We start from the raw sequence: 57671 nt of genomic DNA on the forward strand, positions 1-57671 counted from the left end.
GCAGGTCAAGGCGCAGCCAATGGCGTTGCCCAAGTCAATCGTCGCGCCATTCAACGTGCCGGTTGTTACCGAACATCAAGCTGCTGCGCCGGGAGCCAGGTTCGCGCTGGCGCTTACCCCATGGGTGAGCGAAAACGCGAGAATCGTTGCCGTGACACAGGCCAATGGTCGCGCGCTGCCAAGTTGGGCGCACTACGACGCGGCCACCGGCCAGTTGCAAGGCCATGCGCCAGCACGCGGACACGGGCCACGCGAATTGCGCCTGCTCGTGGCCATGCGTGACCAAGAAGGACATCAGTCGTATCGCGAAATCGTGCTCGATTTCGGCAATGGCCACACGTCTCACGCCAAGCTTCATCGCGGTACGCAGCATGTACCAACTATTGCCACAAAGCCCTCGCTGAGTGAGCAGTTCGAACGCGAGCGGCGCAGCTTCCATGTCGTTCGTTCTGTACCCATGCAGCATGAAGATTCGACGCCCGCAGTGCGCTCTTCGATGTCTGCCACGCACACTTGACACGATCATAGAATAGGGGATATCAACGTGAATTCGCCTTTTCCCGCTGCGCGTACCGGTACCTGGCTTCGCCGCACTCCGCTGATGCTTGCATTGTCGACGGTGGTGTTGCTATCCGGTTGCGCCATTCATCCAAAACCGTTCACGGACGCTGAACGCGCGCACATGGCGGCAACCGAGCGCACCGAGATGTTCAGCCAGCAGGATCCGGTGAATGGTCCAATCACGCTCGACGAGGCACTGGCGCGGGCGATCCGCTTCAACCTCGACCAGCGGCAGAAGATGATGGAGGAGGCGCTCGCGCAACGGCAACTGGATCTTTCCAACTTCGATCTGCTGCCGAAATTGACGGCGGCAGCCGGCTACACCGCGCGCAATCACGAGCTGGCTTCGCGCTCGGTGCTGCTCAACAATCCAAGCGAAACCACGGTACCGCCGTCGTATTCCACCGACAAGGACATGCATACTGCGGACCTCTCGTTCTCCTGGAACTTGCTCGATTTCGGCGTGAGTTACTATGAGGCGAAAGAGCAGGCCGATCGTGTGCTGGTGGTACAGCAGCGCCGCCGCAAGGTGGTGCAATTGCTGATGCAGCAAGTACGCGAGGCGTACTGGGAAGCAGCGGGCGCCGAGCGCATTCATGACCGCATTGGCCCGCTGCTCGGCGCGGCGCAGTCAGCGCTTGACGATTCCAAGCGCGAGCAACAGGCACAACTGGCCTCGCCGCTGGATACACTCAATTACCAGCATGAACTGCTCGACCTCATGCGACAGTTGGAACTGGTACGCGACCAGCTCGAAGAGGCCAAGCCTAGGCTTGCTTCGCTGATGAACCTCGATCCTGGTAAGGAATTCACGCTTGCGCCGCCGGCCGGTTTCGACGAACCGCAATTCGACATGCCCGTCGCGCAGATGGAAACCACCGCTTTGGAGCGTCGTCCGGAGCTGCTCGAAGCAGGCTACAACGAGCGCATCGGCGTCAATGAAACGCACGAGGCGATGGCCAAACTGTTGCCGGGCATCCAGGTGGAGTTGGGTGAGCATTACGACAGCAACAGTTTTCTCGCCTTCCATACCTGGCGTGATGCCGGGCTGAGCGTGAGCTGGAATCTCTTAAATGTGCTGAACGTGAAGAACATCCGAGGCGAGGCCAAGGCCCAGCTTGACGTTGCGCGCGTCCAGCGCGAGGCATTGGCGATGGCAGTGCTGACGCAGGTGCATGTAGCGCGCACCGACCTGGCTGCCAAGCGCCGTCAGTTCGAGCTGCTCAAGCAGATGAATGACGTGGATCAACAGATCCTCGAACATACGCGCAACGCGGCCAATGCGAATGCGGTCGGCAAGCTCAACGAGATCCGGGCGGCAGCCGGCGCGATGATGGCGGAGTTGCGCCTGTATCAGAGCTACGGTGAACTTGAAAGCGCCTATGGACAATTGCTTGCCACGCTTGGCCTGGATCCGGTACCCGATGCCGTGAAGTCGCACGACTTGGCTGCATTGGAGCAGGCGATCGATCAGGAGCAAAAGCATTGGGACACCCTCGCCCAGGGAGGCGGCAACAAATCATGAAGTTGCGCAGTATCGCTTTTGGCTACATCGTCTTGGCGATGTGGCCGACGCATCAGAGTAACGCGGCAGATCAACCACACCCGGCAGCCGATGACGGACGCATCCGCGTCCAATTGGTTTCACGCGATGAGGTAGAGCTATCCAGCGAGATAGCCGGGAAGATCGCCACGCTGCCATTTCGCGACGGCGATGCGTTCCACGTCGGGCAAACGCTGGTTTCGATCGACTGCGCACTCTACGACGCACAATTGCACAAGGCGCAGGCCGAATCAGAAGCCGCACAGGAGCTGCTGCAGGCCGATGCCAAGCTGGCCCAGTTCCACTCGGTCGGCGAGCTGGAAGTGGCACAGGCACGCGGCAAGGCCAAAGGCAGCGCTGCCGAAGTGGCCTACATGCAGGCCACCGTACACAACTGCGTGATCAGTGCGCCGTTCTCCGGCCGTGTGGTCAAGCGCACGGCCGCACCCGATCAATTCGTGGAGGCAGGCAAACCGCTGCTGACCATCGTCGATACCAGCCACCTGGAATTGAAGATGATCGTGCCTTCGAAATGGCTGGCCTGGATGAAGCCAGGGCGCCCGTTGACCGTACAAGTCGATGAAGTTGGCAAGACTTATGACGCACGCGTTGCACGGATCGGCGCGCGCGTGGATCCCGTCACGCAAACGGTAGACGTTACGGCCGCGCTGACCGGCGAGGTTCCCGAACTTCTGCCTGGCATGAGTGGCTGGGCCACATTCGCTAAACCGTAACAGTGTCGTGACTCAAAACGTTCACATTGACGCGCCCCGGCTTGCCCTGATGTGGCAGCTTTCGGCGCGCGCCCGCGAGGCGGGCAACCAGGCAGCGCTGGGCTTCACCATCGTCAATGAAACGCAGTCGTTGATACCGTATCGGCAGGCAGCATGGTGGCGTGCCGGAGGTGCACTGCCAGGCGCCATCGCCGCCGTATCAGGATTGCCGCAATGCGATCCGGGCGCACCCTACGTGCAGTGGCTGACTTCGGTCAGCCGCGCGCTTGCACGCCAGCAGGTGCCGCAGGATGCGGCAGATAACACGCAAGCACAGCCGCATGCTTTTACCGTATCGGATCTGCCTGTGGAACTTGCAGCGGATTGGGCGTCATGGTGGCCGGCGCATGCGTTGTGGTTGCCGCTGATCGATACGCGCAAGCGCATGCAGAGCGCTATCGTGTTCGCTCGCGAAGAGCCATTCAATCCGACCGAAAAGATCCTGCTTGCCGAGCTGGCGCAAGTATGGGCGCATGCGTTGCATGCATTCGAGCCGCAGGCTTCAGCGCTTGCACGCGTGACAGGGGCGTTACGGCAGGGCAAGCTACGGCGCCGCGTACTCATTGCGCTGGCAATGGCCTGCCTGGCGCCCGTGCCGATGAGCGTGCTTGCCCCGGCCGAAGTCACGGCAAAAGACCCATTCGTGGTGCGCTCACCGCTGGATGGCGTGATTGACCAACTCAACGTGCAGCCAAATCAGCACGTCGCGGTGGGCGCTCCGCTGTTTTCACTCGATGCGACGACACTGGCTTCGCGCGATGCGCTGGCGCGCAAGAATTACGCGGCGGCGCAGGAGGAATACCGGCAGACCGCGCAATTGGCCGTCACGGACGACAAGAACCGCCTCGACATGGCCTTGAAGAAGGGCAAGCTCGATGAAAGTGCCGTGGAACTCGACTACGCGGCAGCACAGCTTGCGCGCCTGCACGTTACCGCATCGCGTGATGGCGTGGCGGTATTCGCCGATCCCAACGACTGGATCGGCCGCGCCGTGTCGGTGGGCGAGAAAGTCATGTTGCTGGCCGACCCTTCCCACGTGGAATTGACCGCTTACTTGCCCGTTGCGGAAAACGTGGATGTGAAGCCGGGTGCCACGATGACGCTCTATCCAAAAAGCTCGCCCCTGGTCAGCTACGACGCGCGCATCGACACGATCGCGTATCGCGCCGAACCTACGCCCGATGGTGTGCTTGCCTATCGCATCAAGGCCAGCTTCACCAGCAATGCACGCCCCGTACTGGGCGTGATGGGCACCGCACGCGTCCATGGCCGTTGGGTGCCGCTGGCGTACTACCTGCTGCGCAGACCCTTGGCCACCGTGCGGCAGTGGCTGGGTTGGTAAGGCAATGGCACAACTGCCTTCATTACGCCAGGAACTGAGTTTGACGCGTGGTGCAGCGGCGCCTGACGGCTCACCGACCTGGATGTTGCACGATCCGGCGGCCAATCAGTTCTACCAGCTGGGCTGGCCGGCCTTCGAAATGCTCTCCCGCTGGACGTTGGATGACGCGCACAAAATTGTCGATGCGGTCAACGACGAAACGACATTGACGGTGAGCCTGGACGATTTCGAAGCGCTGCTGCGCTTGCTTCAGCGCGCAAACCTGTTTGTGTCGGCAAGTGCCGACAGCACCGAGCACTTGCGCGCCGTGGCCGAAGCAAGCCGAATGACGCACGCGATGTGGCTGCTCAAGCACTATTTGCTGATTCGCATTCCTTTGTGGCATCCGATGCCGTTTCTGCGCCGCTGTGCACGTCATGTGGAATTCGTCTACAAGCCGGCGTTCTGGACCGTCGTGGGTATCTGCGCCCTGATTGGTTTGGCGCTGGTTTCGCGGCGCTGGGATTCGTTCGTGCATACCTTCCGCGCATACGCCGATTGGCATGGATTGCTCGCGATCGGCCTGACCCTTGCGTTCGCCAAGGTGCTGCACGAATTTGGCCATGCCTTTACCGCCTACCGTTATGGCTGCCGCGTGCCGACCATGGGCATTGCGGTGCTGGTCATGGTGCCGATGCTTTATACCGACACCACCGAGGCATGGAAGGTACCCAGCCGCAGCGCACGCCTGCACATCGGCGCGGCCGGCATACTGGCCGAACTCGCGCTAGCCGCTTTCGCCACGCTCGCCTGGAGCCTGCTGCCTGACGGTCCGCTTAGTGCTGCAGCATTCCTGCTCGCCACCACGACGTGGATCAGCACGGTGACGATCAACGCCAGCCCCTTTATGCGTTTCGACGGCTACTTTTTGTTGTCCGACTGGCTGGGCATGCCGAACCTGCATGATCGAGCCTTCGCGTTCGGCCGCTGGTGGATGCGCGAATGGTTGTTCGGCTTCGGCGATCCGCAACCCGAACCCTGCACACCTGGTCGTCGCCGCTTTTTGATCGGCTTCACCTATGTGACTTGGTTGTACCGGCTTGTGGTGTTCTTATCGATCGCACTGATTGTTTATCACACCTTCTTCAAAGCCTTGGGCATGCTGTTGTTTGCCGTCGAATTTGGCTGGTTCATCGTACGGCCCATGGTGGGAGAAGTCGCCGCGTGCTGGCGTAGGCGCGACGAACTCCGCTGGCGCAAGCAGACGGTGCGCAGTGTGATGCTCGGTACGTTTCTGCTGGGCTGGCTGGTCCTGCCCTGGCACAACGGCGTGGGGGCGCCCGCTGTGCTTGGTCCGTTGCGAGCGCAAGGTCTCTACGCGCCGGAAGCAGGTTACGTGTCGGCCGACACCGCCTTACCGCGCGACGGTGCGCATGTTCATGCGGGCGACGTACTTGCTGTGCTCGTCTCACCCGACCTCGAATATCGCTTGAAAGTGGCGCGCGCGGACGAAGCACTTTTGCATTGGCAAGTTGAACAGCAATCATTTGACCAGCAATTGCTGGAAGAAGGAGTCGCTCTTCGTAAGCGTTGGGAGGCGGCGCGCGAAACAGTGGCAGGATTGGAACGTCAAACGCAGCAACTCACCTTGCGCGCTCCCTTCGCCGGCACCGTGCAGACAGATGGCGAAGGACTCGCCAGCGGTACCTGGTTGCCGCGTGGCGAACATCTGTTCGACGTGATTGGCCCCACAGGCATTAAAGGCGAGGCCTTTGTCGATGAAGAAGGTATCGGTCATGTTGCTGCGGGCGATTCTGCCCGCTTTTTGGCGTCCGTCCCGGAAATAGGCACCCTGCATTGCCAAGTGACGGCCGTAGATCGCGTCAACCTTGCCACACTCGATGAACCTGCGACCGGCACACCTTACGGTGGCCCGATACCGGCCGAGAAGCAGCCGGCTACGCATCAGCTGGTACCGGTGGTTGCAACTTATCGTGTCCGTATCGGCAACTGCCGGGAGCGGACATCGCTCAGCCGGCAGATGGTTGGAACAGCGAAGCTAGGACATGCTCGTGAAAGTTATGCATGGCGCATGCTGATGCGACTGGTGGCGGTGGTGGAGCGGGAAGCAGGTGGATGAGGTCATAGCGACGGCGTCGTGCAATTCAAAGTCATCGAAGCGCGCTACGACCAGGTGCAGGTCGCCAACCACAGCCGTGTGCAGACCAACCTGCTCAACGCGACGCTCAGCCCGCTGCACAACGGCCAACTGGTCACGCAGGACGGCTTGGATCGCCAGCTGTTGTTGTTGAACGACCTGCAGGTCGTGCAAGGGCATGCGGTGCTAGGCCCCGGCAGCACGCCCGGAACCAGCGACCTCAGTGCCGATGCTCAGGCGTTGCCGCTCGTGACCGGCAACCTCACGCTGGATGATGCGGGAGATCGCTATACCGGCGGCATCCGCTTAGGCGGCAACGTGGCCGTGAACAATCTGGCAGGCCTCGGCGATCAATTCAGTGTGGGGCTTTTGGCTTCCGACGAACACATGCACTATGGCCACGTGGCCTATGACTTTGCGATGGTGCAGGCACCCGGTTCGGATTGGCATGCTCTGCACGGACCTACTCTTCGATCGCGCGGATGCGCTGTTCGCGAAAGATCGGGTGATTGGCGCACCGCTTATCGCATTGCAGGCGGTGCTGGATTTGCCGGATGCGGTGAAGCAGCGGTTGTACTTCGTGCGCTTCGAGGATCTGATCGCGCAGCCCGTGAAGTGCATGTCGCATCTGTACGCGTGGTTGGGGCTGTCGCCGTTCGAAATTGATCCGGAGCAGCTCACGCTGGGGAAACAGGAAAGCGACAGCCACTACCGGATGAAGTACCCGCACCGGCAATCCGCTCGCATCGCGACGCCTACGCCGCATGCTGTGCCGCCATGGATCCAGAAACAGATCGAGACGGTATGGGCGTGGTTCTACCGGCTTTATTACGGCGAGAAGATGTCCTGAGCATCTGCGTACGGGCAAAACCCGCGCAAAGTAAGGTCGCACTTGTCATGCGCGGGACGTTCGGGCCGATCATGCGCGTGGTGATGGCAAGAGGTTGTTTGTTTTCCGAGCCGTGCACGGTCAAGGCAGGTCTTGCTGCGGTTGGCTTCCTGCTTCAAGCCCCTTTCCACCTCGGCATATCCGATCGCCGAATGAAAGTCACTTCTCCAAGGTCAAACGGACGCCGCTTAATGCGTCACCCACTTTGAGTTGGTAGTCGCAATACACTGTATTGTTATTGACATGGGAACTTTTGAATTGCACCGAAACGACCTTGCCATCCCTTCCCAGCTCAAAAGGGTCTTCCCCTACCCAGACGTTGCCGGAAGGATCTGTGATTCGATACCTGCCTACATTCATGCCTGACTGCTCGTCCTTGACGCCGTACTCCGGGTTTTTGACTTTATCCGCACAGGGACAAACTGAGGATGTTTCTGAAGGATATAATGATTTATTAAACGCATCACTGTATAATGAGTAATTAAATTGTATATCCATAACAAGATTATCCAAAAAAATTCCTATAAAAACTTATTAATGCCGAGACTTGAATGAACGATCGAGCAGGCCAGCTTCGTTGATCTATCGGATCGCCACGCCTGCACATTGCCGGCAATCTAGAGCATCAAGGTGGTAAATCCTTACGCGGTCGCTATGCCCCAGCTGGTAGGTTGGGGTGTAAACCCCAATATCGCCATGCCCGATATACAAGGATGTTGGGGTTTGCACCCCAACCTACGTCGCCCTATCCAACACGCTCCACTTCAGGTACCGCGATAGGTTTGCCCAATTGCCGCGAGCGGCGCTTCTCTTCGCGCCGCGCCCTGCGTGCAGCTTTGCGCATATGCCGGTCGTGCTGCCACAAATAAATCGCCGGAGTGCTGAGCAAGGTCAGCAGTTGCGATACGAACAATCCGCCAAGTATCGCGATGCCCAGCGGCTGGCGCATTTCAGAGCCGATGCCGAAACCGATCGCCAACGGCAGTGCCGCACCCATGGCCACCAAGGTCGTCATGGTGATGGGGCGAAAGCGCACCAGTGCCGCTTCACGAATTGCTTCCGGTGGCGTAAGGCCGCCTTCGCGTTCGGCAACAAGCGCAAAGTCCACCATCAGGATCGCATTCTTCTTAACGATGCCGATCAGCATCAGCACAGCGATCACCGACATCGTGCTCAGTTGCGTCTGGGTGATCAGCATGGCGAGGAAGGCGCCCATGCCTGCGGCGGGCAGTGTTGAAAGAATGGTCAGCGGATGGATTAGGCTCTCATAGAGAATGCCCAGCACGATGTACATCGCCAGGATCACGGCGATGAACAGGATCAGCGCATTGGTGGCGGCTTCCATCAGCTTCTGGTTGTCGCCGGTGTATTGCTTCATCACGCCAGGCGGCAGATGCGCGGCAAACATGGCCTGGTCAACGTACTTCAGGCCATCGGCCTGACTGATGCCGTCGGCGAGGTTGTAGTTGATGCTCGCCGATTCCAGCTGGTTGTAATGCTGGATGTCGATGGGTTCGATGCGCGGACGGATATGCACCATAGCCGACAGTGGCACCATCTTGTTGGTATTGCTCCGCACGTACAGGTTCAACAGCGTGGCGGGGCTGAGCGAATTGGCATTGTCGGCGATCAAGATCACCTGATATTGGTTGATGTCGGAGTAGATTACCGATGCGGGTGTCTGTCCGAACGCATCGGTGAGCGCCTGATCGATCTGCCCGATATTGACCTGCATGCGTGATGCCGCGTCGCGATCGATCTCCACCAGCTGCTGTTTGCCGATATTGTCGAAGCTGGTGCTTACGTCCTTGAACTGCTTCATCTTGCGCATCACTTGCGCCAGCTGCAGTGTGGGTTGCTGGAGGGGCTGGCTGGTAGTGCTGGTGAGCGAGAAGGCGTACTGGCCCTTCGCCTTGCTGCCGCCGCCGCCGTTGAAAAAGCCCAGGCTGGTGACAGCGACATTGACGTCGGTCAGCTTCTTGTATTGCTCATTGAGCCGCTTGATCACTTTGTCCGCCGCGTCGTGACGCTGCCCGGGACCATCGCCACGTGGCTTGAGGTCGATAAAGAACGAAGCCTCGTTGCCAACCGCGCCATTGGTGTTGTTGCCGCCCAGGAACGACGCAACATCGATGACGGCCGGATCGGCCAGCATGATGGCTTGTACGGCTTGCGTGCGCTTGGCGAGCAAGTCGGGCGAGATATTCGGATCGGCCACCATGTCCGCCTGCAACATGCCGGTATCGCCCTCGGGCATCAGCGCGCCACCGGCGGTCTTCACTACGGCCATGGCGACGCCGACCGTCAATCCCAGCAGGATCAGCGGCTGCCAGCGCATCACGCGCCGATGCCGCATGGCCCAATCCAGCGCGCGCTCGTAGATGCGGAGCAGCCAGCGATCCATCCGTTCGACTGCCATTTCCAGCTTGCTGGGTGCAGGCCGCGCGCGCGTTTCCTCCACCAGGAAACGGCCGCACAAGGCTGGCGTGAGCGTGAGCGACACCAGCGCCGAAATCACGATGGTGGCGATCAGCGTGACTGAAAACTCACGCAGCAGCATCACCATCGGGCTGTTGCCGAACACCATCGGCGCAAACACGGCCACCAGCGATAGCGTGATCGAGATCACCGTAAAGCCGATTTCGCGCACGCCGATCAACGCGGCATCCAGCGGCTTGGCGCCCTGCTCCATGTGGCGAAAGATGTTTTCGATCACCACGATGGCGTCGTCCACCACGAAGCCGATGCACAGCACCAGCGCGATCAGCGACAGCATGTTGAGCGTGAAGCCGAGCGAGTACATCAGCACGAACGCGCCGGCCAGCGACAGCGGCACACTGAGCATGGCGATAAGGGTGGGGCGCATGCGCCGGAGGAACAGCAGCATCACCAATGCCACCATCACGATGCTGATCAACAGGGCGATTTCCACTTCATGCAAGGCGGATTTGGTGGATAGCGTCAGATCGAAAATCGGCGTGATCTGCACGTCGGCCGGCACGAGCCTCTGCAGTTTGGGCAGCGAGTCGCGGATGGCTTGCACCACTTGCACGGCGTTCGCATCGGAACGCTTCTGCACCTGCATGATCACGCCGTGCCGGTTGTTGAACCAGGCTGCCTGGGTGGAATCCTGCTGGCCGTTGCTGACGGTGGCGACATCGGAAAGATGGACCGGTCTACCTTTCTGATTGGCAATGACCAGCGAGGCGAAATCGGCCGGCGTCTGCAGACCGTCGTTGGCTGACACCGTCATCTGCGTCATGCCGTCGCTCAGGATGCCTTGCGGCGAGGCGACATTGGCAGCGCGCAGCACGTTGGCAACATCGTTGGCGGTCAAGCCTTTGGCGGTCAGCGCGCTGTTGTTCAGCGAGATGCGAATGGCGTGCGGCGAACCACCGATCAACTGCGCCTGCGACACGCCCGTGACCTGCGCCACAGCCGGAAGCATCAGCGTGTTGGCTAGGTCGTAGAGCTTGTCCGGCGGCATGCTGGTCGACGTCATGGAGATCAGCAGTACGGGAATCTGCGACGTATCGTTCTTGAAATACTGTGGCGGCGACAACGCCATCACGGCCGGCAGATCCGGTGAAGCGGCGTTGAGGGCAGCCTGTACGTCGCGCGCGGCTTGATCCGCGCTGCGCGACATGTCGAACTGGATCAGGATCAGCATGCCGCCGGCGTTCGAATCGGAGGTCATCTGCTGGATGCCGGGAATGCGCGCCAGCTGGCGCTCGAGCGGTGCCGTGACGGTTGATGCCACGGTTTGTGCGTTGGAGCCAGGTAACGTGGCAACCACTGCTATGACAGGAAATTGAATCGAAGGAAACGCTGCGATGCCGATCAGCAGATAGGCACAGAAGCCTGCCAGCACCAAGCCGATGGCAAGCAGCGAGATGCCGGTGGGGCGTCGAATGATCGGCTCAAAAATATTCATGCCGGCGCCTGCTTATGCGCACGGAGGACGGCCATGTACAAGTCGCGTGAACGGTTGTTGCGCGTATCGGAAGTATCCATATGTACTTCATACGCTGACGTGTGTGCGTGCAAATGTGCTTGAAGTCGGGCCGTGCCGGAAGGCATGGCAAGGCTTTCATGAACCTGTAACGGTGTCGCTTGAAATGCTAATGACGGCTCCTGGGTAGCTTTCGTCATTGCTGGTGTCGCAGTCACGTAGGTTGGGGTGTAAACCCCAACATCGCTCTGCGACGCGCAAGATGATGTTGGGGTTTACACCCCAACCCACGTCGACATCATTCGGTTTCGGCCACCGGGATTTGCCTTCCCAATTCCCGCAACCGCCGCTTCTCCGCACGCCGCGCCTTGCGCGCTGCCTTGCGCAGCCCACGGTCATGCGACCACAAATAAATCGCCGGCGTGCTCAGCAACGTCAGCAGCTGCGATACCAGCAAGCCGCCGACGATCGCGATACCCAGCGGCTGGCGCATTTCCGAGCCAATACCGAAGCCGATCGCCAGCGGCAATGCGGCGCCCATCGCCACCAACGTGGTCATGGTGATCGGCCGGAAGCGCACCAGTGCTGCCTCGCGAATCGCTTCCGGCGGCGAGCGGCCATGTTCACGCTGTGCGACCAAGGCAAAGTCCACCATCAAGATCGCATTCTTTTTCACGATGCCGATCAGCATCAGCACTGCGATGATCGCCATCAGCGACAGCGGCGTGTGCGTGACCAGCATCGCGAGGAATGCGCCCATGCCTGCTGCCGGCAGCGTGGAAAGAATGGTCAGCGGATGGCCAAGGCTTTCGTACAGAATGCCTAGCACGATGTACATGGCAATGATCGAAGCAAGCAGCAGGATGCCGCCATTCGATTTCGCTTGCTGGAACTGCTGGTTGGCACCGGTGAAGTCCAGCCGCACACCCGCAGGCATGTGCACCGCAAGTGCCGCCTGCTGCACCAGGTCGATACCGGTGCTTTGCTGCACGTCCGGCTTGAGGTTGTAGTTGATGGTCGCCACCTGCTGCTGGTTGTGGTGGCGGATGCCGAGCGGGCTCATGTCCGGCACGATAGAGGCCACTGCAGCCAGCTGAATCATCTGGCCCTTGGTGTTGCGCACGTACAGATTGAGCAACCCGTCGGCGCTCATCGATTCGGCGCTGGACGAGGTCAGCACCACACGGTACTGGTTGATATCCGAATAGATCACCGATACCTGGTTCTGTCCAAACGAGTTGAGCAGCACCGAATCGATATCGCCGATATTCACGAACAGGCGGCCCGCTTTCGCACGGTCGATCTGGATCTGCTGCTGCTTGCCCACCAGGTCGAAGTTGCTGCTCACATCGGTGAGTTGTGGAACGGTGCGCAGCTTGCGTACCAGCTGCAGCGTGATCGGTTGCAGATCCTGGCCACCGCTGGTGTCGAGGATCTGGAATTCGTATTGCCCCGCGTTGTCGCCGGCACCGCCGCCGTTGAAGAACTGGATCGGGTTGAAGTACGCCTTGATGCCCGCGAGCGGCTCGAACTTCTTCTGCAGCCGCTCGATCACCTTTTTGATGTCGTCCTTGCGCTGACCCGGGCCGTTGCCGCGTGGCTTGAGGTCCGCGTACATCGACGCCGCATTGCCCACGGCGCCGCCGCCGTTGTTCTCGGAGCCCAGCACGGTCAGCACATCCAGCGTTGCCGGATCGTCCTGCAGGATCTTGTTGGCCTGCTGCACGCGCGTGGCCAATAGCGTGGGTGAGATATTGGCGTCTGCCTTGAGCGACGCGGCAAGCTGGCCGGTGTCCTGGTCGGGCATGAACGTGCCGCCCGCCGTTTTGACAATCGCCATGCCAAGTACGACGGTGAGGACCAACAGGATGAGTGGCTGCCAGCGCATCAGGCGGCGGTGGCGCATCGCCCAGTCCAGCGCGCGCTCGTAATGGGTATGCAGCCAGCGGTCGAAACGCTGCAGGGTCAGTTCGATACGTGACGGCGCTGCCGCCAGGGTCGCCTCGGGTTTCAAATAGTGCCCGCACAGCGCAGGCGTAAGCGTCAGCGACACGATCGCGGAAATCACCACCGCAGACGTGAGCGTCACGGAAAATTCGCGCAACAGCATGATCAGCATGTTGTTGCCGAACAGCAGCGGTGCGAACACGGCGATCAGCGACAGCGTGATCGAAATGACGGTGAAGCCGATTTCGCTCACACCGCGCATCGCCGCATCCAGCGGCGCCTCGCCATGTTCCATGTGGCGGAAGATGTTCTCGATCACCACGATGGCGTCGTCCACCACGAAGCCGATGCACAGCACCAGCGCCACCAGCGACAGCGTGTTGAGCGTATAGCCCAGCGACCACATCACCACAAACGCGCCGGCCAACGACAACGGCACGCTGAGCGATGCAATCAAGGTGGGGCGCAGCCGGCGCAGGAACACCAGCATCACCAGCGACACCAGCACGATACTGATCAGCAGCGCCACTTCCACTTCGTGCAGTGCGCCCTTGGTGCTTTCGGTGAAATCGAAGATCGGCGTCATCTGCACGTCGGCCGGTAGCAGCTGGCGCAGTTCGGGCAACTTGGCACGTACTGCTTCGGCCGTTGCCACCGCATTGGCTTCCGGCCGCTTGTTGATCTGCAGGCCCACGGTGCGCATGCCGTTGAACCAGGCGGCCTGGTATTTATCCTGCTCGCCGCTGCTGACCTTGGCCACGTCGGACAGATACACCGGCACACCCTTGTGGTTGGAGATCACCAACTTGGCGAAATCCGCCGGCGTGTGGAGCGAGTCGTTGGCCGTCACCGTCATCTGCGTCTGGCCGTCGCTCAGGATGCCCTGCGGCGAGGTGACGTTGGCGGCGATCAGTGCATTGCGAATGTCGTTGGCCGTAAGGCCTTTGGCGGACAGCGCGGCGGTATTCACGTCCACGCGTACCGCGTGTGGTGTGCCGCCGAACAACTCCACCCGCGCCACGCCTGGAATCTGCGCAAGCGCAGGGCTGAGCAGGGTGTCGGTGAGATCGTAGAGCTTGTCCGGTGGCATGCTGGTCGAGGTCAGCGCCACGTGCAGGATGGGAATCTGCGAGGTGTCGAACTTGAAATACTGCGGCGGGTTCGGCAGTGAACTGGGGAGGTCGGGCTGGGCGGCGTTGATCGCGGTCTGCACGTCTTCGGCGATCTTGTCGATGTTGCGCCCGAAGTCGAAGCGCACCATCACGGTGGCGCTGCCCTGGTTCGCGTTGCCGTACATATCCTGCACGCCGGGAATACGGCCCAGGTGGCGCTCCAGCGGCGCAAGCACCGTGTTGGCCATGGTCTGCGCACTGGCACCCGGTTGTGCGACCGTCACGAAGACGCCCGGGAAATCCAGCGTGGGCAGCGCTGCCACACCCAGCATCAGATAGGCGCAGAAGCCGGCAATGGTCAGCCCGATCGCCAGCAGCGAGGTGCCGATAGGGCGGCGGATAATGGGCGCAAAGATATTGTTCATGGCGTTACCTGCGCCAAGACGTCAGATAAGCGTAAGCCACGGTCGCGCGCATCCCGCGCTGGCCGTGGCGCAAGCAAAAAGAAGGGCACATTCATGGGCACCTTTATGCCTTGGGGGCCAGAAGCGCAAATGTGCCTGAAGTCGGGCCGTGCCGAAAGGCATGGCGTTCAGTTAGTGAATGCGGAGATCAAATCTCATCGCTGTGGGAAACAGCCTCGTAGGCTGGGGTGCAAACCCCAGCATTGCCATGCCTCTTTGGACGGCGATGTTGGGGTTTGCACCCCAACCTACGGGCATCTCAGCTTTACAAACCGTAGCGCACCGTCAGATACCAAGTGCGACCCAGCTGGTTGTAGTAGTACACCGTCTCATAGTTGTGATCGAACACATTCGCCAGCTTGGCCTCTACCTGCCAGTCCTGCGCGAAGGTGTAGCTCGCACGCAGGTCAGTGGTGGCATAGCCCCCCATGCGCTCGGTATTGGCGATGTCGTCGTAGCGCTTGCTGGATGCGAAGAACGTGGCGCCCACGTTGAACCGGCCCAGTTTGCGATCGACATCGATACGCGCCGTACGCTGCGCACGCCGCTGCAGCAGCTTGCCGTTGTCGGCACCGCCATCATCGTTTTTTGGCTGCATCAGCGTGAGATAGCTCTGCACGCGCCAATCATCGAGATTGAACCCAAATTGTCCTTCCAGGCCACGGATGCGCGCGCGGCTCAGGTTTTGCGGCACGAAATTCTGATCCAGCACGATCAGGTCGTTGATGGTGGTCTGGTAGGCGTTGACGCCCCAGTTCCAGTGCTGCAATTGTTGAGTCAGGCCGATTTCCGCACTGTGCGAGGTTTCCGGCTTCAGATCCGGGTTAGCGGTAGGGATGCCGCCGAAAGCGGGAAAGTACAGATCATCGAACGTCGGTGCGTGGAACGCGGTGCCATAGCTCACCGACAGCACCGGACCGTTTTGGAAGTGATAGCCCCACGCGGCCGAGCCGGTGTTGTGATTGCCGAACTGGTCGTTGTGGTCATGGCGCCCTGAAACCTGCACCTCGTTCTGGCCAAACGTGCCCTGGTACTGGGCGAAAGTACCGGTGTCTCCACGGGTGGTTTCTTGGAACGCAGTGTCGCTGGCGATGTGTTCCTGCTGGTAATCCACGCCCACGGTCAGCAATTGATTCGTGCTTAGCGTGATGTCGTTCTGCCACGACGCCTGATTGCGGCGCGAATTGAAATAACCCGTCGCCATGCGCGGGTAGTACTGGCCGAAATAGGTCCCCTGGTAGAAGGTGTCGTCATAGTCGCGGCTTTGGCCTGCGTTGAGCGTGACTTTCCAGATCGACAGCGGCATGAAGCTCAGGCGTGCACCGGCCACGTATTGTTCTTCGAGGGCATCGTTGCCGCCGTAGGGACTGCCGGCGTATTCCGCGTTGCTCTTGCTGCGCAGCCAGTCGAAAGCCAGCTCGGTGCCATTGTCCCAGCGATAGCCGAAGTTGGCGAAGCCGTTCCAGTTGCGATAGGCATCGTTGCGCGGATCATCCACGAAGCACGCCACACCCACTTCCGCCGCGCCCATGCGGCAATTGGGAATGCCGCCGCTGTACGTACCGCCGAGGCTGGCGTTGTACCAAAGATGCGCGTCGCCGCCGGAGACACCGGCCTGGCCGCTCACGTAGCCGTGGCTGCCGCCGGTAACGCTCACTGACGGGGAGATGCCGCCGTTCGGTTGCCCGTGTTTCGTGAAAATCTGGATCACGCCGCCGATCGCATCCGAGCCGTACAGACTGGCACGCGGACCGCGCACGATTTCGATGCGGTCGATCGCTTGCACGGGAATTTGCTCCAGCGCCGGTAGGCCGATGCTCACCGAGCCGATGCGCACGCCATCGATCAGCACCAGCACGTGGTCCGCATTAGTGCCGCGCAGGTATAGCGAGGTTTGCCCGCCGATACCGCCGGTCTGGCCGATCGACACGCCCGGCAGGCCGGTCAGCAGGTCGGCTACCGACAGCGGCTGCAGCCGTTCGATGTCCTCGCGCGTGATCACGGTGACCGACGAGAGCGCCTCGTTGGCGGTGATGGCGGTACGCGTGGCGGTCACGATCACCGGCGTCAGTGAATCGTTCTGTTCATCATTTGACTGGGCGTAAGCAGCCTGCGCGGCCAGTGAAAGCAGCAAGGCGGCTGCAAGTGCGGTTTTGTTCAACACGATGGATGTTCCCCTGCCGCACGTCCCCGCGCGGCGCAAACATGAGCAAGCCGGCATCGGATGGATATCGAAGGGAACGGGAAGCGGGCAGGCGAGAACGCCGCAGCGCGAACTCCGTACCTCGCCCGCCGCGAGTGCCAGAACCTGTTCCGGGCCGGTCTCCGGACTTGCGAGTGGCATGCTTGTTCATGCCTGGAACGATGCCTTCCCATGCTTACGCACAGTGGCGCGTGATCGCTCGAAATACTCGCTTACCGTTGCGGGGGCAGTGCCGGCCTTGCTGTGCAAACAGCGCACCGGCTTCCCGTTTCATCCCCTTGGGTTTTCAACCGCGGGGACACCTGGAACGGGCGGAACTTTAGCGGGTAGGGGCGGTTGGGGCAATTCGACGAAGGAATCTACATGTTCCCCGCGGCTACACGTAGGTTGGGGTGCGAACCCCAACATTGCCATGTACAGAGACATCACGATGTTGGGGTTCGCACCCCAACCTACGGTTGCGGCTTTAATCCGTCTGCAATTCCGCCACGAAATCGTAGATATCCCCGCGATACCACGAGGTGGTGAACTCCACTACCCGCCCATCATCGAGAAACCCGCGCCGCTCGATATGCAAGCCCGCACTACCGGCACTCACATGCAGCAACCGCGCCTGCCGCGCAGCCAGCAACACGGCACGCAAACGCTGCAGGGCACGCACCGGCCGGCAGTTGTACTTCTCAAGCGCCTCGTACAGCGAATCGTGCACCTCATGCGGATCCGGCAGCACGCTGGCCGGCACCACGCTGCGCTCGATCGCCAGTGGTTCGTCCTCCGCATAACGCACGCGATGCAGGCGCGCCACCAGCACGCCGGGGGAAAGGTTGAGCGCCATCGATTCTTCCGGCGTCACCTCGCCCACGCTGCGCTCGAAGAATTCGGAGCGCGGATGCAGGCCGCGCGCGCGCAGGTCTTCGGTAAAGCTGGTGAGGCGCGACATCGGCTTGATGATGCGTTCGGCCACGAAGGTGCCGGCGCCATGGCGCTGGGTCAGCAGGCCTTCTTCAACCAGGCCTGAAATCGCCTTGCGCACCGTCACACGCGACAAACCCAGGGCCTGCGATAAATCGCGTTCGCTAGGCAAGGTTTGGCCGGGCTCGATATCGCGATGCTGGATCACGTTGCGAATAGCCCGTCGCAGCCGCAGGTAAGCCAGCGGCTGGTGGGTGGTGGTATCTCGGCTCAGGCGCCGGTATTCCTCGGCCAGGGCATTCTGCATAGTTGCAAACCATACCAATGCGTGACCACTGCGACAACTGGTACGTGAACCGGAAAGCATCCCCGGGGATACGGGGCGAGCGAGGCCGCTCGAGCCCGCCCGCTGCCGCATTTTTTACGATTTTCGGTGTCCGGCTTACGATTCCAGCCGTTATGAAAAGAATGCATACGATTGCACTGCACAAAAGACTGGTATTGCCTGGTACGACATTGGTACCATCGAACTTCCCCGGCGGTCGCATCCTGGCGGCTGCCAGCATTCCAAAGAGGTGAGTTGTGACTGCACCCGCGCTACCGGTCGATCTGTTCGATCTGGTGATTTTCGGCGGCACTGGCGACCTGGCCGTACGCAAATTGCTCCCTGCCCTATTCCACCGTTTTGTCGACGGCCAGATCCAGCCCGGCAGCCGCATCATCGGCGTGGCCCGCGAAGGCCTGGACGACGACGGCTACCGCGCGCAGGTCCGCAGCGCGCTCAACGGCGCGGCGTCCAAGCAGGGCGACCAGCTCGATACCTTCCTCAAGCTGGTGCATTACCGCCCGCTCGACGCCCGCAAGGATGCCGGCTGGGACGACTTCGCCAAGCTGATGGGCGAGTGCCCCGATCACGTGCGTGTGTTCTATCTCTCCACCTCGCCCGAGCTGTTCGTGGACATCTGCCAGCGCCTGGGCGGCTACGGCCTCAACCAGGGCAAGGCGCGCGTGGTGCTGGAAAAGCCGATCGGCCACGACCTGGCCAGTGCCAACCGCATCAACGACGACGTCGGCCGCGTGTTCGCCGAATCGCAGACCTATCGCATCGACCACTACCTCGGCAAGGAAACGGTGCAGAACCTGCTGGCGCTGCGCTTCGGCAATGCGCTGTTCGAGCCGCTGTGGAACGCCGGCCATATCGATCACGTGCAGATCACCGTGGCCGAAACGCTGGGCGTGGAGCGCCGCGGTCCCTACTACGATCACGCCGGCGCGCTGCGCGACATGGTGCAGAACCATATGTTGCAGCTGCTGTGCATGGTGGCGATGGAGCCACCATCCTCGCTGTCGCCGGATGCGGTACGCGACGAAAAATTGAAAGTGCTGCACGCGCTCAAGCCAATCAACGAAACCAATGCCTCCCAGCTCACCGTGCGCGGCCAGTACCGTGCCGGCGTGGGGGAGGGGAAGAGCGTGCCGGGCTATATCGAAGACTTGAACAGCACCAGCAAATCGAAGGTCGACCACTCCAATACCGAAACCTTCGTGGCGCTCAAGGCGGAAATCGCCAACTGGCGCTGGTCCGGCGTGCCGTTCTATTTGCGCACGGGCAAGCGCCTGGCTGAGCGCGTGTCGGAAATCGTGGTGGCGTTCAAGCCCGTACCGCATTCCATCTTTACGGCTTCCGCAGGTCCGCTTGCGCAGAACCGCCTGGTGCTGCGCCTGCAGCCGGATGAAGGCGTGAAGCTGTGGCTCACCATCAAGCATCCTGGCCCGGGCGGTTTGCGTCTGCGTCACGTGCCGTTGGACATGAGCTTTGCCGAAGCCTTCGGCGTGCAGCAGCCCGATGCATACGAGCGCCTGTTGCTCGACGTGGTGCGGGGCAATCCGACGCTGTTCATGCGCCGCGATGAAGTGGAAGCCGCATGGAACTGGGCCGACCCGATCCTGGCTGCGTGGGCGTCGGGCGGTGAATCGCCGCGTCCCTACACCTCGGGCACCTGGGGTCCGAGCGCGGCAGTGGCTTTGATCGAACGCGACGGACGCACCTGGGACGAGGATTTCGAACAGTGAGCGAGCAACACGCCTTGCATGCCTTCGACGATGGGCAGGCGCTGGCCAAGGCCTTGTCGGCCAGCATCGCAGGCAAGCTGCGCGAAGCGATTGATGCACGCGGCGAAGCATTGATCGCCGTTTCCGGTGGCAGCACGCCCAAGCGCCTGTTCGAGGCGTTGTCGAACGAAACGCTGGATTGGTCGCGTGTCACGGTCACCTTGGTGGATGAGCGCTGGGTGCCTGACACCGATGAACGCTCCAACGCGCGCCTGGTGGAGTCGCTGTTGCTGCAACGGAAAGCAGCCGATGCCGAATTCGTGCCCTTGTATGTGGAAGCCGCGACGCCGGAAGCAGGCATTGGCGAAGTGCGCGCATCCGTGGCGGCGCTGAAGCAGCCGTTCGACGTGATCGTGCTCGGCATGGGGCCGGATGGACACACGGCGTCGTTCTTTCCCGGCGGCGATCGCCTGAGCGAAGCACTCGACACATCGAACACCGCGCTGGTGTTGCCGATGCGCGCACCAGGGGCGGGCGAGCCGCGCATCACCTTTACCCTGCCGGTACTGCTGAAAGCGCGTTCGCTGTATCTGCATGTTCAAGGCAACGACAAGCGTGATGTGCTGGCGGAAGCGGAAAAGCCGGATAGCGACCTGCCGATCGCCAGTGTGCTGCGTGCCGATCGATCGTTGGAGATCTATTGGTGCCCGTAAAGCATCAAGCACGCGTTTTTTACTGCTCGTCATTCCGGCGAAGGCCGGAATCCAGTTTGAATACGTCGTGCGAAGCACTCAAAGCCAAATAATGCGTGCTTCGCACGATGTACTTGACTGGATTCCGGCTTTCGCCGGAATGACAGCGAGGCAAGACCAAGCATCTAGAAAGCATCAACGCCGAGCTCGCTCGGCCGGAGCATGAAATGAGTCTGCACCCCGTCGTTGCCCAAGTCACCGAACGTCTGCGCGAACGCAGCCGCGCCACGCGCGCCGCGTATCTGGAACGCATCAACAACGCCATCATCGATGGTCCGCATCGCGCGCGGCTCTCCTGTGGCAACCTCGCGCACGGTTTTGCCGCGTGCAACACGCATGACAAGGCGGCGCTGCGCGAAGGCCACACGCCGAACCTCGCCATCGTCACCGCGTACAACGACATGCTCTCGGCGCATCAGCCGTATGAGCGCTATCCGGAATTCATGCGCGAAGTGGCGCGCCAGTCCGGCGTCACCGCACAGGTAGCCGGCGGCGTGCCGGCGATGTGCGACGGTGTCACGCAAGGCCGTGCCGGCATGGAGCTGTCGCTGTTCTCGCGCGACCTCATTGCGATGACCACGGCGGTGGCGCTGTCGCATGACATGTTCGATGGTGCGCTGTACTTGGGGATCTGCGACAAGATCGTGCCGGGCCTGTTGATCGGCGCATTGAGCTTCGGCCATCTGCCGGGCGTGTTCGTGCCCAGCGGCCCGATGCCCAGCGGCATCAGCAACGAACAGAAATCGAAAGTGCGCCAGGCGTACACGGAAGGCAAGGCCAGCCGCGACGAACTGCTGGAGGCCGAAGCGGCGTCGTATCACTCGGCCGGCACCTGCACCTTCTACGGCACCGCCAACTCCAACCAGATGCTGATGGAGATCATGGGCCTGCATCTGCCGGGTTCCAGCTTCGTCGCGCCGGAGACGTTGTTGCGCGATGCGCTCACCGCCGAAGCGGTGCGCCGCTGTGCGGCCTTGGGCAAGGCGGGCGAGCATCTGCCGATTGGCCATATCGTCGACGAGCGCGCCATCGTCAACGGCGTCATCGGTCTGCACGCGACCGGCGGCTCCACCAATCATCTGCTGCACTTGGTGGCGATCGCGCAGGCGGCGGGTATTGCGCTGCGCTGGGAAGATTTCGATGCGCTGTCGTCGGTGATCCCGCTGCTGGCGCGCGTGTATCCGAACGGCTATGCCGACGTGAACCACTTCCATGAAGCCGGCGGCATGGGTTTCCTGATCGATCAACTACTGAGCGCGGGCCTGCTGCATGGCGATGCGCGCACGATCGCCGGTACCGATCTTTCCGGCTACGCCAAGGTGCCGGAGCTGGATGAAGCTGGCCAGCTGGTCTGGAAACCGGTGTCGAAGGAAAGCGGTAACCGTGGTGTGTTGCGCGCCGCCAGCGAACCGTTCCGCACCGATGGTGGCTTGCGCATGCTCAACGGCAATCTTGGCCGCTCGGTGATCAAGGTGTCGTCGGTACCTGATGATCGCCTGGTCATCGAAGCGCCGGCCGTGGTGTTCCATGACCAGGACGACATCAAGCGTGCCTTCGATCGTGGCGAGCTCAATCGTGATTTCGTGGCGGTGGTGCGCTTCCAGGGACCGCGCGCGATCGGCATGCCGGAATTGCACAAGCTCACGCCGACGCTCGCCGTGCTGCAGGATCGCGGACATCGCATTGCTTTGGTTACCGACGGCCGCATGTCAGGTGCAAGTGGCCGCGTGCCGGCAGCGATTCACGTAACGCCGGAAGCGGACGATGGCGGTCCGATTGCGAGAGTGCAGGATGGCGACATCATCCGGTTGGATGCGGCGAAGGGAACGCTCGACGTGCTGGTCGATGCTGCAGCATTCGCAGCGCGCACGCCGGCGGTAGAAGACCTTTCCAGGCATCAGCACGGCATGGGGCGCGAGTTGTTCGGCATCTTCCGCCGCAATGCGGTTGCCGCCGATCTGGGCGCTGGCGTGCTCTAACACGTGGGTTGGGGTTTGCACTCCAACGTCGTCATGCACATGTCATCGAATGTTGGGGTTTGCACCCCAACCTACACATCCAAAGACTATGAATATTGAAACCAAGCAACAACACGTCGAAGCCACCATGCGCCTCGCTCCGGTCATTCCGGTGGTCATCATCGAAGACGCCAAGCACGCCGTGCCGATGGCACGCGCGCTGGTCGCCGGCGGCATTCCCGCCATCGAAGTGACGCTGCGCACGCCTGCCGCACTCGATGCCATTCGCGCGATTGCCGCAGAAGTGGAAGGCGCGGTGGTCGGTGTCGGCACGGTGCTCAATGCCAATGACCTGGCTGCGGCGGAAAGAGCCGGTGCGCGTTTCGCGGTTTCGCCCGGCATGTCGCCCAGACTGCTCGCCGCGGCGGACGACAGCGCCCTGCCCTTGCTGCCTGGCATCGCCACGGCTGGCGAAGCGATGACGTTGCTCGAACGCGGTTATCGCCACTTGAAGTTCTTCCCTGCCGTTCCCGCTGGTGGTGCAAAACTGCTCGGTGCCTGGGCCAGCCCGCTGCCGCAGATTCGCTTCTGCCCCACGGGTGGTATCTCTGTTGCCACCGCAAAGGATTTTCTCTCGCTGTCCAACGTATTGTGCGTGGGCGGTTCGTGGCTGACGCCGAGCGACAAGCTGAAAGCAGGCGATTGGGCCGGTATTGAACAGTTGGCACGCGAAGCGGCGGCGCTGCACGGCTGATGTAGGTTGGGGTGCAAACCCCAACATCGTCATGCACATGTCACCAAATGTTGGGGTTTGCACCCCAACCTACGTCAGCGGCAATACATATCGCCGCGGCGTTGGTCGCAAGCGGGCAGCTCAGCTTCCACGTTCCAAGCCAAAGCCTTCGTCAAACCAGCCCGTCAGTCCGCCGATCATTTCCTTCACCGGGCGCTCCAGTTGCGCCAGCTTTATGGCCGCCTTGTTCGCGCCATTGCAATGCGGCCCGGCGCAGTTCATTCCGACGCCACTGCCCGAGCAAGGTGTTGCCCTCGGCAAACTGCTGGAATGGATGCGCCGACATTTGGACCAGCCGCTACCTCTGGCCGAACTGGCCGAACGCGCGCGCATGAGCGAACGCACGTTTTTGCGGCGCTTCGAGGAGGCCACCGGCTGCTCGCCCAAGCAGTGGCTTACCCAGGAGCGCCTGGCCCGCGCGCGCGAATTGCTGGAAGGTAGCCGGTGGCCGGTAGAGCGGATCGCCGATGCTTGCGGCTACGGCAGTGCCGATACGCTGCGGCACCACTTTCGCCGCGTGCTGAAAGTGAGCCCGGCCCGCTATCGGGAGCGTTTCGCGCATGTGACTTCTGGCGTATGAAACTCGTCATGCTTGCTGCCTAAGCTGGGAATTCCTGCGCGAATGCGCCGTGTGACTTAAAGGATTCCCATGCGCAAGCTTCCGCTCGCTCTCGCCCTGGCCGCGTTGTTGCTCGGCAACGCTGCTGCCGCCGCCGACAAAAAGGATAAAACGCCGGATGAGCCGAAGCCGGAAGCCGCGTTGCTGCATCCGCAGGCCTCCAGCAGCGAAGGTTCGGTTTCGGTCGAAGGCAAGCACATTGCCTATAAGGCCGTAGCCGGCACCATCGTGCTGCACGGCAAGGGCGACAAGGAAAACGAGCCCACCGTCAGCATGTTCTACGTCGCCTACTTCAAGAAAGGCGCGGATGCGTCCAAGCGTCCGGTCACCTTTATCTATAACGGCGGCCCGGGTTCGGCCACCGTGTGGTTGCACATGGGCGCGTTCGGTCCGCGCCGCGTTGTCACCAAGGACGATAGCCACACGCCCGCTGCGCCCTATCAACTCGTAAATAACGATTACAGCCTGCTCGATGCTTCCGACCTGGTTTTCATCGACGCGCCGGGTGCCGGTTTCAGCCGCCTGATCGCCAATGACCCGGATGCTTCCAAGCGCGAAGAACAGATGAAGGATCGCCGCAAGGATATCTATAGCGTCGATGGCGACGGCCACGCCTTTGCGCAGTTCATCACGCAGTTTCTGTCGCGCTACGGACGCTGGAATTCACCGAAATACCTGTTTGGTGAAAGCTATGGCACCACTCGCTCGGCTGTGCTTGCCAACGATCTGGAAAACGAGAACAGCGTCGATCTCAACGGTGTGGTCCTGCTGTCACAGATTCTCAACTTCGATACCAGCATCGACGGCTCCGATCAGAATCCCGGCGTCGACTTGCCCTACGAACTGGCGCTGCCGACCTATGCCGCCACCGCGTACTACCACCACAAGCTGCCGCAGCAGCCTGCTGCATTGGAGCCATTCCTGCAGGAAGTGGAGCAGTTCGCACTGGGTGATTACACACAGGCGCTCATGCAGGGCTCGCGTCTGGATGATTCCCGCAAACAAGCCATTGCCGAGAAGCTGCATCAATACACCGGTCTTTCCGTGGCCTATCTGCTGAAAGCCGATTTGCGCGTGACTGGCGGCATGTTCGAACACGAGCTATTGAGCGATGACGCCGACACCACCGGCCGCCTCGATACGCGTTTTGCCGGCCCGTCGCTGGACCCGCTAAGCAAGGAATCCGAATACGATCCGCAATCCTCCGCCATCAGCTCTGCCTATATCGCCGCCTTCAACGACTACGTGCGCAAGGATCTCAAGTACGGTGATGGTCAGGTTTACCGCGAATTTGCCGACGTCAACGACTGGGATTTCAAGCACAACGGACACGACGGCGCCGTCAACGTGATGCCGGATCTGGCGAAGGCGATGAAAACCAATCCGGACCTGAAAGTGTTCCTCAACGGTGGCTATTACGATCTGGCCACACCGTTCTATGCGGCTGATTACGAAATGCATCACATGCCGATCCAGCCGGCGCTGATGAACAACATCAGTTACGCCTGGTATCCGTCTGGGCACATGGTGTATGCGCATGAGGCATCGTTGAAGTTGTTGCACGACAACGTGGCGCGGTTTATCGAGCAGACCGATAACGTCAACAAGCATTGAAATTACCGTAGGTTGGGGTGCAAACCCCAACATTGCCATCCTCATCGACATGGCGATGTTGGGGTTTGCACCCCAACCTACAGTTACGTCACCACTTCATATTCGCTTTGCACCAAGCCGCTCGCATACGAGCGCGTGGCGATGTGCTTGAGCTGGATATCCCGTTCAATCGCGCCAAACAACGGTATGCCTGTGCCAATAAGCACCGGTACCCGGGTGACGATGAGCCGTTGAATCAGCCCGGCGCGAAGAAATCGTTGGATCGTCACACCGCCATCCACATAAATGTGGCCGATACCCTCGGCACTTAGCTTGGCGACGATATCCCCAGGCGCTCCCGCCATGTGCTGCACAATGGCTTCGGCCGGTGGTGGCGCAAGCTCGCGCGAACTCAATACGACAACGGGTTTCTCGCCATATGCCCACTCACCGAAACCCAGCACGGTTTCATAGGTGTTGCGCCCAATGACCAAGGCATCCACCGTGCGCATGAATTCCTCATAGCCATGCGGTTCGCCTCCGCCTTCCGGCAAAAAGTCGAGGCCGCCATCGATCCGGGCCATAAACCCGTCCACGCTGACGCCGACAAAGACCGACGCTTTCATCGTGACGCCTCCGAAGACGCCTAGCGGGCGAAGGCATCCATCCTACGCCCGTTGCTGCACTGGTTTCCGGAACTCCGCTATGCTCGACTCAATGCCCGAGAGACATGTTATGCGCGCCCTTATCGACCGCTATATCGACGCCTACAACCGCATCGACATCGACGCCATGCTCGCCACCATGCACAGCGAAGTAATCTTCGAGAATTACACGGCCGGCGTGCTCAGCGTGCGTACCGTGGGCATCCACGAGCTGCGTCATCTTGCGGAAAGCTCGCGCCAGCTGTTTTCCACGCGCCATCAGACCATTACCACCTATGCCGAGACGGCCGGCGTCGCCTACGCGCAGATCCATTTCCAGGGCACTTTCGCTGTTGACTTGCCCAATGGCATACGTGCAGGGCAAAGCATGGCTTTGGACGGGCGCAGCGAATATCGCGAGCGCGATGGCCTGCTGATCTATATCGCCGATTACAGCGACTGATGCGGACGCCATGAGGCGTCCGCACGTTCGATCAACCGCCTCGCGTCATCACGACCTTGGTCTTCGAAATGGAGTCATGCCAGCCTTCGCGTCCGAAGAACGAGAATGGCTCGAACGGAATGAACCGGCACAGCGTGCGACCCAGAATCTGGCCGAAGCTTGGCTTTTCGCCGTTGCCGTTGACCACCATCGTGCCCAGGATGAACTTGCCCGGTGTGCGCTGCCAGAGGCCTTCGAAGAAGAGGTAATAGCTGAGCAGCACCACCAGACCGATCAGCTGCCAGGGAAATTTTGCGACGCCCTCGCTGCCATGCGTGATGCCAATGATGAAGCCGATGGCGAAAATGATCAGATAGAAAAACACGTAATCAATAACAAGCGTGCCGAAGCGGCGTCCCTTGCTCGCCAGATTTTGCTGGTCGTCGGCGCGGTCACTGACAACGCTGGCGGGTGCCGAATAAGGGTTGTACTCAGTGCTCATGAAATCCTCCGTGGTTACCTGTAGACGCACGTCGCCGCGCGGCGACATGGGTACTGCCCTGTCGAAAAAGATCTGGATTCAATGTCCCCAAAATGCCCGGTGCCCCCTGGGCGTAGCCGGCGCGTCGACTATAACCAAGTCAGGATAAAAGGTTGTTACGCCACGAGGCGATTGCCTCAATCCCAGCGAGTGGCGTTTTTGGGAAATCCGGGGCGTTGCACACGCACTACACAGAATCGCTGCCCGGTGGGGGCCTGCATGACGACCCAGCGCTCCAGGCGGCTGACCACGCTGGCACCCAGTTTTTCCAGGCGAAGCACTTCGGCCTCGATATCGTCCGTCTCAATGTCGATATGCACCCGGCTTTCGTGGCCGACGCGCTGGATTTCCACGATAGGTTCGTCGGGCGGCGTCTCCAGCATGCGGTAGTTGCCGCGGGTGCCTGGGTGATCGTGGTCTACCGGTCGGCCGAGTGCCTCGGCCCAAAAACTGGCGGCTTGATCGATGTCGGGTACGTTGCAGTCGATCAGCAGAGCGCAAAGTCTTGAATGATGCATGGGCATCTCCTCAGCTGTGCCAAGGGCATTGTTTGTTACATATTGCTATCGAGCATGGTCTTACCGATAGCGCATAAGTTCATGCGTTCGAGTCAGAGTCTTGTAACCCAGTATGTTGGCCGTCGGCGCTTGTGAGCAACGGCTAGAATCTGAATGTCGTGCTCGGATTGGCGAAAGAGCACGGCAATGGGAAAACGCCGAGGATGCGCTCGGCGGATTTGCCTCGAGCCCACAAGTGGAAACCGCTGCGGTGTTTCTACCATGGTAGCCAGGAGTTCTTCGAGTTCGGCCAGATACTCCGAACCAAGACCGCGTCGGCATGATTCGTAGTAGGCGACGTGATCAAGGTGCTCGATCTCCGCCGCGGGATGAAACCAGATACTCACCGCAGCAGCGCGTGAGCTTTGGCTGAAACATCCTCTGAACTCGTTAGAGCGACTGCTCGAGCATCGATCTGCTCACCTCGGCGAAGTGCTTCCTGTGTCCACAACTGTTCGATCTCCGTTGGCGAAAGTGACTCAAGGCTTTCGATCAAGTCAAAAGCCAGCTGTGCCCTCTCTTGAGAGGAGAGGCCAAGCGCTTCATTTTCGAGAGATTTGAGATCCATGGTCTGACCCAGCAAAGCAGGAATTAACGGTGGACATATGTTACATCGCTGGTGCCATCTGGCTCCGGCCGCCTCAGCAAGGCGTTGAACCACCGCCGCTGCTGCACAAGATCACCTTCGATCAGCCATTGCGGCTTGTTGGCGACCCATGCAGCCACAGGTACGCCGTCTTCGTAGAGCACGCGCGTGCCGGCCAGGGCAGGCAGGCGGTCGCCGGCAAGAACAGTGCCGACCAGGTTCAAAGGATCGCTGCCGCTCAAGGTGACGCGACTTTGTTCGGGTGGACGTAGCCGGATACTGCGCAGATGGGCGATGGCTTCGGGTAAGGCGAACTGCTCGCCGACCAGGCCCTCCACGAAGCGTCCGCCGCGAATTTCCCCGCGTGCTTCCAGCTGATGATAGACACGCAGCAGTTCGCGCCACGAAGGCAGCCAAGGGGCTTCGCGTTCGAGGAGTTTCCAGAAGATGACGCCGTAGCGGCGCAGCAGTACGCGAGCGACATGCTCGAGCGGATCGTCGGAGGATCCCTCGCTCCGGGATGGCGAGCTTGGCGGAAGTTTGCGCAGCAACGACCATCTGCCTGCATCCTCGATATCACTCAAGGCATGCCGGCGTACACGACGGTGCCGCGGTGATTCGCGCTTGGCGGCAGGTGTGAGTAAGGCGCGTAGACCCGCAAAGCTGTCGGAAGTCACGCGCCCGGCGGAAACCAGTTCGCCGAGTGCATCTTCCAGCTCGGTGCGCAGCAGATGTGCAGCGTCGAGCAATTCGTCGAAGAACAGGGCGCCGTGCGCGGTCAGCGCATCGGCGACGGCTTGCGCGCGCGATGAAAGCAGCGGTTCCTGCTCCTGGTTGCGATCGGCCATGCTGGTCCAGATCGGCAATTGCCTGCGCGGCAGCAGCACGATCGGCGTCGCGCGCACGGGTCCGCCGCTGCCGCCACCGCTGCGCAGACGGTTCCAGCCGATGCGACCGGCGCGGCAAAGTTCATCCAGCCAGCGGCTGGAGTAATCCTCGATGCGCGAGGCAAGTAGTTCGCTTTCCCAGGCACCGGCTGCAGATTCGAAACCTTCAAGCTGATGAAGAACGACGCTAAGTGCATCGGGGCCGTTGAGCTTTGTGCCGGGTGTAGTGTGCTGCCATTCGAGCAGGAAGCGCATCAGGTCACGACGGCTGACCGGCTCGATTTCGCGACGCAGGCGGCCGATGGTGTAGCGGTGGATGCGTGCGAGCAGATGACGCTCGCACCATTCGGTCTCGCTCGCATCGGGCGAGAAATGGCCCTGCATCACGTAACCTTCAGATTGCAGGCGGATCAAGGCAAGATCGACGTCGGTGCTTTCCACTTGCATCGAGGCGGCAAGTGCAGAGACGGTGCTGGGACCCAGGCCGGTGAGACGCCCACGCACGAGTTCCAGCAGGGCATCGTCGCGAGCCCAAGGTTGGGCGGCGTATTCGGCGGGGGCGGTGATCGGCGGGGCCAGTGCGGCGTGCTCGTGCACGGCCTGCCACAGGGGGAGCTTTTCGGCGCAGACCCATATGCTCCGTGCCGTCGCTGCTTCATCCCGCCGTGGCGTGAACTGCGTAGCCCGATGAACGTTCGCGAGCTTGTGCAGCCAGTCGAGCCATCCTTCGTTTGTGCGAGCTTCGTCATCCGTGACGAAGCCCAAGACATTCAGCGCCTCATGCATTTCATCCGCACTGCGCACCTCCGGCCATGCTTCACCGCGCACCGCGGCGATCGCTTCCGGATCGAGCTTGGCCAAGTCATCCGTATCCTCGATGCCATTCCAATGGCGCGTCTGCACGGCACGCGTACGGCGCTCTTCCAGCGGCGCATCGTCGAGGAATGCATAGGGCGCTGCGTTGAGTACTTCGCTGGCGAGTGGGCTGGGTGCGGTGAGATCGCGGGCGACGACGGTAATCGCACCCGATTCCATATTTTTCAGAACATCCAGCAGGCCATCGACATCCATCGCCTCGCGCAGACAATCGTGCAAAGTCTGATTCACCAGCGGATGATCGGGAATCTGCCGCTCGCCCACGATGTTTTCCAGGCAGGCGACCTGGTCAGGGAACACGGCGGCAAGCAGATCTTCGCTCTTCATGCGCTGCAAAGGCGCGGGTACTTTCTTGCCGCCGGCATAGCGCGGCAGGGCGAGTGAGGTCACCGCATTCCAGCGCCAGCGCACCGGGAACAGCGGTGCATCGAGCAGCGCTTGCACCAGCACGTGTTCGGCGGTGTTGCTGTGCAGGTAACGCGCTACTTCGATCAACGGAAAACTGTGGCTGGTGGAAAGCGAAAGCACGATCGCGTTTTCGGTGGCAGCGGCCTGCAATTCGAAGTTGAACTGACGACAGAAGCGTTTGCGTAGCGCCAGTCCCCACGCTTTGTTGATGCGGCTGCCCCATGGCGTGTGGATCACCAACTGCGTGCCGCCGGATTCGTCGAAGAAGCGCTCGAAGACCAGTGTGGATTGCGTGGGCATCACGCCCAGCGCAGCCTTGGCCTTGGCCAAGTATTCCACGATCTGCTGGGCGGCGGATTCGTTCAGGCCGAGCGCTTCGCGCAGCCAGTCGAAAGCTGCCTGCACACCGTCGGCATCGATGCGTGCGGCGATTTCTTCGCGCAACCGCGATACGCCTACCGACAATTCGTTGCTGCGTCCAGGTGCTTCGCCCAACCAGAACGGAATACTTGGCGACGCACCTTGCGCATCTTCCACGCGCAAGCGGTCGCGCTCCACGCGGATGATGCGATAGCTGGTATTGCCGAGTTGGAAGATATCGCCGGCCATGCTTTCGACGGCGAAGTCTTCGTTCACCGTACCGACGATGGTGGCCTGCGGTTCGAGCACCACCAGGTAATCGGCTGTATCCGGAATGGTGCCGCCGGAGGTGACGGCGGTAAGGCGTGCACCGCGCCGTGCGCGCAACTCGCGATGCACGGCGTCGCGATGAATGTAGGCGGCACGCGCGCCGCGGCGCGTGCTGAAGCCATCGGCGAGCATGCGCACCACGGCGTTGAAGGTATCGCGCGATAGCGTGCGATAGGGATAGGCGCGACGCACCAGATCGAACAACGCGTCTTCATCCCATTCGGCGCATGCCACTTCCGCCACGATCTGTTGCGCGAGCACGTCCAGCGGCTGTGGCGGCTGCACCAGCGTGTCGAGCTCGCCGCGGCGCACGCAATCGAGCATGGCGGCGCATTCGACCAGGTCGTCGCGGCTGGTCGGGAACAGGCGTGCCTTCGGCGTGCCGTTCACCGCGTGGCCGGAACGGCCGGCGCGTTGCAGGAACGCAGCGATGGAGCGCGGCGAAGAAAGTTGGCACACCAGGTCGACATCGCCGATGTCGATACCCAGTTCCAGTGACGCCGTGGCGATCAGTACTTTCAACGCGCCGCGTTTCAGCCGCTGCTCGGCGTCCAGGCGTTGCTCCTTCGCGAGGCTGCCGTGATGCGCCGCGACGGCTTCGTGGCCAAGCCGTTCGGAAAGGTGCCGCGCCAGGCGCTCGGCCATGCGCCGCGTGTTGACAAATACCAGCGTGGTGCGGTGTTGTTCGACCAGCTGTGCAAGCTGGTTGTAGACCAGCTCCCAGGTGTCGTTGGACATCACCGCTTCCAGCGGTATGGGCGGCACTTCGATGGCGAGATCGCGGGCGCGGCTGTGGCCGACGTCGATGATGGTGCAGTTAGTTTCTCGCTCCCCTGCCCCAGGCTTCGGCTCATTCTCTACCTTGGGGTGAGAGGCTGTTCTGGCGAAGAGATCTGCCATGACAGGCTGTAGCGCTGCTTGGCTTTCCGGCGAGATTCGCCCGTCGCCCTGAAGAGGCGAAGGCGCCAAACCCGTGCCCTCGCCGACCAGAAACTTCGCAACGTCCTCGATAGGCTTCTGCGTCGCCGACAAACCGATCCGCTGCAACGGCCGTTGGCACAACGCTTCCAATCGCTCCAACGTCACCGCCAGATGCGCGCCACGCTTGCTGATCGCCACTGCATGGATTTCATCCACGATCACGCTGCGCACGCTCTTCAGCATCTCGCGTCCGGATAGCGAGCCCATCAGCACATACAAGGATTCCGGCGTGGTCACCAGAATGTGCGGCGGCACCTTGCGCATCAGGCTGCGTTCGGCCTGTGGCGTGTCGCCAGTGCGTACGGCGGTGCGGATCGGCGCGCCGGGCAGGCCGAGTTTTTCCAACTCGATGCCGATGCCTTCCAGCGGCGCTTCCAGATTGATGTGGATGTCGTTCGACAGCGCCTTCAGCGGCGACACGTACACCACACGCGTTTCATCCGGCAGCGTGCCGCCACGCGCGACGCTCTCCTGCACCAGATGATCGATGGCGGCGAGAAAGGCGGTAAGTGTTTTACCCGAACCGGTCGGTGCTGCGACCAGCGTGTGCCGCCCTGCCCTGATTTCGGGCCACGCAGCGGCCTGCGCCGACGTCGGAGCGGGAAACGTGTTGCCGAACCAGGCGGCAACCGCGGGATGGAAATTCTGCAAAGGCATCGCGGGTAACCCGTGACCGCACGGGCTCAAGGCAAGGCCCGTCGATCATGACATAGGGGTGATTCGGCAGCGTAAAAGCTCTCATTCCCCTGCTCCCTGGGCGTTCGAGCATGCTTGCCCGCTGTCGCAGGGAATGAGACGCGCTAAGCCATCGCTCGCTGCCCAAAATACCGTGCCGGTGGATGGCCGAAACAGCGGCGGAACATGGCGATGAAAGCGCTGGTGCTCGCATAGCCCAGGCCATCGGCCACCGTGGCGACGGGCAGGCCGTCAGCCAGTTGTTCCAGGCCCTTGGTGAGCCGCGCCTGCTGGCGCCATTGCGCGAAGCTCAAGGCGGTTTCGGAGCGAAACAAGCGGCTGAGTGTGCGAGCGGAAAGCCCTGCCCAGGCCGCCCATTCTTCCAGGCTGCGGTTGTCGTGGGGCTGTTCCAGTACCGCGTTAGCGATGCGCAGGAGGCGGCGATCCACCGGCATGGGCAAATGCAGTGGCTCGAGCGGCGCATCGCCGATCTCCTCGAGCAGCACCGTCATCACCCGCTGCTGGCGTTCATTGAGTTCGTCATTCCAGGTCCAGGAGCTGGCGCGATGAACCAGCTCGCGCATCAGCGGGTTGACGCCGATCACACACGGCTGTTTGGGCAGGCAGTGGGCGAGGTCGGGATGCAGGAAGACGCCCCAACCCGTCAATGGACCGCTGATGCTTACCTTGTGCAGCTCGCCCGGCGGCATCCAGCCGGCGCGATGCGGCGGCAATAACCAGGAGCCGTGCGCGGTATGCATATGGACCAAGCCGCTTTCTACGCAGAAGAACTGCCCGCGTGCATGGCTGTGCCAGTCGTATTGCTTGGTCTCCTGGGTGTACTCGCTGGCGGCTTCGCCTTCGTCCCAGTAGGTGATCAAGGCAGGCCCGTCCAGGCGTTCGATCCACTCGTAGAGCTCCTGTTTGGTCCGCTGCATGGCTGAATCTCGACATTTTTTGACCAAATGACGTTATCAGTTTGTCATTCGCTTTGCCTAAGCTTCTTTCACTGACCGGCCCGTAGCGCCGGCCAACGCGCCGCTGCCGCCGCTCGCGGCTTTTCCGATGAACTCCCAGGGGGCTGACGATGACTGCGCCAGGCGCGCAGGCCCATGGCTGGGCGCGCCCGGATGTCGGTCACGACATGCCTCGTTCGTCCGTCTATAGAGCGATCCGCTGCACGAAGAAGGAAAGGTCATGTCCCCGCTTCAATTGGTTTCCCTGAAATCCGAAGTCTCCCGGTCCCCGCTGGAGACCTTTGTCGCCTGCGCGCACCAGATGCTTGATCCGGCCACGCCCGAAGCCGTACGCCGGGCGATGGAGCCGCGCCTGCTGGCGCAATTGCCGGCCTTGCGGGCATTGGGCGTGTTCGAGTTGTTCGAGTTGCGGGATCCTGCCTTGAAGGCCTGGCTGGATGACGAACTGGCAGAGCTGGTGGGGCCGGGTCGGCAGTAATCTATTTCTGTCAATTTGCCGAAACAAAAGGTGCCCAACATATATTTGCCTTGACAAATATTCTTGAGGCAATAGAATACGCGTCCATGAACACCGGACCGCTCGTTACCCCCACTGCCCAGGAAAGCCTTGGCCTGCTGATCAATCTGGTTCGGGTCGAACTGGTGCGCAGCATCGAGGCGGAAATCGCTGCCAAGGGCCTGGACCTTCGTTACATCCAGTTCGTCATGCTCAAGCGGCTTTCCATGTTGGGACCGATGACGGCCACCGAACTGGCCCGCTCGGTCGAGTTGGACGGCGGTGCCATGACGCGCCAGCTCGACCAGTTGGAGGGCAGGGGCTATCTGCGTCGCCGCCCGCACGAACAGGACCGGCGCGCCCTGCGCATTGAGCTGACCGAAGCCGGCAATGCGCTGTGGCAGCAGCTGACCGGCTGCAATGACCGGGTACTGGAAGCGGCGCAACAGTCATTGAGCGAGGTGGAGCGGGAACGCTTGCACGACTACCTGAGCCGCGTACTGCACGCCCTACGCGACAAGAACAAAAACTAGCAGGCCACGGAAGGCCTGCCGTGCACCGAGCATGCAAGACGCTCGATGCGCTTACCGCCATCCGGCACCCGCCGGTTTGGCGAGTCGGGAAAAGCACAGGAAAGCTGACCGATGAACTGCTTCATTTACTTCAAACGTCGAGATTGAAAGCCATGCGTCTGCAAACTGTTGCGGCTGCTGTCGTACTTACGTTGGCCCTGGCCGGTTGCGCGACCAGCGGTGGCCTGCACCCGAACGGCACGCCGACCGATCCTTCATCGCTCAAGGCCGATCGCAGCCTGGCGCACGTGCAAGTGTCCGACGCGGCCTGGCCGAAGGAAGACTGGTGGACCGGCCTGGGTGATCCCCAACTCAGCGCCCTGATCACCGAAGCCCTGCACGACAACCCCAGCCTGGCTGAAGCCGATGCGCGTGCGCGCCAGGCGCAAGCGGCGGCCGGCGCCGCGGATGCCGCGCGCAAGCCAACGGTCAACGTCGGCGGCAGCGTCGGCGAGGCGTTCATTCCCAAGTCCGTTCCTGTGTTCGGCACCGGCCACGTCAGTGCACTGAAATATGCGGACGCGAGCTTCAAGTGGAACCTGGACTTGTGGGGCGGCCAGCGCGCCGCGTGGGAGGCGGCGCTGGGTCAGCAGCGTGCCACGGAAGTCGATGCACAGGCCGCACGCATCGAGTTGTCCACCAATGTTGCACGTGCCTATGTGCAACTCGGCTACGCCTACACGCAGCAGGATGTCGCCCAAGCGGAACTCAAGCGCGCCAGCGAAGCACGTGACCTGACGCGCCAGCGCGTGGCCGCCGGCATCGACAACCAGATACAGCTGAAGCAAAGCGATTCGGAAGTTGCCAGCGCGGAAGGGCAGAAGGCGCAGACTGATCGCGCGGTCGACGCAGCACGCACGTCATTGTCGGTGCTGCTCGGCAAGGGTCCCGATCGCGGCCTTGAAATCGCCCGTCCGCAATTGCTGCCGGCGGCCGCATTGACCGTGCCGGGTAACTTGTCGGTGGACCTGGTCGGTCATCGTGCCGACCTCGTCGCAGCACGTTGGCGCGTAGAAGCGTCCAGCAAGGACATCACGTCTGCCAAGACCGAGTTTCTGCCAAACGTCAACATCGGCGCGATGGCAGGCCTGATCAATTTTGGCGGCGCCAACCTGTTCACGCTGAAAAACCGTTTCTACGAAGTGGCACCCGCGATCAGCTTGCCGATCTTCGACGGCGGTCGCCGCCGCGCCAACTTGAATAGCAAGGATGCGCAGTACGACCTGGCCGTCGCGCAGTACAACAAGACGTTGGTATCCGCCGTCAACGAAGTAGCCGATGACTACGACGCCGTCGCTTCGTTGCAGGCACAGGTCGCCGCGCAGCAACGCGCACTGGATGCAGCGAACGATGCATGGACGCTGTCCGAACAACGCTACAAAGCCGGCATCGGCAGCTACCTGGAAGCGCTCAGCGTGCGCCAGGAACTGCTTGCCGCCGAGCAGCGCATGGCTGCGCTGCACGCGCAGCAATCCGATCTCAACGTGCAACTGATCCAGGCACTCGGCGGCGGCTTCCGTCCGCAAGCCGATGCCGAACTTTCCTCCAAGTAATTCAACGTTTCTGAGGCACCCCCATGTCCAGTCCGAACCCCCATACCGCTGACACGCCCGCCGTGCAGACACCGCCGGCCAACAACCGGCGTGGTCTCCTGCTGCGGCTGCTGCTGGCGGTGATCGTGCTCGCCGCCATCGCATGGACGGCGTGGTATTTCATCGTAGGTCGCTGGTACGAAAGTACCGACGACGCCTACATCAACGGCAACATCGTGCAGATCACGCCGCGCATCGCCGGTACGGTCATCAGCATCACCGCTGATGACGGCGACATGGTGCAGCAGGGCGAAGTACTGGTGAAACTCGACCGCTCCGACGCCGATGTCGAACTGCAACGCGCCTCGGCGAACCTTGCCAACACCGTGCGCCGCGTGCGTGGTTTGTACAGCACGGTCACCGGCGCACAGGCCCAGGTTGCCGTGGAGAAGGTTGCGTTGCAGAAGGCGCAGGCCGACTTCAATCGTCGCCGTGATCTCGCCAAGACCGGCGCGATTTCCGCCGAGGAACTGGCGCACGCACGCGATGCGCTCACCTCCGCACAAAGCGCTTTGGCCACGTCCCAGCAGCAATTGCAGACCAACCAGGTGCTGGTGGACGACACCGTCGTCGCTTCGCATCCCGATGTGAAGGCTGCCGCTGCGCAGTATCGCGCTGCCTATCTGGATGATGTGCGCACCGTGATGGTGGCGCCGGTCACCGGCTACGTGGCCAAGCGCACCGTGCAGGTCGGTCAACGCGTGCAACCGGGTGCTGCGCTGATGGCGGTGGTGCCGCTGCACCAGGTGTGGGTGGATGCCAACTTCAAGGAAACGCAGCTCACCCACATGCGCATCGGTCAATCGGTGGAGCTGACTTCCGACGTCTACGGCAGTTCGGTGAAATACCAGGCCAAGGTGGAAAGCCTCGGCGTGGGTACAGGCAGTGCGTTCTCGCTGCTGCCCGCGCAGAACGCCACCGGCAACTGGATCAAGATCGTGCAGCGCATTCCGGTGCGCGTGGTGTTCACCGATCCCTCGCAGCTCGACAAGAATCCGTTGCGCATCGGCATGTCGATGACCACCGACGTGAACCTGCATGACCAGAACGGTCCGACGCTGGCACAGGCGGCACGTACCGAACCGCGCTTCAGCACGGACGTCTACAAGGACCAGCTCGCGGATGCGAATGCGCAGATCGAGCGGATCATTCACGAGAACATGGGACAAGCGGTGAATGCCAAGGGTGAAGATCCTATGGCGAAGGCGCACTGATAGGCAGGAAGGGAACCGGGAACGGGAGACGTGAAACACCATGTCGCCTGTTCCTTCCACTCCCCGGATGCGCGAGCAGCTGAATTCGTCTCGCGACCGCCTGTTTATTCCCTGTCCCCCGTTCCCCGCGTCATGAGCAGATATCCATGAGCACCCATTTCCGTCCACCCAATCTGGTCCTTGCGACAATCGGTTTGTCGCTGGCCACGTTCATGCAGGTGCTGGACACCACCATCGCCAACGTGTCGCTGCCGACCATTGCCGGCAATCTCGGCGTGAGTTCGGATGAGAGCACCTGGGTGATCACGTCATTCGCGGTGAGCAACGCGATTGCCCTGCCGCTCACGGGTTTTCTCACTCGCCGCTTCGGCGAAGTGAAGCTGTTCGTATGGGCCACGCTGGCGTTCTCCGTCGCATCACTTCTATGCGGCATCGCGCAGAGCATGGGCATGCTGATCGTGTTCCGTACCCTGCAAGGTGCGGTGGCCGGGCCGATGTATCCGGTAACGCAGGCTTTGTTGATCGGCATCTATCCACCCAACAAGCGACCGATGGCACTCGCATTGTTGGCGATGGTGACGGTGGTGGCGCCGATCGCCGGCCCGATTCTCGGCGGCTGGATTACCGACAACTACTCCTGGCCGTGGATTTTCTTCATCAACGTGCCGATCGGCATCTTTGCCAGCTTCGTGGTGGCCAACCAGATGCGCCTGCGCGAAGTGGTGACCTCGCGGCCGAAGATCGACTACGTGGGCCTGATCACGTTGGTGATTGGCATCGGTGCGCTGCAGGTCGTGCTGGACAAAGGCAACGACGAAGATTGGTTCAATTCCAACTTCATCATCATTACCTCGATTATTTCGGCGATAGCGCTCGCGGTGTTCCTGATCTGGGAGCTGACCGACAAGGAACCGATCGTCGATCTCAAGTTGTTCCGCCACCGCAACTTCCGCATGGGCACCATTTCGCTGGTGCTGGCGTATGCGGCGTTCTTCGCCATCAACCTGCTGGTGCCGCAGTGGCTGCAGATCAACCTCGGTTACACCGCCACGTGGGCTGGCTTTGCTGCTGCGCCGTTGGGCATCCTGCCGGTGATCCTTACGCCCTTCGTGGGTCGCTACGCCGCGCGTTTTGACTTGCGCATGCTTACCGCAGCCTCGTTCGTCGTGATGGGTGCGACATGTCTCATACGTTCGGGCTTCTATATCGGCGTGGATTTCTATCACATCGCCAGCGTGCAGTTACTGCAGGGTCTGGGCGTGGCGCTGTTCTTCATGCCCGTCACCACTATCCTGCTATCGGATCTCCAGCCGCACGAAATCGCCTCGGGCGGCGGCGTGGCCACCTTTCTGCGCACGGTAGGTGCCAGCTTTGCCGCTTCGCTGACCAGCTTCATGTGGGAACGTCGCGCGGTGCTGCACCACTCGCAACTCGCCGAGCAGATCACGCCATACAACCCGACGGCGCAGCAGGCGATCAACCAGAGCAGTGATACGCAGACCACGTTGGCCATGTTGAATGACACGATCAGCTTGCAAGGGCTGCAGATTTCCTTCAACGAAATCTTCTACGTGCTGGGCTGGATCTTTCTCTCGCTGATCGTGGTGATCTGGATGGCCAAGCCGCCGTTCACGGCGAAGGCCGGGGCAGGGGCGGGCGGGCATTGATGTCTCATCCCAGCTGATTGTGAAACCAACAATGGCCCCAATTCGGGGCCGTTGTTTTTGTGCTTTCTTTAAAGGGACAGCGGCGAAGACAATTAAACGACGTCGAGTCAAGCGAACAGTGTTGCGGAGGTCGAAAAAAGGAATGCCTCAGCTTCTGTTCTCCATTTTTCGAAGCATCGCAATGACAAAGCCATGCGCTTGCTTCGTCGGCAAGAACGCGACAGACCGTACTGCCGTCTGCGTATTAATCGTTATCAGCAGCTTCCGAGGAATTTTCCAGAACCTTGCCCGTTTTCGCGTCCACACCCACTTCATGGGTGACTTTGCCTTGCGTAATGTCGAAGGAATAGCGAAGGCCGCTGCCGCCTTTCTCTTGCTCCAGTTCTTCCTTGACGATGCGGCCCGGAAACGCCTTGAGTGCAATGGCGCGCGCCTCGGGCATCTGAATACGAGCCTGTGCGCCGAGGTCCGTCGGCGTTGCGGTGCTAAAAGCCGGCAGACCGGACACACAGACCGCGACGATCATGCTGATGATTTGCTTCATACCTACCTCCAAGAAGGGTTTGCAAAGGTTCATTCGTGGGTTTACGTCAAAGCATCCGAATCGCTCTTGGCCGGAGGATTTATCCGTTGCTGCGACATGCGCCTACATATCCGGCTGTTCCACAAAATCCAGTTGCACTCGCAAGCCCGGCTCGGCGTCACCAAGCTTCAGCACGATGTTGTGAAGATCGGCGACCGCGGCAACCAAAGCCAAGCCAAGCCCAGTGCCAGGCGTGCTCCGGGCCGCGTCCAACCGAACGAATCGCTTCAGCACCCGGGCTCGTTCCGCCGCTGGAATGCCCGGACCGGTATCTTCGATGACGACCTGGCAGCCTTGGGGCTTCGCATGCAGCTTCAACGCCACCGACGCGCCGGGCGGCGTGTGATGCAAGGCGTTTTCGAGCAGGTTCGCGAACATTTGCGTAAGCAACAGGGCATCGCCATGAACACGCACGCCGGAAGCGATCTCGACGATGAAGCGGCGCCCTTCGCCTTCCAGCAGCGGTTGGTAGTCATCGACCAGTGCCTCCAGCAGGCGCGAGAGATGGACTTGAGAGAAACCGGCACGGCGCTGGCGGGCCTCAATCCGCGCGATGCGCAGCAACGCCGCAAAGGTCTCCAGCACGCTATCGACATCCGCCAGGGCACGCTCGCACGCCTTGCCATAGCTCTCCACGCTGGTGGCTTCATCCATCGCAGCCTCCAGTCGCTGGCGCATATGCGTCAGCGGTGTGCGCAGATCGTGCGCAATGTCATTTGAAACCTGGCGCAATCCTTCCACCAGCATCTGGATGCGTTCCAGCATGCCGTTCAAAGCGAATGCAAGACGGTCGAATTCATCGTTTCGCCCCGTCACCGCAACCCGCGCATCGAGATCACCCGCAACGATGCGCGACGCTGCACCGGCAATGGCCTCGACGCGCCGCAGGTAGCCACCAGCCGTCACCATCCCACCGGCAAGCGCCAGCACGACGGCAGCCAGGCCGGCCCAGCTGAAAACCTGCTTCAACAGACTGTCCAGCGCTTCGACACTTTCAAGATCACGCCCGACCACCATCATGCTTCCGTCATCCAGCGCGTTTGCAAAGACCAGAATGCGCTGTGTGTCGCCCGTGCCGGCCTTGTGTTGTTCGATCACGCTCCATCCAGCACGCGGTTGCTTGAGCAGATCGCCGACCATCAGGGCGCCGTGGCGATCGAACACGCTGTAGTCGAAGGGATTTCGAGGTACCTGTGACAATGCGCGTTGTACGGCGGCTGCACGATGATCCGCCGGCACGGACGCCATCTCGCCGGCTTCGTCGGCAATCGCCTGGCGTAATTGATTTTCAATGTAGTGCCGCGCTGCGAGCCACGACACCAGAAAAAGCATCAGCGCGATCAATGCGAACAACAGCGCCTGCAGCATGGCCAGGCGAAACGCCGCACTTCGCAGCAAACCCCCTCTTGCTGTCATGCCAGGACGCAACCGCATCAGTCGCGCTTCGCCGACAGCATGTAACCCTCGCCGCGTATCGTGCGAAGCATCCGCGGTCCCAGGAAATCCCTCTCGATCTTGCCGCGCAGCCGGCACACATGGGTATCGACCAGGTTCGTATGCGGTGACGATTGATAACCCCAAACATGTTCGAGCAGCATGGCCCGTGTGACCACTTCATCCGCATGCAGCGCGAGGAATTTCAGCAGATCCCACTCACGCGGATGCAGGTGGATTTGCCGTTCGCCGCGATGTACGCGCTGGAGAATGAGGTCAAGCTCCATATCGCCGATGCGCAGGCACGTAAGGGTATGGGTATGGGCGCCACGGCGCGAGATGGCGTTCAGCCGTGCAATCAGCTCGTTCAAAGCAAATGGTTTGCCAAGATAGTCGTCCGCGCCGGCCTCCATGCCTTCGATGCGCGCATCGACATCGCCAAGCGCGGTCAGCATGAGCACTTTGGCATGCGTGCCACAGCTGCGAAGATTTCTCAGCACGCTCATGCCGTCCCGCGCCGGAAGCATACGGTCCAGCACGATCACATCGTAATCGTGCTGCGTGGCGCGCAGCAGTCCATCGTTGCCGTCACCGCTTTCGTCGACTGAATGTCCTCTCGCTTGCAGGCCGGCCGATACGTACGACCGGGTATCTGCATCATCTTCGACCAAGAGTATTTTCATGACAGCTCGTTCGCGACCACCAGTAATCGAGGCAGGATACGATTGCTTTATTTGTGCTTGCTTAGAATTGGAAGCGGATGCCTGCCAGATACGTCACGTCATAGAACTCGCGCTGGATGGGCCGATCGGGTGTGCCCTGGTAGAACGCATGCGGTGTGTTCAACAAGTTTTTCACGTCAAAGTAGATCGACCAGTTTTCCGGAAAGTCGTAGCTGGCGCCAAGATCCATCGAGGTGCGCGACGCATTGAAGATATCGCTGCTGCGATCGGCACCGATCGCGAACAGGTCCGACGAGACCGAGTAGGCGGCGAGGTTCACCGAAAAGCCCGCACGCTTGTAAAACAGCGTGGCGTTCCAGGTGTTCTTCGAGGTGGACGGTAGCAGCGAGTACTGGCCCGGCCGGATTTCAAAGCGCGAATCCACCCAGGTGTAGTTGGCGCCGGCTCCCAGTCCCTGCAACCAATGGGGCAGGCCCTGGAACTGCTGGCTCCAGTTCAGTTCCAAACCACGCGCATAGGATGGACCCGCATTCTTGTACGTGAACACGCGCAAGGGCTGCGAATTGCCGGGAAACAGGCTGTTGTCGAACGCCTGGGTGGTCTGGATCGGAACAATGTAATCGCTGATTTCCTTGTCGAAAATGCCCACCGAAACGATGCCGGCACCAGGCAGGTATTTCTCGAAGCTGGCATCTACGCTGTTGGCGGTCGCCGGCTTGAGGTTGGGGTTGCCCGTTTGCACGATGCCCGAGCCCAGGTCGACCGACAGCGACGGATTGGATTGGTTGAAGCCAGGACGTGCAATGGTCGAGGAATAGGCCACGCGCACCAGCATGTTGTCGCCCAGGTCGTAGCGGAACTGCAGGCTGGGAAAAAGATTGTGATAGTTGTGCCGGGTGCTGATCGGATTGGCGAAGATATTGCCCGACGCGTCCACGCCGGCCGAGAACGCATGGCTCCTGTCACGCGTTTCTTCATAGCGCACGCCGCCGAGGATGCCGAGATTGCCGTAGGTGCCTAGGTATTCGCCGTAACCGGCGTAAATGTCCTCGTGCGCATCCAGGAACTGCTGCTGTGCACTCAGCACTTCGTTCGGCCCGATCGTTCCATAACCGAAGATCTGCTGCAGCACGCTGGGAGCGATATCTACACCGTTCTGATAGATGCCGCCGTAGTACGTTTCGTTGGTGCCGCTCGCTACTTGCGACATCGGTATCGGTGTGAAGGCAACGTTGTACGGCTGTGCGTTGGTCTGCTTGTGGCGCTGGCGAATGCTGATGCCGAAATTGAGCGACTGGTCGGTCAGGCTGCCCCAGTTGACCGGTGTCTTGGAATTGACGGCGTAGCTGGATTCGCGATCAAAGTTGTAGGCCGTGCTGTTGTTGATCGCCGTCAACGTGTAATTGGCCGGGTCAAGGTAACCGGGCAGGCCGGTAATGCTGTACAGCGGCACGTGGCCCGGCCCGGTATTGTTGTAGGTGATCAGGCCCTGTGCGCTTGCAGGCATGTTGTAGGTAAAGGTGGAGTTGTAGTCGTACGGCTTCTTGTAGGTACCTTCCACATACGCCACGTGATAGTCGATGCTGGTATCACCCACTTCATTCTGGCCGCCCAGCATGTAGAAACGCTCCCGCGAGGTTTCCTGTTCATCGCGCAGCGACTTGGTGATGGCGCCGGAAGATGTCAGCGTATCCTGCAACTGGCCGTTCGGCAGTACGGCCGTATTCCCGTCCGGGAACACGTCGAAGAATTGGCGCTTGTAGTATTCCGTGTAGCCCGCTTCGAACGCGCGGAAATACCACTGATTTTCGTCGTCGAGCTGATAGCCCATATCCACTGCATAGCCATGGCGCTGGCGATGCAGTTCGTAATCGCGCTGCTCGATATCGTTCACCGCCTGATAGGGGTGAGCGTTATCGCCGAAATACGCCGGCTCCACGTCGTCGATGCCGCGCCCATCGTTATGCTTGGAAGCGGTCATGCTAATCCAGAAGTTGTTGAAGCGACCACCGCCGGTGAGCGAGAAGTTGGTCACGCCGGTACCTCGGAGGGGCTCATAGCCACCGCCCACGTCGCCTTCGAGAAAGCCGCCTTGCTCCTCCGGCGCTGTCTTGGGCAGTACCTCGATGGTGCCGCCCAGCGCTTCGGCATCCTGGCTCGGCAAGTTGGATTTGGTGACCTCCACCGCGCCGATGAAACCGGTCGGAATGGAGTCGAGCGCTACCGCACGATAACCGCCGAAGGGCGACGCGTTATTCGTGGGCAGCAAGCGCACGCCGGCATACGTGGTGCTGTTCAAATCCGCATCGAAGCCACGGATGTTCACGTAACGGCCTTCGCCTTCGTCCGTTTCCATCGAGATGCCGGGAATGCGCCGGACGGCTTCGGCCGTATTCACATCCGGCAATGCGCGAATCTCATCGCCGGTGCGGATGTTGATCAGATTCGGTGCGTTTTCCTGCGTGAAGCGGGCCATTTCCTCGGTGGTGCGTGGCGCCACAACATGCACGCCTTGCAAATCCTTCACCTTCTTCTTGCCGCTCTTCTCGTCCTCCGCATCGGTTGCAGGCTGCGCAGCATTACTGTCGGTTGTCGTTCCATGATCGCTGGTTGCTGTGGATGCGCCGGCCCATACACAAGCCGGTGTGCATAGCACGCCTAGACTTGTCGAAATCACATAACTGAGCAGGACCTTACGTAATGTTGACGATTGCATGAAAACGAGCCTCGTGAAAAAAAGCCTCTCGCGGCGCGTGCATGGCATGCGCCGGGACGGAAGTTCTTGGGAGCTCGTTCAAATTAGGTCGCGCAGATGACGCTTTTGTTGCTGAAGATTGACGAGGTAGTAAGACATTTGCTCAACGGTCAATCCGCGCCGCAGTCAGTCTGACGGCCACACGTCTAAACGATGGAAGGTGATCGAAAAATCCAGGTGCGCATGCTGCATGGATAGTTCGATCAACGCTGGCAGGATATATCGACGCCCGAATGCGACAGGCATATCGATGCGTACACGGCATGCCGGGTGCTGTTGTTCGGCCTTCAAACAGCCTTCAGCGTCTGCCAGTATCGCCATGGCGCGCTGGCAGCTCGCGAAATAGGCGCACCCTCGGGTGTCAGGCTGATCCGCCGAGTAGTCCTGTGCAATAACTTGCTGCCCAGCCGTGCCTCCAGCCGCATCACGCTTTTGCTCAATGCCGAGCCAGTCATTCCCAGCGCCAAGGTGGCAGCCGTAAAACTGCCTGTTTGAGCGACAGCAACGAAATGCTGGACGTCAATGAAAGCGTTTTTTTCCATTTTCCGACTAACGCTCCATTGATTCTTGGGGGGACTTAGTCATTGGAATTTCGTCTACTTAATCGCGCTGATAGACGCAACTATATTCAATATATATCTCGTCGATCTTTGGCTGATGGTGCCATGCAGGTCCTATCCCGCGTCCAACATTGACAACGGATGATTCCTCTTCGGTTAGCAGGTGAAGCGGCGCGTTCGGCGTTTTTCCCAAGGGTCGGCAGGATTTGCTGATGTCAGTGTGTCAATAATTGGAATTGTCCTAATGAAAAACACTCCCCTATTGCTGTGGGCGCTCGCACTAGCTGTTTTTGCGATCATCACCACCGAACTTGGCATTATCGGTTTGCTGCTGCAGCTCGTCAGTCAGCGCAGCATCAGCGCCACGCAGGTGGGGCTGCTTGTCAGCACTTACGCGGTAGTCGTCGCCATCACCGGGTCTTTCATGACATTGTTGATGTCGGGCTGGAATAAAAAACATGTCCTGCTGGGCGTGATGCTTTTGTTTGTGATGTCCGGCGGGTTCCAAAGTCATTTCAAAGAAGTCCAGGGCACCAAGTTGCACTATTCGGAGCCACTTGTCGGAGCCACTTGCTGGTTTTGCGATTCCGGCTCACTCGCTAGCGTCTGGCTCTCAGCTGAGGGCGCCACGTTGCGGCATACCTGGCTGGCATGGCGTGGAACCGGCGGCTGGTGCCAAGCAGGGGTCAATCATCCTTGCAATTATGGAATAAGAATCCATAATTACAAGGATGATTGACCGTCTTCTGCTCGCCGATCTACGCCTCGCCCTGGCCGAATCCTCGGCCGTGGCCCTTCTCGGGCCGCGGCAGGTCGGCAAGACGACGCTGGCTTTGACCTTGGGTCAGGAACGGCCATCGCTTTACCTCGATCTGGAATCCGAAGCTGACCGGACCAAGCTGATCGAGCCGGAGCTCTATCTGCCGCAGCACGAGGACAAGCTGGTGATCCTCGATGAAATCCAGCGAGCGCCGCAGTTGTTCCAGAGCTTGCGCGGATTGATTGATGCCGGACGGCGGCATGGCCGGCGTCACGGCCGCTTTTTGTTGCTCGGCTCTGCATCTATCGATTTGCTCAAGCAATCCAGCGAGTCGCTCGCCGGGCGCATTCGCTATCTGGAATTGCCGCCGATCCATGCCGGTGAGATCGGCGTCGAACGCTTGAACGCTTTATGGTTGCGTGGTGGATTTCCGGAAAGCCTGCTGGCGGTGACCGATGCCGCCAGCCTGCGCTGGCGATTGGATTTTATCCGTAGCTATCTGGAGCGGGACATCCCGCAACTGGGGCCGCGCATTCCGGCGGAAACCTTGCGTCGGCTGTGGACCATGCTGGCACACCAGCAAGGTGGTCTGCTCAACGCTGCAGCGTTGGCACGCGCACTGGCGGTGGATGGCAAAACCATTGCTTCCTACCTGGATCTGCTGGTGGATCTGCTGTTGGTGCGTCGCCTGCCGCCCTGGCATCAAAATGCTGGCAAGCGGCTGGTCAAATCACCCAAGGTCTATGTACGCGATTCCGGACTGGTGCATGCCTTGCTCGGCGTCGGCGATAGCGAATCACTACTCGCACATCCTGTGGCGGGCGGAAGTTGGGAAGGGCTGGCGATTGAATCGCTGTTGGCCTGTGCACCGGACGGTACGGAGTCTTCTTTCTATCGCACCTCTGCAGGAGCGGAAATCGATCTGGTGCTGAAGCTGCCCGGACAGCGCCGCCCTTGGGCGATCGAAGTAAAGCGCAGCCTGGCCCCCAAACTGGAGCGCGGTTTCTATCATGCGTGCCAGGACATCGATCCGGCTGAGCGCTTGGTCGTGTACGCCGGAACGGAGCCATTTCCCGTTGCCAAAGGCATCCAGGCGCTGCCTTTGTGTGAACTGTGCCGACGTCTAATAGCCTTGCGCGAAGCCAAAGCCAAGTAGGTCATCTCGCTGTTGCGCACATCAGCTCATAGTCCGCTTGCGCAAAAAAACGGCCCCGATCGGGGCCGTTGTTCCATGCATGAATGTTGGGCTTAAAACGCGATACCAGCCACTACCATCGTCTCGCCACGGTTCGGCTCATGGATGCCGGCGTTGGAAATATGGCGAAGACCAAGGCTCCAGTGGTTGCCTTGGTAACCCAACGTGGTCGTGAATTCGAAGGCGCTGCTCAGCGCTTCGGTGCGTCCGGTATGCACGGTGGGCTGTTCGCTGATGAAGATATTCCGGTACCACGCATTGGCGGGGCCGTAGTGGAAGCGCACACCGGCAGCGACCAATCCGACGTCATCGCGGGTGGTGTAGCGGCTGTTGTCGAAGCGCTTGAGGTCGCGGCCGCTGATCCAGCCGGCGGTGATGTCAGGTGCCCAGGTGAAGTTGCTGCTGCCAAACTGGTGTTCGTCGAAGATCACTTCGCCGAACGCGACAGGCGTGCTGTAGCTGTCCATGTAGCTGACGCCGCCTTGCAGTTCGAAGCGGGCCGCCATCGCGGGCAGGGCCGGTAACGCAAACATCAATACAGCGACGGCGCTGCGAGTGAGGGGATGCATACGCATGAAAGTTACCTATGTGGGATAGGAAGGCGTTTTGTGTACTTAAAAGTTTACAAATGATTAAGTTCGGTTGCCAGCCATATTTGTGTCATTTCCCGCAACGGAGCGTTGACCAAGAAAGTATTGCGTGAAAACGTCAGTGATGCGTAAGCCAACACTGACGCAAGTCGCTTCGATACCACGTCCATGGCATCCAAATCTTGGACGATCCTGTCCGGGCCGGGAATGGTTGTGCCGGCGGTGCAGGCTTCAATCATGCGTATGACTGGGGCAGGTGATAACAGGGATGGCGATGATGCTCAGGCCTTTATGCCTTTGGATGCCAGGCACTGCGCAATATCCAGGAACGCATGCACCATCGGATCGTTCGCGTCGTCACGGTAGATGGCCCATACGGCAGTGGCCGCCTCCGTGTTCGCCAACGGGCGGTACACCACGTTCTCCACTTTCATGCGCTGGATCGAACCAGGTAGCACGGCCACGCCGAAACCACCTGAAATCAGCCCGATGATGGTGGGCAGCTCACGCACTTCATACAGGATATGCGGACTGAAACCCGCCCGTGCGCAGAGCGCGATCACTTCGTCATACAGCCGCATGCCAAGATGGCGCTGGTAGAAGATGAAATCTTCGCCAGCCAGCTCGCAGATGTTGACGGGACCTTCCGCTGCGGCCAATGGATTGCTCGCATGCATGACGACGGTGAGCGAATCCTTGAACAGCTCGATCGCCTTGATGTTGTCCGGCAAGGCATCGGGCCGGATCACGCCCACGTCGATCAATCCCTGTTCCAACGCATCGATCTGCTGCGAGGTGGCCATTTCATGGATCAGCAGGCGCACGTCGGGCAGACGTTCGCGAAAACGTGCCAGCACGCGCGGCACCACCACGGTGAACGGGCCGGAAGACACCAGCCCCAGATGCAATTCGCCTAATTCTCCGCGCTGTGAACGAGCCACGGATTCGGCCGCGCGTTCGGCCTGCGTAAGAATAGTGCGTGCGCGAGGGAGCAGGGCGCTGCCGGCCGCGCTCAAAGCAATGCCGCGTCCCCTGCGCTCGAACAACTTCGCGCCCAGGCGCGTTTCAAGCGCATGAATCTGCTGGCTGAGCGGTGGCTGCGAAATGCCTAATCGTTCGGCCGCACGACCGAAATGCAATTCGTCGGCCACGGTGACGAAGTACTTCAGATGCCGCAGCTCGAGGTAATCATTCGTCATGCGTATCAAGCCATTCGCTTTGCTGTATCGATCTTAGCAAGCCGTACAACTAATCTTCACTTCCGGTGGCGATCCCCCAAGACCATAGGCTGCCACACATCTCTGCGATGCCCTCACTTGCCGGGACGTCATTCCCGCGAAAGCGGGAATCCATCTTCGCTTTTCGCGCAAGAGCAACATGGATTCCCGCTTTCGCGGGAATGACGGCAAGGGAGAACTGAGCATCCGCAAAGGGCGTGCAGTTACCTAAGTCCAAGGCGCTACACAAGTTCCTTTCGTCGTCCCGACGAGCCATCCCTGGAGCCCATCCCCATGCTAAGGATCGTACGGCTTGCGCTGGAGCGGCCTTATACCTTCGTCGTTCTCGCGCTGCTGATCCTGATTGTCGGGCCATTGGCTGCCTTGCGCACGCCAACCGACATTTTTCCGGATATCAAGATCCCGGTGATTGCGGTGGTATGGACGTACACCGGCCTGCCGCCGGACCAGATGGCCGGCCGTATTGCCTCGCCGTTTGAGCGCGTGCTCACCACCACGGTGAACGACGTGGAGCATATCGAGGCCAAGTCGATCGCCGGCTACGGCATCATCAAGATCTTCTTCCAGCCCAGCGTCAACATTGCCACTGCCAACGCACAGGTGACGGCAGTCGCGCAGACGATGCTCAAGCAGTTGCCGCCGGGCATTACCCCGCCGCTGATCCTCAACTACAACGCCTCGACGGTGCCGATCCTGCAGCTTGCGCTATCGGGCAAGGGTCTTAGCGAACAGAACCTGGGCGACTTGGGGCTAAACATCCTGCGCCCGCAGCTCGTTTCGGTCGCCGGCGCGGCAATCCCTTATCCCTATGGCGGCAAGACGCGCCAGGTGCAGATCGACGTCGATTCTGCGGCACTGCAGGCGCGCGGTTTGTCGGCGCAAGACGTGGCCAATGCGCTGGCCGCACAGAATCTGATCATCCCGGTTGGCACGCAGAAAATCGGCACGTTCGAGTACACGCTGAATCTCAACAACTCGCCGTCCGACATCAACGAACTGGGCAATCTGCCGATCAAGCAAGTGAACGGCACCACCATCTACATCCGTGACGTGGCCCACGTGCGCGACGGCGCGCCGCCGCAGACCAACATCGTGCACGTGGACGGCAACCGTTCGGTGCTGCTGACCATCCTGAAGAACGGCTCGGCGTCGACGCTGGCGATCGTGTCCGGCATCAAGCAGCGCTTGGCCGACAGCAAGGGCATTCTGCCGGATAACCTCAAAGTCACGCCCATCGGCGATCAGTCGCTGTTCGTGCGCGCTGCCATCACCGGCGTGGCGCGCGAAGGCGTGATCGCCGCGGCGCTCACCAGCCTGATGATCCTGTTGTTCCTGGGCAGCTGGCGTTCCACCGTGATTATCGCCGTGTCGATTCCGCTGGCGATTCTTGGCGCCATCGCGCTGCTGTCGGCCTTCGGCGAAACGCTCAACATCATGACATTGGGTGGTCTGGCGCTGGCGGTCGGTATTCTGGTGGACGATGCCACCGTCACCATCGAGAACATCAACTGGCACCTTGAGCACGGCAAGGATGTGGAAACGTCGATCATCGACGGCGCCAAGCAGATTGTGACGCCGGCCTTCGTGTCGCTGTTGTGCATCTGCATCGTGTTCGTGCCGATGTTCTTCCTGGATGGTGTGGCACGTTTCCTGTTCGTGCCGATGGCGGAGGCGGTGATCTTCGCGATGGTGTGCTCGTTCATCCTCTCGCGCACGCTGGTGCCGACGATGGCGAAGTTCCTGTTGAAGCCGCATACACCGCATGTCGACGAGCAGGGCAAACATGCAGCGCCATCGCGCAATCCGTTGGTGCGCTTCCAGCGTGCCTTCGAGGCACGTTTCGAACGTATCCGCGCGACGTATCACGGCATGCTGGATCTGGCGCTCGCGCATCGCCGGCCGTTCGTGCTCGGCTTCCTTGCTTTCGTGCTGGTGTCTTTTCTGCTGGTGCCGTTCCTGGGCCGCAACTTCTTCCCTGATGTGGACGGCGGCCAGATCCTGATGCACGTGCGCGCGCAGGTCGGCACGCGCGTGGAAGAAACCGCCAACCTGTTCAACAAGATCGAGGGCACTGTGCGTGCAGTCATTCCGCCCAAGGACCTGGGCACGGTGGTGGACAACATGGGCCTGTCCAGCAGCGGCATCAACACCACGTACAACAACACCGGCTTGATCGGCGAGCAGGACGGCGACATCCAGATTGCCCTCAACGAAGGCCATCGCCCCACGGCCGAATACGTGCGCAAGTTGCGCGAGCTGCTGCCGCGCCAATATCCGAGCGCGACGTTCTCGTTCCCGCCGGCGGATATCGTCAGCCAGATCCTGAACTTCGGTTCGCCTGCGCCGATCGATCTGCAGATTCGTGGCCCGAACCTGGCAGCCAACTTTACGTACGCGAACAACCTGCTTGGCCAGATCAAGCGTGTTCCGGGCGTGGTCGATGCGCGCATCCAGGAATCGCAGGCCAATCCCGCCTTCGACGTCAACGTCGATCGCACGCAGGCGCAGTTGCTCGGCATCACTGAGCGCGACGTCACCAACAGCCTGGTGGTGAACCTGGCCGGTTCCAGCCAGGTGGCGCCCACGTTCTGGCTCAATCCGGTCAACGGCGTGTCGTATCCGATCGTGATGCAAACGCCGCAGTACGCGCTCGACAGTCTGGCGCAGCTGCGCAATCTGCCGGTCAATGGCAGTAACGGGCAGGAGCAGGTCCTGGGTGGCCTGGTGACGCTCAAACGCAACGATACCAACGCAGTGGTCGACCAGTACGACATCCAGTCGGTGGTGCAGATCTATGCCGCCACGCAGGACCGCGATCTTGGCGCCGTTGCGGCCGACGTGCAGAAGCTGATTGACAACACAGCCAGCCAACAGCCGAAAGGTTCGCACGTCGTGCTGCTTGGCCAGGTTCAAACCATGAACAGCGCCTTCTCAGGTTTGCTGTTCGGCTTGCTCGGCGCGGTCGTGCTGATCTATCTGTTGATCGTGGTGAACTTCCAATCGTGGAGTGATCCGTTCGTGATCATCACCGCGCTGCCTGCCGCATTGGCCGGCATCGTGTGGATACTGTTCGCCACGCATACACCGCTGTCGGTACCGGCGCTGACCGGCGCGATCATGTGCATGGGCGTGGCTACCGCCAACTCGATCCTGGTGGTGAGCTTCTGCCGCGAACGTCTAGCCGAGCACGGGGATGCCACGCTGGCGGCGCTCGAAGCCGGCTTCACGCGCTTCCGTCCCGTCTGCATGACCGCCTTGGCCATGATCATCGGCATGGCGCCGATGGCGTTGGGCCTGGGCGAGGGCGGTGAACAGAACGCACCGCTTGGTCGCGCGGTGATCGGCGGCCTGATTTTCGCCACCGGCGCCACCCTACTGTTCGTGCCCGTGGTGTTCAGCATCATTCATGGACGCCAAGCGTCCAAGGCCATTCGTGCTTCTGGAGAACCTGGTTATGTCGTCTGAAGCAACCCTTCATCCTTCGCAGAAGCTATCCAAGCGTGGCTTGCACCTCGCCGGCGTCGTGATCGCCACCATCCTGGTTGCCATCGTGGTGATCGGCCTGATTACACGCGCGACGCAGGCGAACAGCTTGAAGAGCTGGACGCAGGAACAAGCCGTGCCGACCGTCAGCGTGGTGATGCCGGAACTCGGTAAAACCGGTCCGGTGCTGGATCTGCCCGGCCAGCTGCAGGCTTATACGCGTGCACCGATCTACGCGCAGGTAAGCGGTTATCTGAAAGGGTGGAAGACCGACATCGGTGCACCAGTGAAAGCCGGCGAATTGCTCGGTGAAATTTCCACGCCAGAACTCGATCAACAGCTGCAGCAGGCACGCGCGGATCTCGCCAGCACCAAGGCGAATGCCGATTTGGCTGCGGTAACGGCGAAGCGCTGGCAAGCCATGCTGAGCAGCGATTCAGTGGCGCAGCAAGATGTCGATCAACGCACCGCCGACTACACCGCCAAGCTGGCGCTGATGAAGGCGGCGCAGGCCAACGTGGATCGGCTGGAGGCGGCCAAGGCGTTTGCACGCATCGTTGCGCCGTTCGATGGCGTGGTGACGGCGCGCGATACCGACGTCGGCGCGCTGATCAATGCGGGCGGCGGCACCGGCCCTGAACTGTTCGTGGTGTCGGATATCCACAAGCTGCGTGTATACGTGCAGGTGCCGCAGCGCTACGGGCCGTCCGTTCGTCCTGGCAGCAACGCCGTGCTCATGGTGCCCGAATATCCGGGTCGCGAGTTCCATGCGCAGGTGGTCGCTACATCCAATGCGGTCAATACCACCTCCGGCACGACGCTGGTGCAGTTGCAGGTCGACAATGCCGACAATCAACTCATGCCCGGAGCTTTCGCCCATGTGCGCTTCCACCTGCCGGTCGATACCACTGCGTTGCGCGTACCCGCCAGCTCGCTGATTTTCGACAACGGCGGTTTGCGCGTGGCGACGGTCGGCACCGGTGACAAGGTTGCCTTCAAGCAGGTGAGCATCCTGTTCGACTACGGCAAGACGGTGGAAATCGGCAGTGGTCTCAGTACCGATGACCGCGTCATCGACAGCCCACCCGATGGCATCAAGGACGGCGATGTCGTGAAGCTGGCCACGGATGACATGAAGCTTGCCACCGAAGACACAACGGCCAAGCCGCATGAAAAAGCTTGAGTCTTTTCTTTCCGTGATGGTCGCTGTCGCGCTTGGCGGTTGCTCGCTGGCGCCGGCCTATCAGCCACCGGCCACGCCGCAAGCACAGGCTTATCGTGATGTTGGCCCGTGGGTGAATGCACAGCCTGCCGACCAGCTGTCGCGCCAGAGCTGGTGGCGGCTGTACAGCGATGCCGAACTGGATACGTTGCAAACCAAACTGCTGGCGAGCAATGCCGATCTGGCTGCCGCCTTGGCGCACTACCAGCAAGCGCAAGCCTATGCGATGCAGGCGCGCTCTGAGTTGTTTCCGCAGATCGGCGCCGGTGCCACCGGCGTACGCCAGCGCGAGTCCGATCATGCACCGCCACTGCGCAACGCTTCCGCACCAGCCGATTACAACAGCTACACCGTCGGCGCGCAGGCCAGTTACGAAGTCGACCTGTGGGGCCGCGTGCGCAACACGGTCGAAGCAGGGCGCGACAATGCGCTGGCCGCGCAAGCCGATCTCGCTTCCGCGCAACTGAGTTTGCAGGCCGAGCTTGCCGACAGTTACATGCAGTTGCGCGGCCTGGACCAACAGATCGAGCTGTTGCAGCAGACCATCCAGGCGTACGAGAAAGCGCTGAAGCTCACACAGACCCTGCACGGTGGCGGCATCGTGTCCGGCCTCGACGTATCGCGTGCACAGACACAGCTTTCCGATACGCGTTCGCAGTGGTCGCAGACGCTCGCACAACGTGCCCTGATGCAGGACACGATCGCCGTGCTGGTCGGCGAGAACGCCGCCAACTTCAGCCTGCCGGCCATCACCGAACCGGTTCCGGTGCCCGTGGTGCCGCTCGATGTGCCTTCCACGTTGTTGCAACGCCGTCCCGACGTGGCTGCTGCAGAACGCCGCGTAGCCGCCGCCAATGCCGGTATCGGCGTTGCACGCGCCGCGTGGTTCCCGTCACTCACGCTCAATGCGCAAGGCGGCTATCAGAGTACTGGCTGGGCCAACCTGCTCACGGCAGGTAATCGCATCTGGGCACTGGGACCAACGCTTGCCCTGGATCTGTTCGACGGCGGTTACCGCAAAGCCACCATCCAGGCTGCCAAGGCGAAGACCGATGAAGCCGGCGCCACCTACCGCGGCGTCGTGCTGACGGCCTTCCAGCAAGTGCAGGACAACCTCGCGCTACTCGATCACCTCGGCACCGCCAGCGCCAATCAGAAAGATGCTGCCGACGCCGCCCAGCATGCGCTGGACCTGTCGATGAGCCAGTACAAGCATGGTGCGGTTAGTTACCTCGATGTAGTGCAGGCGCAGACGGTGGCGTTGCAAGAAAAACGCGGTTTGCTCGATCTGGACACACAGCGTTTGCGCGCCAGCGTGGAATTGATCCGTGCGCTGGGTGGCGGCTGGTCGGCTGAACAATTGGCGCAGAAGTAACGTAGGTTGGGGTGCAAACCCCAACATGGCCATGCTTGTGGCCGCACCCAATGTTGGGGTTTGCACCCCAACCTACGAATTGTCATCCATACAAATTGTCATCAAATTGCCGCCGTAGGCACGCCAAACTCGACGATGCGCTACCCAAACAGGGTCGCCGGCACCGGTTCATCTTGCCGGTGCCGACCGCATTGCAACGGCGGAGGAACCATGCGGATCCTGGTGGTGGAGGACGATCTCGAAACGGCCGCCTATCTGAAAACCAGCCTCTCCGGCACGGTTGAAGCCGTCGATTGCGCGCACGATGGCTCTGCCGGTTGGCGGCTGGCGCATACCGGCGATTACGATCTCCTGGTGGTCGACCGCATGCTGCCGCACATCGACGGCGTCTCGCTGGTGCGTCATTTGCGTGCGGAAGGCAAGCACATGCCGGTGCTGATGCTTTCGGCCTTGGGCGAGTGCGATTCGCGCGTGGAAGGGCTGGAGGCGGGCGCGGATGATTACCTGGGCAAACCTTTTGCGCTCAGTGAGCTGAAGGCGCGCATCGGCGCGCTGGCGCGCCGGGTTCCGCCACTCGATACGCACACGCGACTGTGCGTGGCTGACCTGCAGCTGGATTTGCGTACGCGCGAGGTGTACCGCGCGCAGCAGCCGATCGAATTGCAGCCGCGCGAATTTCGCCTGCTGGAATACCTGATGACGCAAGCCGGCAAAGTGGTGACGCGTTCCATGCTGCTTGAGCATGTGTGGGAATTTCATTTCGATCCGCAAACCAGCGTGGTCGAAACCCATATCAGCCGCCTGCGCGCGAAGATCGATCGCGGCTATGCCGTGCCGCTGCTGCATACCATTCGCGGCACTGGATATTGCCTGCGTGCGCCCGACTAGCTTCATCCGTACGGCGACTTTTCGCATGGCTGTGCTGCAAGCCATGCTGTTCGCGTGTGTCGTCGCCGGCCTGTTTGGCCTGGTATGGCGTGAAATCCATACGTATGTAGCCGATCAATTACGCATCGCCGTGCAAATGGAAACCGCGAGCCTGCGCGAAGCGGCGCGCGACGGCATGCTCGAGCCGCAGATCCGGCAGCGTTTGTCGGTCAAGCAGGAAGGTGCTGATTATTACTTGCTGAGTGACGAACACGGACAGCGCGTGGCTGGCAATCTGCTGTTTCATCCCACCACCGCCGGCTGGCAACGCGTACCGATTCACGACACGATCGGCATTCACGCGCATCACGCCTCACAGGTGGACTTGTTGGTAACGCCATTGGACGGCGGACGCTGGCTGACGGTAGGGCGGGACAACCGCGACATCGGCGAGCTCGACGAAAATCTCGGGCGCTACTTCTTCGTGAGCGTCGGTGCGGCGATGTTGTTCGCCCTGTTTTCAGGCGGTATTGCCGGACACGTGTTCGTGAAATCCGTCGACAACCTGAGCGCGCGTGCCGAACGCATCGTCGCCGGCGAGGAAGCCGGTCCCTTGCGCCTGAAGCGGGGCAGTGAGGAATTTGTTCAGCTGGCTGGACGGCTCAACCGCATCCTCGAGCGCATGCACACGCTGATGGAAAACATGCGGCAAGTGTCTAACGACATCGCGCACGATCTGCGCACACCGCTTACCCGTTTGCGCCAGCGCCTGGAATCGGCATGCGATGAGCAGCGCGAACCGGCGCAGCAACGCCAGGCCATCGAAGGTTGCATCGCGGAAGTCGACCATGTGCTGGCCACCTTCGGCGCGCTGTTGCGCATTTCACGGATCCAGGCACGGGAACGCAAGGCAGGTTTCTCCGCCATGGATCTGTCAGAGCTATTCGTATCGATGGCCGAGGTCTACCGGCCGGTGGCCGAAGATGCCGGACGCAGTGTCGATGCCAAGATACAACCGGGGCTTGCCTTCAAGGGTGATCGCGCACTGCTTACGCAAATGCTCGCCAACCTGATCGAAAACGCAATTCATCACACGCCGACGGGAACACGCATCACGGTTTCGCTGATGCAGACCATGCAGGGCGTTGTCGGCTGCATCGAAGACACCGGTCCCGGCATTCCATCGGGAGACCGTAAGCGCGTGTTCAACCGCTTCGTGCGCCTGGACAGCAGTCGCACGTCACCCGGGAGCGGCCTTGGCTTGGCATTGGTGGCAGCTATTGCCGAATTGCACCGCATACCGCTGACCCTGTTGGATCGTCAGCCGGGATTGGCAGTCGAAATACGCTTCACATAGGTTGGGGTGCAAACCCCAACGTTGCCATGCTCGCGCTAGCGCCATGTTGGGGCTTGCACCCCAACCTACGTGAAGCTCAGCCGGAAGCTTACGAATCCGTATAGTGACTGCATTCTCGCTGTCATCGCGCCCGCCTACGTTGATGACTTCCGTGGTTAGTCC

44 protein-coding genes and 1 riboswitch (1 of these 45 running past the window's edge) are annotated in these 57671 nt (G+C 60.9%); of the genes, 26 read left to right on the top strand and 18 right to left on the bottom strand.

Annotation, left to right across the window (positions count from 1 at the left end):
* The 7 genes in view from IEX75_RS10315 to IEX75_RS10345 are tightly spaced (at most 49 nt apart) and all read left to right on the top strand, a layout consistent with a single transcriptional unit that may run on beyond the window.
* Positions 1–517: the 3' end of a DUF4347 domain-containing protein gene (locus tag IEX75_RS10315; RefSeq protein ID WP_188794115.1), read on the top strand. It extends 7835 nt beyond the left edge of the window; only the last 517 of its 8352 coding nucleotides appear in the window; the start codon falls outside the window, past its left edge; the stop codon is at positions 515–517.
* A gap of 27 nt (positions 518–544) precedes the next feature.
* Complete coding sequence (locus IEX75_RS10320) at positions 545–2086, top strand: TolC family protein (protein WP_229720731.1); 1542 nt, start codon at positions 545–547, stop codon at positions 2084–2086.
* Positions 2083–2838 carry an efflux RND transporter periplasmic adaptor subunit gene (locus IEX75_RS10325; protein WP_188794116.1) on the top strand — a complete coding sequence of 252 codons (756 nt, stop codon included), beginning with the start codon at positions 2083–2085 and terminating at the stop codon, positions 2836–2838. Before IEX75_RS10320 ends, IEX75_RS10325 begins: the two co-directional genes overlap by 4 nt.
* 49 nt (positions 2839–2887) lie before the next feature.
* Entirely contained in the window at positions 2888–4219 is a 1332-nt protein-coding gene (locus tag IEX75_RS10330; protein WP_188794117.1) for an efflux RND transporter periplasmic adaptor subunit, read from the top strand.
* 4 nt (positions 4220–4223) lie between these two features.
* A complete protein-coding gene (locus IEX75_RS10335; protein ID WP_188794118.1) occupies positions 4224–6338 on the top strand; it encodes a site-2 protease family protein in 2115 nt (704 codons plus the stop codon).
* Between the two features lie 18 nt (positions 6339–6356).
* On the top strand, positions 6357–7022 hold the full coding sequence (locus IEX75_RS10340; RefSeq protein WP_188794119.1) for a ShlB/FhaC/HecB family hemolysin secretion/activation protein: 666 nt from the start codon (positions 6357–6359) through the stop codon (positions 7020–7022).
* The gene (locus IEX75_RS10345) at positions 6976–7206 is read left to right on the top strand and encodes a hypothetical protein (protein ID WP_188794120.1); all 231 of its coding nucleotides are present in this window, start codon (positions 6976–6978) and stop codon (positions 7204–7206) included. Before IEX75_RS10340 ends, IEX75_RS10345 begins: the two co-directional genes overlap by 47 nt.
* A gap of 198 nt (positions 7207–7404) precedes the next feature.
* Here the strand turns inward: IEX75_RS10345 and IEX75_RS10350 are convergent, their stop codons facing one another.
* From IEX75_RS10350 to IEX75_RS10370, 5 genes are all read right to left on the bottom strand, one after another.
* Positions 7405–7758 carry a hypothetical protein gene (locus IEX75_RS10350; protein WP_188794121.1) on the bottom strand — a complete coding sequence of 118 codons (354 nt, stop codon included), beginning with the start codon at positions 7756–7758 and terminating at the stop codon, positions 7405–7407.
* A 232-nt stretch (positions 7759–7990) separates the two neighbouring features.
* Positions 7991–11179, bottom strand: coding sequence for an efflux RND transporter permease subunit (locus IEX75_RS10355; RefSeq protein WP_188794122.1), 3189 nt, complete (start codon positions 11177–11179; stop codon positions 7991–7993).
* 316 nt (positions 11180–11495) lie between these two features.
* Positions 11496–14681, bottom strand: coding sequence for an efflux RND transporter permease subunit (locus IEX75_RS10360; protein WP_188794123.1), 3186 nt, complete (start codon positions 14679–14681; stop codon positions 11496–11498).
* Between the two features lie 304 nt (positions 14682–14985).
* Entirely contained in the window at positions 14986–16884 is a 1899-nt protein-coding gene (locus IEX75_RS10365; RefSeq protein WP_308422119.1) for a TonB-dependent receptor domain-containing protein, read from the bottom strand.
* Positions 16885–17019: 135 nt separating this feature from the next.
* A riboswitch (cobalamin riboswitch) is annotated at positions 17020–17244 on the bottom strand.
* A gap of 145 nt (positions 17245–17389) precedes the next feature.
* On the bottom strand, positions 17390–18142 hold the full coding sequence (locus IEX75_RS10370) for a GntR family transcriptional regulator (RefSeq protein ID WP_188794124.1): 753 nt from the start codon (positions 18140–18142) through the stop codon (positions 17390–17392).
* Between the two features lie 275 nt (positions 18143–18417).
* On the opposite strand from IEX75_RS10370, the gene zwf reads away from it, so the two are divergent.
* From zwf to IEX75_RS10400, 6 genes are all read left to right on the top strand, one after another.
* Complete coding sequence (zwf, locus tag IEX75_RS10375; RefSeq protein ID WP_188794125.1) at positions 18418–19908, top strand: glucose-6-phosphate dehydrogenase; 1491 nt, start codon at positions 18418–18420, stop codon at positions 19906–19908.
* Positions 19905–20600: a 6-phosphogluconolactonase gene (gene pgl, locus IEX75_RS10380; RefSeq protein ID WP_188794126.1), complete on the top strand. Its 696-nt coding sequence runs from the start codon at positions 19905–19907 to the stop codon at positions 20598–20600. The genes zwf and pgl overlap by 4 nt, the downstream gene beginning before the upstream one ends.
* Before the next feature lie 206 nt (positions 20601–20806).
* Positions 20807–22618, top strand: a complete 1812-nt coding sequence (gene edd / locus IEX75_RS10385; RefSeq protein ID WP_188794127.1) for a phosphogluconate dehydratase — start codon at positions 20807–20809, stop codon at positions 22616–22618.
* Between the two features lie 88 nt (positions 22619–22706).
* Positions 22707–23351, top strand: a complete 645-nt coding sequence (gene eda, locus IEX75_RS10390; protein ID WP_188794128.1) for a bifunctional 4-hydroxy-2-oxoglutarate aldolase/2-dehydro-3-deoxy-phosphogluconate aldolase — start codon at positions 22707–22709, stop codon at positions 23349–23351.
* A gap of 214 nt (positions 23352–23565) precedes the next feature.
* Positions 23566–23970 carry a helix-turn-helix domain-containing protein gene (locus IEX75_RS10395; protein WP_229720732.1) on the top strand — a complete coding sequence of 135 codons (405 nt, stop codon included), beginning with the start codon at positions 23566–23568 and terminating at the stop codon, positions 23968–23970.
* 69 nt (positions 23971–24039) lie between these two features.
* Positions 24040–25623: a S10 family peptidase gene (locus tag IEX75_RS10400; RefSeq protein WP_188794130.1), complete on the top strand. Its 1584-nt coding sequence runs from the start codon at positions 24040–24042 to the stop codon at positions 25621–25623.
* 83 nt (positions 25624–25706) lie between these two features.
* Here IEX75_RS10400 and IEX75_RS10405 read toward each other — a convergent pair whose 3' ends face one another.
* Positions 25707–26228 carry a dihydrofolate reductase family protein gene (locus tag IEX75_RS10405; RefSeq protein WP_188794131.1) on the bottom strand — a complete coding sequence of 174 codons (522 nt, stop codon included), beginning with the start codon at positions 26226–26228 and terminating at the stop codon, positions 25707–25709.
* A gap of 109 nt (positions 26229–26337) precedes the next feature.
* Here IEX75_RS10405 and IEX75_RS10410 point away from each other — a divergent pair, with 109 nt between their 5' ends.
* On the top strand, positions 26338–26709 hold the full coding sequence (locus tag IEX75_RS10410; protein ID WP_188794132.1) for a nuclear transport factor 2 family protein: 372 nt from the start codon (positions 26338–26340) through the stop codon (positions 26707–26709).
* A 31-nt stretch (positions 26710–26740) separates the two neighbouring features.
* On the opposite strand, the gene IEX75_RS10415 is transcribed toward IEX75_RS10410, so the two are convergent.
* The 5 genes from IEX75_RS10415 to IEX75_RS10435 all read right to left on the bottom strand — a co-directional run bounded on the left by IEX75_RS10415 (position 26741) and on the right by IEX75_RS10435 (position 33827).
* A complete protein-coding gene (locus tag IEX75_RS10415; protein WP_188794133.1) occupies positions 26741–27190 on the bottom strand; it encodes an RDD family protein in 450 nt (149 codons plus the stop codon).
* A gap of 176 nt (positions 27191–27366) precedes the next feature.
* Complete coding sequence (locus tag IEX75_RS10420; RefSeq protein ID WP_188794134.1) at positions 27367–27747, bottom strand: VOC family protein; 381 nt, start codon at positions 27745–27747, stop codon at positions 27367–27369.
* Between the two features lie 382 nt (positions 27748–28129).
* Positions 28130–28354 carry an addiction module protein gene (locus tag IEX75_RS10425; protein ID WP_188794135.1) on the bottom strand — a complete coding sequence of 75 codons (225 nt, stop codon included), beginning with the start codon at positions 28352–28354 and terminating at the stop codon, positions 28130–28132.
* Between the two features lie 23 nt (positions 28355–28377).
* Positions 28378–32871 carry a DEAD/DEAH box helicase gene (locus IEX75_RS10430; RefSeq protein ID WP_188794136.1) on the bottom strand — a complete coding sequence of 1498 codons (4494 nt, stop codon included), beginning with the start codon at positions 32869–32871 and terminating at the stop codon, positions 28378–28380.
* A gap of 143 nt (positions 32872–33014) precedes the next feature.
* Positions 33015–33827 (bottom strand): AraC family transcriptional regulator, encoded by an 813-nt coding sequence (locus IEX75_RS10435; RefSeq protein WP_188794137.1) that lies wholly within the window; start codon positions 33825–33827, stop codon positions 33015–33017.
* Between the two features lie 259 nt (positions 33828–34086).
* On the opposite strand from IEX75_RS10435, the gene IEX75_RS10440 reads away from it, so the two are divergent.
* From IEX75_RS10440 to IEX75_RS10460, 5 genes are all read left to right on the top strand, one after another.
* Positions 34087–34344, top strand: a complete 258-nt coding sequence (locus tag IEX75_RS10440; protein ID WP_188794138.1) for a hypothetical protein — start codon at positions 34087–34089, stop codon at positions 34342–34344.
* An 86-nt stretch (positions 34345–34430) separates the two neighbouring features.
* Positions 34431–34895, top strand: a complete 465-nt coding sequence (locus IEX75_RS10445; protein ID WP_188794139.1) for a MarR family winged helix-turn-helix transcriptional regulator — start codon at positions 34431–34433, stop codon at positions 34893–34895.
* 152 nt (positions 34896–35047) lie between these two features.
* On the top strand, positions 35048–36487 hold the full coding sequence (locus tag IEX75_RS10450) for an efflux transporter outer membrane subunit (RefSeq protein ID WP_188794140.1): 1440 nt from the start codon (positions 35048–35050) through the stop codon (positions 36485–36487).
* A gap of 23 nt (positions 36488–36510) precedes the next feature.
* On the top strand, positions 36511–37740 hold the full coding sequence (locus tag IEX75_RS10455) for an HlyD/EmrA/EmrK family protein (RefSeq protein WP_188794141.1): 1230 nt from the start codon (positions 36511–36513) through the stop codon (positions 37738–37740).
* A 146-nt stretch (positions 37741–37886) separates the two neighbouring features.
* Positions 37887–39407, top strand: a complete 1521-nt coding sequence (locus IEX75_RS10460) for a DHA2 family efflux MFS transporter permease subunit (RefSeq protein WP_188794142.1) — start codon at positions 37887–37889, stop codon at positions 39405–39407.
* A gap of 244 nt (positions 39408–39651) precedes the next feature.
* Here the strand turns inward: IEX75_RS10460 and IEX75_RS10465 are convergent, their stop codons facing one another.
* From IEX75_RS10465 to IEX75_RS24140, 5 genes are all read right to left on the bottom strand, one after another.
* A complete protein-coding gene (locus IEX75_RS10465) occupies positions 39652–39951 on the bottom strand; it encodes a PepSY domain-containing protein (protein ID WP_188794143.1) in 300 nt (99 codons plus the stop codon).
* 102 nt (positions 39952–40053) lie between these two features.
* Complete coding sequence (locus IEX75_RS10470) at positions 40054–41406, bottom strand: sensor histidine kinase (protein ID WP_188794144.1); 1353 nt, start codon at positions 41404–41406, stop codon at positions 40054–40056.
* A gap of 17 nt (positions 41407–41423) precedes the next feature.
* Positions 41424–42107 carry a response regulator transcription factor gene (locus IEX75_RS10475; RefSeq protein ID WP_188794145.1) on the bottom strand — a complete coding sequence of 228 codons (684 nt, stop codon included), beginning with the start codon at positions 42105–42107 and terminating at the stop codon, positions 41424–41426.
* 61 nt (positions 42108–42168) lie between these two features.
* A complete protein-coding gene (locus tag IEX75_RS10480) occupies positions 42169–44823 on the bottom strand; it encodes a TonB-dependent receptor (protein ID WP_188794146.1) in 2655 nt (884 codons plus the stop codon).
* A 326-nt stretch (positions 44824–45149) separates the two neighbouring features.
* Entirely contained in the window at positions 45150–45404 is a 255-nt protein-coding gene (locus tag IEX75_RS24140; protein ID WP_229720733.1) for a helix-turn-helix domain-containing protein, read from the bottom strand.
* Positions 45405–45666: 262 nt separating this feature from the next.
* Here IEX75_RS24140 and IEX75_RS10490 point away from each other — a divergent pair, with 262 nt between their 5' ends.
* Both IEX75_RS10490 and IEX75_RS10495 read left to right on the top strand, forming a co-directional pair.
* On the top strand, positions 45667–46161 hold the full coding sequence (locus IEX75_RS10490) for an MFS transporter (RefSeq protein WP_188794147.1): 495 nt from the start codon (positions 45667–45669) through the stop codon (positions 46159–46161).
* Entirely contained in the window at positions 46154–47338 is a 1185-nt protein-coding gene (locus IEX75_RS10495; protein WP_188794148.1) for an ATP-binding protein, read from the top strand. The genes IEX75_RS10490 and IEX75_RS10495 overlap by 8 nt, the downstream gene beginning before the upstream one ends.
* Positions 47339–47430: 92 nt before the next feature.
* Here the strand turns inward: IEX75_RS10495 and IEX75_RS10500 are convergent, their stop codons facing one another.
* Positions 47431–47952, bottom strand: coding sequence for an acyloxyacyl hydrolase (locus IEX75_RS10500; RefSeq protein ID WP_188794149.1), 522 nt, complete (start codon positions 47950–47952; stop codon positions 47431–47433).
* Between the two features lie 296 nt (positions 47953–48248).
* Positions 48249–49166 (bottom strand): LysR substrate-binding domain-containing protein, encoded by a 918-nt coding sequence (locus IEX75_RS10505; protein WP_188794150.1) that lies wholly within the window; start codon positions 49164–49166, stop codon positions 48249–48251.
* A gap of 312 nt (positions 49167–49478) precedes the next feature.
* On the opposite strand from IEX75_RS10505, the gene IEX75_RS10510 reads away from it, so the two are divergent.
* From IEX75_RS10510 to IEX75_RS10530, 5 genes are all read left to right on the top strand, one after another.
* Positions 49479–52670, top strand: a complete 3192-nt coding sequence (locus IEX75_RS10510) for an efflux RND transporter permease subunit (RefSeq protein WP_188794151.1) — start codon at positions 49479–49481, stop codon at positions 52668–52670.
* The gene (locus IEX75_RS10515; protein ID WP_188794152.1) at positions 52660–53871 is read left to right on the top strand and encodes an efflux RND transporter periplasmic adaptor subunit; all 1212 of its coding nucleotides are present in this window, start codon (positions 52660–52662) and stop codon (positions 53869–53871) included. The genes IEX75_RS10510 and IEX75_RS10515 overlap by 11 nt, the downstream gene beginning before the upstream one ends.
* Positions 53858–55285 carry an efflux transporter outer membrane subunit gene (locus IEX75_RS10520; RefSeq protein ID WP_188794153.1) on the top strand — a complete coding sequence of 476 codons (1428 nt, stop codon included), beginning with the start codon at positions 53858–53860 and terminating at the stop codon, positions 55283–55285. Before IEX75_RS10515 ends, IEX75_RS10520 begins: the two co-directional genes overlap by 14 nt.
* A 210-nt stretch (positions 55286–55495) precedes the next feature.
* Positions 55496–56173 (top strand): response regulator transcription factor, encoded by a 678-nt coding sequence (locus tag IEX75_RS10525; protein ID WP_188794154.1) that lies wholly within the window; start codon positions 55496–55498, stop codon positions 56171–56173.
* A gap of 25 nt (positions 56174–56198) precedes the next feature.
* Positions 56199–57509 carry a sensor histidine kinase gene (locus tag IEX75_RS10530; protein ID WP_188794155.1) on the top strand — a complete coding sequence of 437 codons (1311 nt, stop codon included), beginning with the start codon at positions 56199–56201 and terminating at the stop codon, positions 57507–57509.
* The last annotated feature ends 162 nt before the right edge of the window (positions 57510–57671 follow it).

The sequence above is a fragment of the Dyella nitratireducens genome (assembly GCF_014642835.1).
Lineage (GTDB): Bacteria > Pseudomonadota > Gammaproteobacteria > Xanthomonadales > Rhodanobacteraceae > Dyella_B > Dyella_B nitratireducens.

Bases quoted from the DNA above. Each gene is read 5' to 3' on its own strand.
- IEX75_RS10325 (WP_188794116.1), top strand. From the start codon at position 2,083: ATGAAGTTGCGCAGTATCGCTTTTGGCTACATCGTCTTGGCGATGTGG.
- IEX75_RS10330 (WP_188794117.1), top strand. From the start codon at position 2,888: ATGTGGCAGCTTTCGGCGCGCGCCCGCGAGGCGGGCAACCAGGCAGCG.
- IEX75_RS10335 (WP_188794118.1), top strand. From the start codon at position 4,224: ATGGCACAACTGCCTTCATTACGCCAGGAACTGAGTTTGACGCGTGGT.
- IEX75_RS10345 (WP_188794120.1), top strand. From the start codon at position 6,976: ATGTCGCATCTGTACGCGTGGTTGGGGCTGTCGCCGTTCGAAATTGAT.
- IEX75_RS10355 (WP_188794122.1), bottom strand. From the start codon at position 11,179: ATGAATATTTTTGAGCCGATCATTCGACGCCCCACCGGCATCTCGCTG.
- IEX75_RS10360 (WP_188794123.1), bottom strand. From the start codon at position 14,681: ATGAACAATATCTTTGCGCCCATTATCCGCCGCCCTATCGGCACCTCG.
- IEX75_RS10370 (WP_188794124.1), bottom strand. From the start codon at position 18,142: ATGCAGAATGCCCTGGCCGAGGAATACCGGCGCCTGAGCCGAGATACC.
- edd (WP_188794127.1), top strand. From the start codon at position 20,807: ATGAGTCTGCACCCCGTCGTTGCCCAAGTCACCGAACGTCTGCGCGAA.
- eda (WP_188794128.1), top strand. From the start codon at position 22,707: ATGAATATTGAAACCAAGCAACAACACGTCGAAGCCACCATGCGCCTC.
- IEX75_RS10395 (WP_229720732.1), top strand. From the start codon at position 23,566: ATGGCCGCCTTGTTCGCGCCATTGCAATGCGGCCCGGCGCAGTTCATT.
- IEX75_RS10400 (WP_188794130.1), top strand. From the start codon at position 24,040: ATGCGCAAGCTTCCGCTCGCTCTCGCCCTGGCCGCGTTGTTGCTCGGC.
- IEX75_RS10405 (WP_188794131.1), bottom strand. From the start codon at position 26,228: ATGAAAGCGTCGGTCTTTGTCGGCGTCAGCGTGGACGGGTTTATGGCC.
- IEX75_RS10410 (WP_188794132.1), top strand. From the start codon at position 26,338: ATGCGCGCCCTTATCGACCGCTATATCGACGCCTACAACCGCATCGAC.
- IEX75_RS10415 (WP_188794133.1), bottom strand. From the start codon at position 27,190: ATGAGCACTGAGTACAACCCTTATTCGGCACCCGCCAGCGTTGTCAGT.
- IEX75_RS10420 (WP_188794134.1), bottom strand. From the start codon at position 27,747: ATGCATCATTCAAGACTTTGCGCTCTGCTGATCGACTGCAACGTACCC.
- IEX75_RS10425 (WP_188794135.1), bottom strand. From the start codon at position 28,354: ATGGATCTCAAATCTCTCGAAAATGAAGCGCTTGGCCTCTCCTCTCAA.
- IEX75_RS10430 (WP_188794136.1), bottom strand. From the start codon at position 32,871: ATGCCTTTGCAGAATTTCCATCCCGCGGTTGCCGCCTGGTTCGGCAAC.
- IEX75_RS10435 (WP_188794137.1), bottom strand. From the start codon at position 33,827: ATGCAGCGGACCAAACAGGAGCTCTACGAGTGGATCGAACGCCTGGAC.
- IEX75_RS10440 (WP_188794138.1), top strand. From the start codon at position 34,087: ATGTCCCCGCTTCAATTGGTTTCCCTGAAATCCGAAGTCTCCCGGTCC.
- IEX75_RS10445 (WP_188794139.1), top strand. From the start codon at position 34,431: ATGAACACCGGACCGCTCGTTACCCCCACTGCCCAGGAAAGCCTTGGC.
- IEX75_RS10450 (WP_188794140.1), top strand. From the start codon at position 35,048: ATGCGTCTGCAAACTGTTGCGGCTGCTGTCGTACTTACGTTGGCCCTG.
- IEX75_RS10455 (WP_188794141.1), top strand. From the start codon at position 36,511: ATGTCCAGTCCGAACCCCCATACCGCTGACACGCCCGCCGTGCAGACA.
- IEX75_RS10460 (WP_188794142.1), top strand. From the start codon at position 37,887: ATGAGCACCCATTTCCGTCCACCCAATCTGGTCCTTGCGACAATCGGT.
- IEX75_RS10465 (WP_188794143.1), bottom strand. From the start codon at position 39,951: ATGAAGCAAATCATCAGCATGATCGTCGCGGTCTGTGTGTCCGGTCTG.
- IEX75_RS10470 (WP_188794144.1), bottom strand. From the start codon at position 41,406: ATGACAGCAAGAGGGGGTTTGCTGCGAAGTGCGGCGTTTCGCCTGGCC.
- IEX75_RS10475 (WP_188794145.1), bottom strand. From the start codon at position 42,107: ATGAAAATACTCTTGGTCGAAGATGATGCAGATACCCGGTCGTACGTA.
- IEX75_RS10480 (WP_188794146.1), bottom strand. From the start codon at position 44,823: ATGCAATCGTCAACATTACGTAAGGTCCTGCTCAGTTATGTGATTTCG.
- IEX75_RS24140 (WP_229720733.1), bottom strand. From the start codon at position 45,404: ATGGAAAAAAACGCTTTCATTGACGTCCAGCATTTCGTTGCTGTCGCT.
- IEX75_RS10490 (WP_188794147.1), top strand. From the start codon at position 45,667: ATGAAAAACACTCCCCTATTGCTGTGGGCGCTCGCACTAGCTGTTTTT.
- IEX75_RS10495 (WP_188794148.1), top strand. From the start codon at position 46,154: ATGATTGACCGTCTTCTGCTCGCCGATCTACGCCTCGCCCTGGCCGAA.
- IEX75_RS10500 (WP_188794149.1), bottom strand. From the start codon at position 47,952: ATGCGTATGCATCCCCTCACTCGCAGCGCCGTCGCTGTATTGATGTTT.
- IEX75_RS10505 (WP_188794150.1), bottom strand. From the start codon at position 49,166: ATGACGAATGATTACCTCGAGCTGCGGCATCTGAAGTACTTCGTCACC.
- IEX75_RS10510 (WP_188794151.1), top strand. From the start codon at position 49,479: ATGCTAAGGATCGTACGGCTTGCGCTGGAGCGGCCTTATACCTTCGTC.
- IEX75_RS10515 (WP_188794152.1), top strand. From the start codon at position 52,660: ATGTCGTCTGAAGCAACCCTTCATCCTTCGCAGAAGCTATCCAAGCGT.
- IEX75_RS10520 (WP_188794153.1), top strand. From the start codon at position 53,858: ATGAAAAAGCTTGAGTCTTTTCTTTCCGTGATGGTCGCTGTCGCGCTT.
- IEX75_RS10525 (WP_188794154.1), top strand. From the start codon at position 55,496: ATGCGGATCCTGGTGGTGGAGGACGATCTCGAAACGGCCGCCTATCTG.
- IEX75_RS10530 (WP_188794155.1), top strand. From the start codon at position 56,199: ATGGCTGTGCTGCAAGCCATGCTGTTCGCGTGTGTCGTCGCCGGCCTG.